Consider the following 57,671-nt stretch of genomic DNA (forward strand, 5'->3'; position numbering starts at 1 on the left):
ATTAATGACAGAGCGCGTGCAAGCGTGTTCAAAGATGTTTCAATTACCTAAATTTAAAATTGAAGCTTTACTCCATGGGGTTGTTGCATTAGATGACAATACCATGCAAAGAATTGCCGATGAGCTTGAAGTGAGCACGGACTGGTTATTTGGCGATGCAACTAAGGAAAAAACAAAACACTAAAGCATGTTCGCAAGGTGATGCCTTCCCTATATGTGTTTGGGTAATTCGTTGACAAAAAAAGTAGGCTGGGCTGATAAGCCTGAGGGAGTCTCAGGCTTATCAGCCCAGCCTACACATTGCCTTGCAATGTTACATCCTAATTACAATTCCCTTGAATAACACAGTTCACCAGGCTGCTTGCAAAGTGATAATTATTGTTTTCATCATGAATAATTTCCCAGTCGAAAACGCCTCCAAACCCTGGATAAGTTCGTGGGGGAATGTAGGTATCACAACTTGATGCGCTGGCGATTCCGGTGCGTAAGCATTGTATGGCGCGTTTGATTGTACCAATCACTGCGGCGGGTGAGCCATCACTTTGTCCTGAAGCGTTAGGTGCGGGATAACCCAAGACAACCTGCGATGGGGTTAAATAACTCATATAAGGTTGGAACCCAGTTTGCTGTCCTGAACGGGTGGTTGCAGGCCAATTTTCCAGTAAATCGGTAGCCATAGCTACTGACGCATTAGGACTACTTGTATTGTTGGGGTCATAACAAATGAGGTCTATTCCATACGTACACCCTGCGTTATACATTTGAATGCCGACCCATGCTAAAGATTGATGTGTTTGCATCACCAAAGAAGCATAATTTCCCCATGTTGCATCAAACCCTGAGGTAGCGGCAACATTCGCAGTTTGTGGTGCTAAAGTAAGAAGCAAATTAGGATGATTCGTATGCATTGTATTGATGATGTTGGCTAAAACAGCGATATCACCTGTAGGATTGCTAAAAGTTCCACCTGCATTCAGCCCACTTTCAATATCAAAATCAAACCCATCAAAATTATATTGAGTGACTAAGCTTTCTAATGAACTAAGAAATTTTTGTTCAAATGCAGTCGGTGAAGAGGCTGCTGATACTACTTGATGAAAATTTACCGTAGTATTTGCAATGCTTGATGATGCGCCACCTAAGGAGAGCAATACTTTAATGCCTGCGTTATGCAGTGACTGAATATAGCTTGCTGATACGGTATCGAATGCGGAGGTAATTTGACCGGGGTTTGTGGTGCTAAAGACTCCAAATGCCACGAGGATATGGGTATAGCCAGCATTAGCCAAATCAGTTGCAGATGGTGGCGTATCCCAACCGGGCAAGTAACCTATAATTCTGCCGCCAGTGCTTGTATTTTGGGTATACGTAATGGTTTCAGTAGCAGAGGAGGATACAGTTAAAGGTTGAGGAGAATAGCTTGTTGTATAACCATTTACTGATGTTGCGCTCACTGTATAGATCATTCCATCCGTTAAGCTCACATGAGTTGTTCCTGTTCCATTGCTTAGGGAAATGGTTTCATTGACCGGTGTGCTGTTATTGCTTGGCGTAAAGGTTACATTAATGGAAGAAAGAGAAGAGGGCGCTCCTGTTATGGTAACGGGAATACTGTCTTGAGCTACCTGTACGCAATTATAAGTGAGTTGCACTGTTGGTGCGGTAGGGGCTGCAACAGCTGAGGTTGGAGTAAACGTTGGAGTACAGTTGTATCCATTATATGCGATTACTGGTGTAGAAAAGGCATAGCTGACTCCATTTGCTAACTGACTAATCACGTTAGTTGTGCTCCAATTCACTTGGGCATTGGTTGCACTTTGAGTGTCTAGACGAGTTAAGGTCACGACTGGATTACCCGTATAACCAGATAATTGAGAGGGTAATGCGCCTAAGGCGAGATTGATATTCGCTGCGGTTTGCATTGCTGTATAGTTAATTGTAGAGGAAACAGTACTGCCTGCTGCAACTGTGAGGCTTGCAGGGTTTGCTACGCCTTGATACACGACACCGTTACTATCCGTTACATTAGTTGGTGAAACGGTATAAGTTCCGGCCGCCAGTCCAGATATCTGTTGTTGTCCAGACCAGGGAACCTGAACATTCACTGTTTGCCCATTTAAAGTTAAATTAACCACCGCATAAGTTTGGGTTACATTCGCAGGCTTCGCTGAAGCATTTATTAAATTGATGTTGCCAGTAGATACCGGGGAGTTTAAATAAACTAAGACACTATTGGCGATATAATCTGCAGCAGGCTCGCCATAAATAATAGTAAATGAACTTCCTACAGGAAGTTTACTATTGGCTCCAGGATAGGTAGGAAATTGTAAGGGGAGTGAGGCTAAATAGGTGCCTCCACTTTGAGGTTGTGATGTAATTTGTAAGGTATTGACTGGATAAGACAAAGGTGAAAAATTTCCCCAAAAAGTTGTCTCCAGATTGCTGCTATTAGAAAAAGTTATCGTTGAATTTTGAAAATCTACGCTTTGATTGCAATTGTTGGTTAGTTTCAACGAAACGGTTTTCCAGCTACTTGTACCTGTTGCGCTGAAACTGCCTGCGATACACGCAGTGGGTTGCGGGGCAACAATTGGTGTTTTGGCAAAGCCATCATTTAAGAAAAACATGCAACCGACTAATAGTCCTATTTTTTTCATAAATTCCCTTAATTTTCATTAGATTAGTGATTGGGGGCATTAACAATAAAGAGCTTTAGAGTTTAATGCAAGGAATTTTTCATAACAAAAAGCACAGCTAGAGCCATGCTTTTCTCATTGAATTATGCCTAAAAAACTTTAAATAGAAGCATCTTTATCTTTGATTTGTGGCCATTGCGCATCCGCTTTTTTAATGTTGCCTGGAATATCTTTTGCCCAAATATCCTGAATTTGTTTATTCAGATTAAGATAAAGTCGTTCATCAACAATTTTCCATGCTAAGGGATCGCTGATGACTTTATGACCCGAAGCAACACCGTAAGCACAGTAACCGCCATACGCAGGTAGATATTTTTCTGGATTTGCCGCAAATGCTTTTTTATTTTCCGTCGTTGCAAAAATGTAAGCAATGCCATGATACATTGCTACATGGTTCCCATTCCCATGCACGGGGCCACTTTTTTGTTGATAGGATACAAGATCATAACCTTGATTCCCAACAACACTGATTGAGTTATCTACAGCGGCTTTTGCAGACAAAGGTAATAAAAACAATAAAAAGAAAAAAGATAAAAAGCGTGAATGCAAAAAATTCATATTATTACTCCCTGTATTGAATTAACTAAAATGTATCGTCAGTCATTGTTCATTCGTTTCTGCTGCACATATTTTTTAATCATTACTTATGAAACCCATTATAATCCATAGCCAGTAATTGTGATTCTTTGCCATAGTTTTCCGAAAATGAGATCAGTTCAGATAGATTTTTTTCACACCAGCGAATTGCAGTAATTGTGGGTAACGTATCCTTATTTTTTTGCACAGACCATTGAGCATGTTCTAACAAGAGGCTGGCTGCATAGGTGCGAGCCAATGCATACGCTAGTTGCCGTGCACCAGTTTGTTGCTCCTCAATACTCATTTGAGGTATAGAGAGAATGTAGGTTTTTAGTTCGTGCATTGCGTGTTGGGTGTTCACTTTAGAATGAATGAGCTCCTTTTGGTTGATGTGGTTCAGCCGTTTCTGTATGTCGTCGAGAAAAAATATCGCCGCATTTTCTTTATGAATCGCGCGCAAGGCATCAAGACTGAGAATGTTAGTTGTTCCTTCCCATATGGAGAGCACTTGAGCATTTCTTAATAATTGTGGAAGGCCAGTATCTTCAATATAACCCGCTCCACCAAAAGCTTCTAAAGCTTCACTTACCAGGGCAATTGCTTGTTTTGCTGTATAAAGTTTTACTAGAGGGGTCAATAGTCTCAATATTGCCTGTTCCGCTTCTGTTGCTTCACCTAGTTCATCTTTGCCCAATAGTTCAATCGCATGAAAAACCAGATGGAATGCTGCAGTAAATTCTACTTGCATGCTTGCCAATGTTTCCAGATGGAGCACATGTTTTGACAAAGTGTGACCAAATGCGACACGCTTTGTTGCATAATCACGAGCAAGTGCGATCGCGCGGCGCATATAACCAACAGCACAACAGGCATTGTAGATGCGTGTGATATTAAATAGAGATGAAATCTTTTTAACTCCATCACCTGCTTCGCCAACGAGTAGCGCAGGGGCATTTTCCAGAGTTAATTCTGCTGTAGGTAGAGCACGAGTACCTAACTTGTCTTTTAGACGATTAATCCTAATTCCATTCAGCTTGCCCATTTGATCTCTAAGTTCTAGATAAAACAAACTTAAGCCTTTACTGCCTTCGGGGGCGCCCTCGATACGAGCAAGAGTCATGGCAATTTGGGATGTTGTGGCAGATGTAAACCATTTAACGCCACTGAGACGAAAATGGGAGCCATCTGGCCTCGCAATTGTTGATGTGCCACTGACATCAGAGCCACCCGTGCGTTCAGTCATCCATTGACCAGAGGTCCAAAAATAGCTGGGATCTGCAGAGGTTAAATGGGGAAACGCATGTTTTTTTAAGGATTCATCTGCATAAAGCTCCAATGCTCGCGCAGCACCATCAGTCATCGCGAGAGGGCATGAGTAAATTGCCGATGAAGGATGAAATAAATACAATTTAGCAAATTGATGTATACGTGATAATGCACCATGCTTGCGTTCATAACCTATAGCAATTAATTTTTCCTCTGCAGAGATTTTGTCGAGTTCTTTCCACGCATGAGATACTTCAATACGGTCAATGCGTTTACCCCAGGGATCATAGGGGATGTGTTGCGGTGGATAGGCTTCAGCTTCTTGCCCTAATTTATAGATGTCTTCAATTGTTCGTTGGCCGAGATGATATAGTTCAGGTTGAATTTCACTGAGCATGGAAGAAGGGAGCTTCCACTCCAGATACGTTTTTAGAACCCGATCATCATCATATTGATTACCTAAACGTGGGGGCGTTTGAAAAAAGTCACTCATCAATCTATTCCCTTAGATTTTTAAATTTGATCTATCTTAACCGGTCCAAAGATAGGGAGCAATCTAGGGTTAATCGAGCGAACGGTAAGCAGACTCTAAAACCTTTTAATTTTTAACAAGAAAATAAAAATAAATTTGAACTTTTCTCATAAATCTGACATGGTAATTGCGGCGTTTTAAAAATGAAGCACTGAAATGAGAAAGGAGTCTAAGGTGAGTAATTCACGTTTAATAAATAAGGAATTGGCAGTTGCTGTTGTAATGGCTCAATTTGTTGTTGGTTTACCAGCATTTGCAGGTGGTTTTCAGTTAAATGAGACCAGCCCAAGCTTGCAAGGTTCCGCAATGGCTGGTGCTGCAGCAGCGAATAATGATGTTTCCGCATTATTTAACAATCCGGCAACATTATCTACTTTGCTACAAAACCAGATATATGTTGGAGCAAGTGAGTTTATCCCACAAATCAGTATGTTTGATGGAGCAGCTACCCATACGTTTAATGTACCAGGCACGCCACCATCAACCATTTCTGGCGGTGTACAAGGAGATTCATCAGAACATAACATAAGTAATGCGGTGTTCATTCCGCAAGGTTATGTTGGGTGGCGTACTCCTCTTGATAAGTTAACATTGGGGCTAGCAGTTGTTGAGCCATTCTACTTATATAATAAATATTCAGAAGACTCCGTTTTACGCTATGCGTCTGTAAAGACCGAGATTAATTCGGTTGATATTAATCCTTCACTTGCCTACCAAGTGAATGAAAAACTGTCTGTAGGTGCTGGTTTTCAAGCCCAATATTTAAAAACAATTTTTTCTCACTTTGATGGAATCAACACTGGGGTTCCTCCTATTGATGCATTGATTGCAGCAACAGAACCAACTCATTTGAAGAGTGATGGCTGGGGTTATGGCTATACGGTCGGTGCTCTGTATCAACTGGATCAATTGACACGTATAGGGGTGAGTTATCGTTCAGAAATCTCTACCAAACTTAGTGGTCATGGTGAACAATATACGATTATTGGTGATATAGTTCCTTCACCTGCAACTACTTTTTTGTTCAATACTGAAACCTCGGTGAGCAATACTCTGAGAACGCCTGGGGTGCTAACTATTGGACTGGCTCGTGATATTAATCAGTGGACTCTTAAAGCAACAGCACAAGTGAACTTCTGGGATTATTTGGGTGATCTTGTTGTTTCTACCCCAGATGCTTTTGAGACCGTTTATGTTGTTCCAATGAAATGGCACAATACCTTCTTTGGTTCTTTAGGTGCTGATTATCGTTACAACTCTTCGTTGACTGTACGTGGAGGATTAGCCTGGGATCAATCGCCAATAAACGCTCAAAATCGTACTCCTCTGATTCCTGATTCAGATCAATATTGGTTAAATTTAGGATTGACTTACGCAGTAAACAGCCATTTCTCTATTGATGGGGCTTATTCACATATTTTCATTCATAAGCAATCTGTAAGCATCAACCAAGTCAATGAAGGAGTGCCCGGATTAGTAGCTCCTTTAGAAGCGAATCAGGTTAGTGCTGACTACAAAGGGACAAACAATATAGTATCAGTAGGCTTACGCTACAGCTGTTAAGTCATTATAAGGAGATAATTTAATGTTAGCCAAAATGAGAAAAAGGATATTACATGCCAAAACACAATTGACAGTGTTAGTTGGCGTGTTTTCTTTAGGTTGTGTGCTGTCCAATACTGCTCAAGCAGTTCCATTTAGTGAAATTAGCCAAGTGATATTCTTTGGTGATAGTTTAACGGATAGTGGTTTTAATAATACGTTTACGCTCGGTAATGGAATACCTGATAAAGCGCCTACGTTTACAACGTTTAATGGCTATACCTGGGCTCAGTATCTTGCGAATGATATCTTAGGTGTGCCTCTGCTACCCCCTGGCACTTTATTTCCATCACTTCAGGATATGATGACCAACAATACGACTCCTATTTTTGTTGATCCAACTCGTCCTCCAGCACCACCAGTTGTGCCACTTCATGGGTTTAATTATGCATGCGGAGGTGCTAGAACTGCAGCAGAGCCTGGCATCACTTTCTATTGGGCACCATCTGTGCAACGACAAGTTGCCAACTACTTAACTACTGCACCAAAAACACTGGATCCTAAAGCAATGTACTTCATTTGGTCCGGTGCGAATGACATGCTTTTTGGAATTCAGTCACAACTTAATCCAATTGAGTTCATGCAGTTGATCGACCAGACCACAACTCAAATTGTCCAGCAAGTTGAAGCGCTTAGTGCACGAGGTGCTAAAAGAATTGTAGTCTTGTCTTTGCCTAATATCGGAGTTACTCCATTCATAAGCGGATTGGCTGTAACAATAGGGGATCCAACGCTTCCTGCAAATATAAAAAATCTCAGTTTTATGTTTGACTCACTGCTCAACCAAAAACTGGGTGCTATTGCAAAGCGTTATAAGCGTCATGATGTTAAAATTTTATATTTTGATACTTATATGGCATTGGATAACCTAATCCTTAATGCAGAAGCAGGGGAACCTACGGTTGTCAGTGGGCAATCTTTTTTATTTGACAATGTTACAAGTCCTGTTTGTTCTGCTCCATTGGCTATTTTATGTCAACAAACTTCAAATAATTTCCTTTTTGCTGATTCTGTTCATCCTACTGATATGGCTCATCGCGCATTATCGTTGGAAGTGAAAAATCAAATCAGACAATGGGCATAATGTATCGCAGACCTTCTCCTATTACTGGGAGAAGGTACCTGCTAGTATGCTTCTCTCTTAACAAAAGTTATAGAACCATCTCCTGTCGCTTCTCTTCTTGTGCATCTGCTTTGGGTTCTTGTTGCGTACCGGCAAAAAAATCTTAATCTTGAGCGCGTTACCTCATAAAAAGGGAGCGCAGGTGTAGCTATCGCCGCATGAAGATGACATCCTTATATTTGAATCGAGTGTCCATTAATGATCTGTACGCTTTGAGGCTTTGCTTCGGAATAGTAGTCACGTTACACTGTATTTTTTAGTATGGGGTAATCAGCAGAGATGAAACTAAGAACACATAATCTTTTAACTTGGATTCCTCATCTTTTCTTGTTTTATAAAGAAAAGGTATTTCGAAAATTATTACCTATCACAATCGTTGTCACCATTTACGCAGTGATCATTGCTTGTTTTTTTGAAAATGCTACTCGCCATAATCTGGGGCAATTTCATTTGATTTTTAGCTTTATCCTAACCATAGTTATTGGTTTTAGGGTAAATGCTAGTTATGCTCGTTGGTGGGAGGGAAGAATTTTATGGGGATCAATTGTTAATAATTGTCGAAATTTAGGTTTAAAATTTGATGCTTTTATTGGTTTGCAAGAACATCCTGATTTTTATGAGTTGTTAAAAAAATTACCGGTTATTATCAAGGCTCATTTACGAAAAGACAGTAAAGAGATTCAAACTGAGCTGCTCTCTTTATGTATTCATGAATTTGAGGGCAAGCACCCGGTTCTTTTAGTAACTCAAAAAATGTATTGCCTGCTCAATCAACTACGTCAAGAAGATAAGTTACAGCTAGAGCAATACTTGGCTTTAGACACGCATATGGCCAATTTGATTGATATGACTGGGGGCTGTGAGCGAATCGCGAATACCCATGTGCCACCTGCTTTTGCCTTTTTTGTAAAACAAGCGTTACTGTTTTATACCATCATGTTCCCTTTTGGTTGGGTAGATACATTTGGATTTCTGGTTATCCCAATGATGGTCATGATTGTATATATTTTATTGGGTTTGGAAATATTATCTGAAGATCTGGAGGAACCTTTTGGTAAAGAGGATAACGATTTACCCTTAAATATTATTGCAAAAAATATTGTTAGAAATATAGATCAAATAGCTGAATCCTAGATAAAGTTAAGAATTTAGTATGTTGTGTTTCTGAGAGGGTAGTCTTGTATGCTCTTGAAAAATATCAATACTTAGGTTAATTTTTGATTCGTATAAGTTTGGCGGCATCAGCAAAAAGGTAAACTGCATGTATAATCATTAAGGCTGCAGATCCATCATGAGATAAGGAGATTCAAATGGTAAGTGAAAACACATCTGTTGGAGAACATTGCTACATACATCCAAATAAACGCATTTCTTGGACAGCTGTTTTAGCTGGTGCATTAACCGCATTGGGTCTTAGTTTCTTGTTGAATCTTTTCGGGGTTGCAATAGGACTTAGTGCTTTTAAAACCATGAGCAATGGCTCCATGCTAGCAGCAATAGCTGGTATGCTAGGAATAATTATAGGGGTGGTAATTTCTTCGCTTGTTGCAGGATATACTGCTGGCTATTTAGGACGTTTGTATTGTCCTGAACGTAATTTAGGCGTCATGTACGGTTTTATTACCTGGGTCATTGCATTAATTTTAGGAGCTATATTGATAGGGCTTTTGAGCCAATCTGTAGCAACCTATACTAATTCGATTTCTCGTACTGTAGTGGCGATGCCAGTCACAGTAAATCAAATTTCAACTCCAGTAGGTACTACCAAAATTTCTTCTGCAATGAAAAATGGCCAGAATGAGGCAGTAGTCGAAGTTAATGTAACACCTAGTAATCTTACTTCTGGGGCATTCATCATGTTCACGCTATTTTTCTTAGGCGCTATCTTCACGTGCGTTGGGGCAAGTTGGGGAATGCGTTGTCAAAGAGATGATGACCCATTATAAATGGAATTAGACGCAACCGCTTTTGCCTACATTATTCGGAATGTAGGCAAAAATTTCCAGATTAATTGCAGTTAAAATCATTAGGAAATACCACTGAAACACTATTATCTGGACCATTTAAAATGACTGGCCCTGCTTTTAAGACACATTGACCAATAATTGGTCCCTGGAACATAGAATGTAGCGGTGTTGTATATAAAGTTGCGCTGATGGTTAGAGGCGCTGGAGAACAAGGTATTTTATCTATGGATTGAGGTGCTTTTCCACCAAGCATGGTAAGCGATCTAGCAAACCCAAATTCATTAGTCACATTAAATGCAACATTTTGATCAAATTGCACTGGTGGGGTAGCAACGGCAACTTCTACTTTGCAGCTCAGATCTTCATTGGCATACACAGGAAGAAAAACAGAGCAACTGATAATAGATAATGTGGCTACAAGCGCTTTTTTCAACATAATAATTCCTCATCGGTTTGGGTTTATTTGGATCTAACAATGATGCGGCTCAATCCACATCTTTAGAAGACTCATCACTTCCTAATGAATACACTGATTTACCACATAATGATCAATAAATCCATAAACTTAGCAAGTTAACCATTAATAACCAGTCGGGAAAATGAATAAGTACTTACTCTAATTGGAAAGTTTTTTGAAACTGCTATATTAAGTAAAAAATGACAAAGCAGGCTGGGTTGTTAAATCCATGGTTTAAAAAAAACCAAAATATAAAAATTAAATACAAGGGAAATAATGGCTAGCAAAACCATTCTTAAAAGAAACCAATTTACTCGATTTATCCTGATGATTATTGGCGTGATTAGTATGGCTCATGCTTATGCATTTTTACCCAATGCCAGCAAGCAAATCCATACGATGCCGTCTCACGTGCAAGTTAAACCTGAACATAATCGAGAAATCATCGTGTTAATCCATGGTTTGATGCGTACATCCCTCAGTATGTGGCCATTAAAAAATTATTTGAAAAGACAAGGGTATGAAGTTTACTCTTACAGTTATCCATCGCACAAGTACAGTATTCAAGAGCATGGGCGTTTCTTAAATCAGTTTATTAAAAATTTATTAGAAAAAAATCCAGGTGCTCGAGTTAGTTTTATAACTCACAGTCTTGGAGGTATTATTACCCGGCAGGCATTATCAACCTGGTCACCAAAACAATTAAAAAAAATAGGTTGCCTCATCATGCTTGCCCCACCCAATCAGGGCTCAAAACTGGCGAAACTGTCTACCGAAATGCTCCCTATGTTTACTTTCCCAATAAAGCCATTGGCTGAATTGAGTTCTGAGCAAACATCGTATGTACATCACGTGCCTGTACCAAACATTAAAATTGGGATTATAGCCGGGCGCTATGATGCGAAAGTTCCTCCTGATTCGGCTCGCTTGCAAGGACAAAATGAACCAGTAGTTGTTAACTCCAATCATACCTTTATTATGAATAATACAACAACCAGACAATTAATTATGAGCTTTCTAAAAACAGGAACGTTTGCACAGGTGGCAGAGCGGTAATTCTAAAAAATTGTAGCCTGGATGCGTAGCGAAACCTGGGTTATGGCTTTGCCTTCACCCGGCCTACCATTTAATTTGATTTATTGTATTGGGACTTGAAGGCTACCAAATGGCCATTGCCATTTCTAAATCTTCTTCTTCGGTTTTTGTACCCCAATCATAATCTGTTCCTTCATCATAACCGCGAATCATCGAGCTCAATGTACGGATAACAACAATAAAAGGGTGAATGACCACACTGACTGCACTGAGTGCAAAACCCACCAAATCGTCAATAAGATTTATAGTGTGTCCAGGTAAACTAGGCCAAGACAAAGGATTTAAAAGACAAAAAGGTGTAATCAATACGCGTAATAAAAATGCAGTTAAATCATAGAGGGCACGTAATATATGGCAGAAAAAGCTTGTAATGGCATCGAGATGAAAACCGAAATTATAGTAAGGATAGAATTTGAACTCAGCATAAATTGCGGAGGCTGCAGTCGATGTTGCACTGAAAAAGGTAGTCAGAATAACTCTCCTGAGAAACAACAGAGCGCCATCTTATTCCATTTTTTATTATGACGCTACTTATTTGGCCTCTGTATTCAAGAGTATTGTTTTCTATTTGAAATAACTGGTTTTAAGAGGAAAATATGGGATGAAGTACCATTTTATGACCCCAAACGATGTGACATTGTCTGTGTTTCTGTAAAAATTAATTCAGTAATATTTTTACTTAAAAGATCGCGTACCGCTTGTTTTTTTTCTGCGGTAGACAGTTCTATATTAGAGAATAAATCTTGATATACTTCATGTTCATCGCTAAAAGAACCGAGACAAAAGCCATTGATTTCTCGAAGTTGCTGACATAAATAATTGAGTGTATCTCCTCGTTCATTGTTTGGCAGCACACTTAGAAATTCATTTTCAAGTTCGTCAGGTTGAGCATAGGTTGCCAACAGCAATAAAGTATCTAATACCTCAAGGCGGTTTATTTTTTCAGCTTCATTAGCAGTTTCCGAAAAAATACAGCGCATGGAATCAATAAACTCTTTTATCTTATTTTTCTCGAGCTCGATTTTTTTGAGTAGACGTTCATTCATTGTAGGCCCTCTCTGATTTAAAAATGCATTATATCGTATCAATTGCATGCTCCATAAAACTGATTTTAAAAAAACATCTGATCATTACATACCGTTTTTGTTTGAGATTGAGCATCAATTATTTGTTCGACGATTAAATCAATATCCTCGTGCATCAAACATTCCTTCTGAACCGCTTTCAAATTACCGAGATGACCATACAATAAAAGCATGTGCAATAGGGGCGTCTCAGTTTTATTTTCTTCAATTTTATTTTTTACCTGTTTTGGATCGAGAATTTTCATGACAATTCCGTTATTGCTCTTTTCAACAGTTAAACAGGGCATGCTATTTTCACCTTGCAATACAATTTTAAATCCGTAATCCATTACTGCAAATAATGAATCAATCTGGAATTCGGGGTGTTTTAATTTATCTAAAAAAAGTTGTTGATCACTTTTAGCACCTACATTAACTCGAGCTTTATTGAAAAAAGAGGCTAAATACAGCAAGGAACCTTTATTATGATTAATTGTGAGTGTTTTTTCTCCATGGGTATCGACGGTGGCAATTAAAGGAGGAGTTACTCCTCGTGCCACATTCGTATTGTAAAAATCTATGGTTATATTAGGCGCACAATAAACTAATAGATTGAGACTTGCTGTTTTATGCATATGGAGCAAGCTGGATGTATTGACATATCGACCTTTATCAGCAGAACCACTTTCTTCTTGTTTTGCTCTATCATAACAACGTTTAACCACTTGAGACATGTCATCCAAACAGGCACAGACTACGATGGAATTGTTATTTTTTTCCACTAAAGCTTTTTGTGATGATTTATAGGTCACTCCATCAATGAGTACATTCGGTCTTTTATCTTTCTGGGCATGCATACGCTCTTCAACAAGTTCACTAATCAAATAAGCACTGTCTTGAGTGCGGATAAAGGCTTGATCGGTTTCCTGTTTTTCAAATTCTTCTGTAAATGGCAGACAAATGCCTCGATAATCATCGGTAGCTAATGAGACATAATCTTTTCGGTCTTCTTTTTTAATATATTGACTGGAAATGGTACTCTTTCCACTTCCCGCAGGACCTAAAAAAACAAAGTCATGGTTATCCGTTAACGGATAAACCGTTTTTTTCTCCAGTTTATGTTTTTGAGCTAAAGCATCCAGATGGTCATCTAAAAACATGGACATCGTTTTGTTTACTACTTGTTTTTGAACTTTATTCCTTTCCATGACCAAACAGGATGCAAATTTAGATTCATATTCGGTGCTGCTTTTACTCACGGATGGGTATAATTGTGCCATTCGCTCATGAGCTCTTTGCACACAATGTTGATAACTGTCTGCTTGATATTCCTGAGTTCCTGGCCAAATTGCCATTAGTTCTAAGCAGTGCTCCTGTGATTCCATAATGCTATGGAATAATTGTTGTGCCAGTTGATTTACCTCTTCAGTATCCACTCGATAGTCGGTAATTAAGCGTGTCGCAATATGCAGCAGCAAAGCCGTTGGCAATCGGGGTACCAGAACATCGGTTAACCATTCTTCATGAGCTACGTTCGCATGTGTCAATTGCTCTTGGATGTCACCTTCCATAAAATTAGGTTGTAATATACGATTATAAGATTCCTGTAGTTTTCTCTCTCGAATGCTCCATCGATTAAAATCTTTCAGTGTCAAAACATACCTCATATTGAAATGAGTCACTGCTGCTTCTCTTACTTCGTTTAATCTTCCATGGACTAATTTGAATGTTCCTTCTGGAAGATCTGATTTTTCACTAGTTGGTTTAATGACCTCTACTTGCGGACGTAAGGTTTCTAATGACAGTATTTTATGACCCGCATGCATAGAGCGTCTGAGCCTGATGCTGTCTGCTTGTTTGGGGGCTGGTGGTGTCTCTATTGCTGGAGCTGACACTGCTTTATGAGAATGAAGAATATCAAGCAATGGTTTGTTGAGGGACAAACGAGTTGCCATCTGTTCTTGCCCGCGAACAGGGAGTTTCACTACTGGTTTGGAAGTTAAGGACTTGTCGTGCTTTTTATTATAAAACTCAATACCTGAAGCAATTACCTCTTTAGTAAATGCGCTGACGCCTTGAATTTCTCCGTCTAAATTACCCGGGATTACATCAAGTATTTCATTATTGCGATCATAAAGGATTGTCATCACATAATCATGAGGATTCACGTGCGTGTAAGCAATTTCACCTAACTTCGTTTTACCTACAAGTTCTGCAAAAGGTTGCGAATGGAATGATGTTTTACCGCGAACAATATAGAGAATTTTTACATCATTCATTCCACCAAATTTGATTGCAACATCAAATTTATCTGTAACAGAACGTGTTCCATCGACACCAGTAGCTGCCAAGGTAGAAGCGGTTCCGGCGCGAATTTCATGTTTTTTAACATTATTTTCTTGTCCAGCCAATAAATGACCGTCAGCGGAATATTCACCAGTACGCGTCATTTTCTTAGCAAAAACTACGGTTTCATTTAAAGAGTCAGTTAAATGGCCTCCTCTAAAGACAACAGGTGCCGGACTCATACTTAATTTATCATTTTGATAGCCCTGTACCGTATGATAATGATGAACATCATTTTTAAGATACGCTGTAAGGTTCTTTTTAAGCTGCTCTCTAAAAACAACAAAAGGGCTTAAAACAAGTCCTGACGGATCTGTTAAAAATGTATGCTCGCTTTTACCCTGTGCATCGCGAACTGAAACATAGTTTCTATCGTTCACTAATCCATTCACTAGATGCACCAAATTTAATTTCCAAATTTTGTCTTGCTCAACACTATCTGGCACATATTGAATTAATTTATCGCTAGATGAGTTAAAAAGAATTCTTTTGATAAAATGTTCAAAATTATCTGCTGTTGTAGGAAACGCATCTCCAGGCTTTAAAAGCGGGGTTTGTCTGTAGAATTCTTTAAGTACTTTTAAATGAATGATCAGTTGCGTTATTTTCTCATCTAATTCGTTGTCTTTTTCATGGGAATTGTCATCAAGGGCTGCGATTATCGCTGTAATTTTTTTCATTAAATCGCCGACCGCATCGATCTCTTTTTGACATTCCTCACTTAGTTCTGTTGGCGTTTTCATTTGTTTTAACCAGGCATCAAGCTCATGGTTATAGCGTTGGCAGGCTCCTAAAACCAATTGATCTTGTAAGCGCTCCAAATTTCCCTGACTTAACCACTGATAAAGATTAAATTGATATCCTTCATCTTTAACCAGATCAACCGCTGGTAAATGGGATAAAAATAAGCTTGTACCCACGTCACTTTCCAAAAAAGCAATGCCTTTATCTCTTAATGCTGCAGTATTATTAAGAGCAAGATCTCCGGTATGACCTCGTTGTGATGTAATTTTCAAAAGATTTGGCAAATGACTCTTTAACTCTTCTTCGGTGGTATTTGAGTCTAGGGTAAAATCCAATTCGCTGAAATTGATTGTTGCGCTGATTTCGTTTCCGGAGAGATCAATAACTGTATATTTCAGTGCGTTATCGAGCAACTCAACATACAAGGTATTGTTATTTAGTGGTCTTGACTTTGGAAATTGAAAACTCAAATTATAACTAATAGCTTGGTAAAAATTTAATAGTGTTTGACTATTAATTTCTTTTGGAATCTCTACTTGATTACTTTTTATTCTGTTTTGATTAAATTCAGCGGTAAGATATTGGGTAAATGATAAAAGGAATGATTCATATAATGGTTCATTTGCCATAAATGTAATGAATTGATAATAGTCATCCTCGTCTGTTATTTTTTTGAAATTGGGAAAGCTCTTGGATAATTTTTTTTGTGTATATAAAAATTGGGTAAATACGGCATCAAATTGTTCAAGACTGACAATTCCCGCTGCTTTTAAATGTTCTACGGTGAGTTCTACAGATTTGTGCACACCAAGATGTAATGCCAATTTTTGAAGAAATAAAGAGTAGCGTGGATTGCTTTGTAATTTCTCTATTACTCGCTGCAAGCGAGCCTCATTAAATGCCTCTATACCCATGCTCTGAATTACTTCATCTTGAATATCAACTTTCTGTTTTTGTGCATCTTGAAGAATAACGAGAGCAATTTCTGGAGCGATGTTATCCCATCGGTAAATAACGCCATCACTCGCTTGTTGTTGTGAGTAGCTGCTAGCAGAGAGGGCAATTGCCTGACGCAAAGTGCGATGAAATTCATACCGAGGCAGATCTGCATCAACCAACGAGTCGAAATTTATACGCTGCTTAGAGTATAATTTATGCATATTATCGCCAACATGTATAACTAATGTTCTATGGTTTATAGCATAGCATTATTAAGATTTTATTAATTGGAACCCTAATAACTCGCGATGAAGACGCAGCTGCTCTCCAAAATAGTGTGAGGAATGAATTCGAAATATATTAAGTGAAGCAGAATAAAGTTGGCTTATCAAACTCAATGACTTTAGGGACGCTCACCGGCACACATACATAGCGTGCTCTGATGTAATTGCTAGCCTCTAACTAGCAATACCGGGGTTTTGGAGATGCGAATGACTTCTTCGGCTACACTTCCTGTAAGGAGATGATGAATTCCGCGCCGACCATGGGTACCTATAACAATTAAGTTAGCAGACATGGCTGTTGCTTCATCAATAAGTTTTTCCGCAATTTGGGGTTTAGAAGGGATTAACTCAGAAAGTTTCATTTCAAATTCTACTTTCGAACGACTAAGTATTTTCTTCATTGCATTTAAAATACCCTGGCCTTGTTCTCTAGCTAATTCAACAAATGTGTCGCGATCGACATCACCTTCATAGAGGGTATCAATTATATGAATCACATGGAGCGTGGAGTTTTGACTCTTTGCAAGTTTAATCGCTTCTTTTAACGCTAAAGAGGATGCTTTAGTATCATCCACTGCTACCAAAATTTTTTTGTACATAGATGAGACTTCCTTGCCAATTAAATTATTTATCAATAATACCTAGTTTTGCCTGCTTGCAACAATACATTTCCATTCTATATATCAGGACGTTTAATCCAATTGATAAGCCATTTTCCTTCATTCGTGCGTTCAAGACAGACGATAGTTCCCGGGACAAAGGCAACAAGGGGGGTGTCTTCATCAAGCATGACAAGTTTACCAATCAATTTGCCTATAAAAGGCATGTGCCCCACCAACATCATGTTGTGTTGTTGCTGATTGATTTCCGTTACAATCGGATTAACATCATCTAAAGGCTCCAGACCTTGATGAAATTCTATCTGCTCGGAAAAGGCTAAATTGGTTGCCAGTATGGATGCAGTTTGTTCCGCTCTGCGTTTGCCGCTGTGGAGTAGACGAGCAATTCCTATTTTTTTATGACTAAGAAAATGGCTTAAATGCTCAATCTCAGTTGTTCCCTTTTGAGTCAGTGATTGCTGGGGATCAATTTCTTTTCCTAAACTTTCTCCATGCTGGACGAGATATATTTTCATGCTGGTTCCTTCCTAATTGATTAACTCCTAGCTTCGCATTTTAAGGATTTCGCCATGTTCCACTAACTCAAATAAATTAAAGAAATGAGGAATAATGTAAGTATAGTTGAAGCAAAGGACGAAATGCATTTTGGATATTAAGTTTAAGTTGCAAAATGAACAGGGATACATCGAGGAGATATACTTGCGAGAAGTATATAGTATTATTTGTCGATTATAGTTTGTTTATTACATCGGTATATAATTTTACCTGTAGCAAGCTCAATGATTTCTCCTTCGGTTCCAGAAGGTTCTAAATCACATCGTTCACTTAAATGTATTTTTAAAGTGTCGATATTTTTTCCAGTGGTTGTAGAGATCACTTTATTCTCAATTTTAATTCGTGCTTCATAAAGATCTTTGGGGCTGAACGAGTTCATATCCAATACCTCCAATTTTATTGTCCCTATATATATTATAGTTAAGCGGGCTCAATAAATGCACAACCGGAGTTAAAATTGTTTTTCCATGTGTTTTGTAGCCTGGGTGTCGCGCAGCGAAACCCAGGAACATTGGTCATTGAAACCCGGGTTTCGCTGCGCGACACCCAGGCTACACAATTAGTTGCATAAATTTTTATAAGTAGCAACCAAACTGTTGGGATTAGAAACAGGTAAGTCGGTATCAGCACTCCACATAATAGCACCTTTGAGTTGCTTGCTCTTGATAAATTGGCAGACCTCCTTAATCACTTCTGGAGATTGGTAGCCAACAAATTGTTTTGCTGAGGCATTGTAAAGATAAGATCCAGTAATAAATGGATTATTGCTCTCATCAAAGGCTTGGATGTGGTAGACCTTATAATTGAGTTGATTTATCAATTTATCTACAGCTTTATAAGGTAGTAGACCATCTTGTATCGAATATTCAGAAGTAAAATGGCTTGCAGCAGTCCACGGTTGTTCAAAACCAGGAAGAGCAAGGTTTTCACCAGGCTCGACACCAGAAAATCCTCGACCATAGGCTGCTAAGCCAACTTGTAATTTTTCTTTAGGCATTCCATATGCAAGAACCTGTTCTGTAATGGAGTCCGTTGCATAGTTAATGGCAAATTCATCTTTGTGATTGGTGTCTGGTTGCTTTAAATAGGCATGAGCGGCTGTATAGGGATCACTGCTTTGCGACCAAGGGCCATGTAAATCATAAGTCATTAAATTAACGCTATCGGCATAATTTGCGATTTGTTTAAACCAACCGCCATCTACCGAGTCATTAATTTTTTCTAGGTAATCTTTATTCACCGTGATGGTTACCGAGATATAGGCATCTTTTCCTAAGGTTTGTCGACTGGCTTTGACTAAATCAAAAAGATGTTTGTAGTCTGTCAGAGTGTTTGCATCAGGAGGTAATTGCCCGCCAGTTTGTAGATCAATAGGCGGTTCAAAATCATAATCAACTCCCTTTAAATTTTTGAAATGGTTCATCCAGGATTTAAATTGCTTTAAAAATTTATCTTGATTGGCGAAAATGGCTGCAAAAGTAGCGGTGCTGATTCCTTTATTTTCTGTTGTATTTGCCCCACCAACCGCAATAATGCGCTTTGCAGTATATTTGTTGGAATGAATAAAGGCGCCAAAACTGTTGAGTTGTCCTACACCTTTTTGGTCGGTGTAAGTAAATAATTCTTTTTGTCCTGTGTTGCCATTGATTTGCACCGAAGTACACGCGCCTTGATTTGCAGTACAAAAATCAAGGAAGTCTTTGGTTTCTGGAGGTAAAGGTGAGATCCAGGAGCCTTCTAAAGGCAACTCACCCCAAAGATCTGCAAAATGCATTAAACCATCCCAACTAGAGGGAATTTGATACTGAGCTTGATTGGGATCTTTACTATTCCATACTTGTAAAAAACTCCAGGCTATGACATCTGCTTTATTGAATTGAGCGACCATTTCCGGATTATAAACATACGCTAATTGTCCGTAAGGTCGACCTATTTTATAAGCACCATCATATTCATAAGGATTTTGACCATACATAGACCAATTGGTCGTATATAAAGTTAATGTTGCATTGGCTACTACAGGAATCAGAGCTGTAGTCAGCATGGTTAAGCGAATAATTTTCTTTAAAAAGGTCATTATGAATCTCCAATGAACAAGAAGTTGAATTTTAATTCTATTGATTGGCAGGTAACTACTGTCATTTATGACAGGGGCTCATAAGATTAATAATTGATACTCTAATGCCTTAGCTAAAGATTGATATTTATTTTTGGTACCTAATTTTTTATTGATTTTTTGGATGTGAAAATTAACTGTTCGCTCACTGATTTCAAGCCGTTGGGATATCTCTTTGACAGAATGTTGCTCTGCAATCAATAGCAAACATTGAATTTCACGCTGGGTCAAATGAAAAGCCTCTTTTTCGCTGACTTGCTCTAAAAGATGGGTTTGGATGTAATGGTAATAGAGATGTGCTGCAACAAAAAATTCATACTGCGCAGAGGTGTCTTGTAAATTACATTGCTGATTTTGCATTTGCACCAATAACAAAATTGCAAAATTATTATGTGGTCCATGAATAGGGATTGATAAACCTGCTTCTGAACCAAAGGCAATGGAGTCTTTACGCATGGCACGTTCTGATTCACTGGTGGCTTGTGCTAACTGTTGTTTTAAATTCCAATAAATCGGCAAATGATTGTTATAAACAAAACTCAGCGTGCTATCGATATTTTGGTATTGTTCTTCCAGGTAATGTTGATGCCATGATTTGAAATTGGCAGAACACATGTCATATTTTAAATGATTGGCTGAGTTTGGATGATATGCATAATAAGTAAATGAAAATGTTGTAATCCCTCTTTTACTTAAATAATCACTCAAGGTGAGATCACACTCAGCAAGTGAGCGTGCTTGTACCAATTCATTTTCTAAGGTTGTGAGTAAGTCAATCATACTGATTCATCACTCTGAAAGTTATCATGACCAGCATGATATTTGCGGCAAAAATATAAAGAAAAAAAACAGAATAACCAAGTTGTTGTTCTATCCAGCCACTAAACGCACCAAAAAATACATAACTTAAGGCCATAATAGAGGTACAAACAGTATACATTGACATGGGATAATCACTTTTGTTGGCTACTCCCAAAAGATATCCCATATAAGTCCCATTGGCTAAACCTACTGTGAATTGATTCAATAAAATAACAAGATACAGCAGGGGATGGTTTGTATCAAAAAGAGGGAATAAAAGATAAAGAAGATGACCAAAAAGCAAGAGGACCGTTACGTTTTTGACGCAATGTTCCAGTTTATAGTGCGTAATAAGCCAGCCTGAGATAAAAATACCCAACATCAAAAATGTACTGCCAAAAATCCCATAGAGCTGTCCAACCTGATATAAATTGAGCGCCAATCCTTCGCGATCCAACAAAAATAAAGGGATAATTTTTTGCATCTGTGCTTCGGAAAAATTGTATAAAAAAATGAAGAGTAATATGGGATAGATTTTTTTATTAAAGAATAGTGTTTTAAAAACTCGGTGATAGTTCGAATTAATCGATTCTGTTGGTGCGTTGTTTTCTGGGATTTTAGTTATATGATAACAGGTGAGTACAAATCCTATAACAAATAAACTGAGAAAAAACATTCGCCACACATTCAATTCATAATGCAAAGCAAGGCTGCTCATCAAGGCCAATAACCCTCCTTTAATGAACAATCTTCCCATTTGATAAAAAAAGCTGCGCCAAGCGACATATCTTTTCTGTTCTTTATTATTTAAATTAAGTAAATAAATACCATCAGAAACAATATCATGGAGCGACGAAATAAAGGCAAGGCTTACAAAACCCAAGGTACTGATGATAAGAAAATAGGGAGTATCGACACAAAATGCCATGATCATAAAAAGTAAGCTGATCGTGGCTTGACCATAAAGGATTAGTTTTTTCTTCGTAGCACGATCCTCTAAAAAAGGAGTGAACAGAGGCTTAATTGTCCAAGGCAGCATAAATAAACTGGTTAAAAACGCGGCATGTGTATTGGCCATCCCAAATTGTTGATACATGATGGTTGCGATCAAAGTGACGACCACATAGGGAATACTTTGAAAAAAATAGAGACTGGCTATCCATTGATAATTCTTTGGAGATACTGAAGAGGGCACGTGCTACTTCCTATCTATTGTTGTGCACATTGTAACATAATTGGTCATAAGTAAGAAATAGCTTTGTCAATGAACTATCACATACAATCCTCAGGCGTTTACGACAATGAGATATTTGAGCCTTACATGTGCTCTGCTGCAGGATAAAATTCTGACTCATTGGACTCTTCCAGTTCAGTTCTTATTTTAGAAATGTAACTATCCAGCGATTGTTGCTGTTCTTCGGGATGTTGGCTTATTATTCTCTGTATGCGTTCTGCAACAAGCAACATATCTTTTGCACGCACTGCTCTGATTTTATATTTAAGACTAAGATTCTCATTCATGTATGAGATAATTTGTTGTGTGTTTGCGGGAGTTTTTACATCGATGATAGGTCTGGCACAATATAACTCAAGATAGATGATTTCTTTCACTGAATTAGAAACAGTGGGCTCCATCAGTTGGGCTAATTTTTGTAGATGTTCCGAAAGATTTGTTTTACATGATTTTGCATCCATGAGCCAAGCCGCCAGAGAAAAAGTATTATCTTCCATGCCATAAGCTACATTGGATTGATAAATGTATCCCCAAATTCCTTCAGATGTTTTTTCATAAGCCAGCATGACGTAGGAGTGTCCTGGTATATCAATGCGAATTATTTGTGGCAAATTTTCTTGGAGTGCTTTACTTAGCTCGATAATTGATTGTGCCTCATTTTTTACTGTTATCATTTCATCGCCGGTTATCAATCGACACAATGCGTTTGCAATATCACCGCATCCCACGGGCGCGAATATAGCTTCAGATATGGGTGTATCGAGTATTCCAGTTTTTTCCATGGATAAGAAGATTTTAATTGTGAGCTCTATGTCTATTCCGCATATTGCTAAATACAGACGAGCATCTGCTACGCTATTAAAACGTCTCATAAAGGCAGACAATACCAGCCTTCGAAAGGCGTTATCAAAACTATCGATTGAAAAATGTTGATGAGAAGGGAAAAAAGCAAATTTGCTTTGCATGAAAATGGAAGAAAATTTTATATTGTTATACGATATTGCAACTTTTTGTTAGTTGTTGCAAGAATTATAATCAACGAAAGATACATTATGCGTGAAGCTAAAAATCATAAATTTTTTATACAAATCAACACAATTAAGGTTCATGCTCAAGCGATACTCAATCGTTTAAGAAAACAAAACAATGCTACTCATATAGTGCCGGCGATTAGCCTTATTCTTGAAGGAGAACAGTGCGATAATTCTTTACCTTCAGCAGAGATTATTATTTTAAACTCTCTTTTACATCACCCTGAGCAGTATATTAAGAATATCGATCCACAAGTCAAAGACGCCATTCATTCTGAAATAATAGAAATTCTAAAGGATTTTGTTGGTGAGTTTAATAATGATTCAGCTCTCTCAATGCGCGCGCCAATCTTTTGAATATATTTTATAACGTGTGCAACCTACATGAGACTCGCAAAATTCAAAGCTGGTTTTATAGTGGTACTCAGGATGGGTTTTCAGTTCTTTCCGTATGCAAGCATCTGTTGGTGCATAAGTATAATATGGCGGCCCACTTTTGTCATATGCGGACTGAAGAATAATTACTTCAGGCTTTATTTTTATCACTTCGCCACATTGCCAGTGATACATATCTTGCTGTGCGCTCATTGCCTTATTGTTTAGACAATACGAATCTAAAAAATTCAAATTACTTCGGTAACTAATGAGACCAACATCACCTAATGATACCCATGAGCCTGCAGGTACAGAACGGTCCAGCCAATCTGCAACTTGTTCTCTTAATACGATTCCTTGTTGAGGATTAAGAGTATACGTACGATACGCTTTTAGGCTCATGACTGGAATGAAAAAAAATGCGATATTTCCTGAAATAATATATAAAGCAAACACATAAACTTCCTTCCTTTCGGGTATCAAGCGGTCAAGAAAACTCATTAACCCCTGCAAAGAAAGAGGGAGAATTAATGCAAAAGTAGCTAGAAATAAACGATTGAAGAATGCTGAAACAAGCTCTGCTTTCCATAAGAGCAGCAAGTAAAGAAGTGTTGGCAACCAAAAAAAATAATGCCGCTTATCTTTTGACTTATAACTTGCCACTGCCGCAAGCAGTAAAAATGGCCAGGCAAAACGTAAATAGGACCAATCTAGTACAAAGTTAAATTCATTGCTAAACCCTTTACAATAAATAGGGTTGGGGAATATCCGACCAAAATAATGCCACCGCCATAGAAAATAGGGCAAAAAAACGGCAGCGAATACTAGCCCGCTTGCAAAAAGAGGCCTGTAGTATGCTTGCGAAAAAGATGGGTGATCCCAAAGTGCTAATGCATAAAGTAAAAGAGCGAGTGCTGGGGCTTCAGGACGTGTGAATGCAGTAAATGCAAAAAGTACGCCAGCAAACATCAAGAACAAGGGCTTTGACGCTGTGCGTTTTACAGGGAATAAGTTATAACCTATTCCGCGCAATAAAAAAAACAAGGCAAAGCAAATAAATGCTTGATAAACCGCTGTCTCCATGCCGCTCACAGCCCAGAAAATTTGATCCCGGTACACTAACAGCCAAAAGCAAGGAATAAATGCAAACCAGACTGAGCAAAATAATCTGGACAAACAATATACTGCCCAAGCTGTAAATACTAATCCTAAAAAACCTGCCACTTTTAATAAAAAGAGAGGATCTAAATTTAAAGCGATGGCTGCAGAAGAAAGAAGAAGAAAACTAAAACTGGAATATCCTTCTACTGGTGCTTCTCCAATATTCCACAATAATCCATTGCCACTTACCCAATGTTTTGCATAACGTAATGGAATATAAACATCATCAATAACAAAAGGCCAGGCAGCATGAGACTGCAAAAGAATCAGGTAAGTCCCAATAAGCAGTACAAGTAAGATATATAATTTTTTATGCATGAATTTCATTCATTGAGCCCGTATTATACAAAATATCTAGAAGCCCCATTATTCTAAATCGTGTACGGAGAATTGGTTTTCAATAACAATAGTAAAACAAATGCTATAAAAATCGTATCTTTTTTATTCTTAACAAGGATAATACATTTTGTTCTATGTCCTGTTTGCTTGGGTATATCATATGGGCGTTGAACTTGATAAATGGCTCAAAAAAAATTTGTTAATAGCCTTAGGCTTTCTTGATTATCTGTACATAGCTGGTTCCATCTTCCCCCGCGACAACGCCGTGAATTTCAGTTGCAAAACCCGGTAATGCTTCTCCTATATCATCTAGCATGAGTAAAAAATCAAGAATTGATTGACTCTCATCAGTAATTTGTTCTCCCGGCATAACCAAGGGAATACCTGGTGGGTAGGGCAGAATCATTGCAGCAGAAATATGATCTTTTAATTGCGATAGGGGGATAAGTTGCGTTTCTTGCCTAATAAGTTTTTGGTATGCCTGATGAGGTGTCATAATGACTTGAGGCAGTGTATCAAAAGCGTGATACATCACTTGGGGTAAATTATGTTTGAGCATTAAACCATGGATGGTTTTAGCCAGAGTTTGAATGGACATTTTTTCATAAAATTCGGGATGCTCTTGATACAATTGAGGGAGTATGATTTTAACTGGTACATTTTCATCATAAAGCTGTTTAAATTTATTTAAAGCAGCCAATAAAGACATGGATTTTGCACGAGTAATTCCTAAACTAAATAAAAACAACATCGAATAGGGGCCTGTTTTTTCAACAATGACTCCATGCGACGCAAGAAATTTTTCTACTATTACCGCAGGAATACCCCAATCATCTAATTCTTCATTCTTGATCCCAGGTAAAAGTACCGTTACTTTGACCGGGTCTAAAAATAAATGATCCTCATCGACGTGATGAAAACCATGCCATTTTTCATTGGGTTTTAAAGGGAAACAGGATAATTTTTTTTCTAATGTGGGTTGCCACACGTCAAAATACCAATCAGAGCTTTGTTTTTTTAAGCGTTTTACTTCCATGCGAAAATCTAATGCTAACTCAATCGCCTCATTGATTAAGTCATACCCATGATTACCGGCCATCATTGCAGCAGAGACTTCACAACTGGCAACAAGAGGATAAAAAGGAGACGTACTCATATGCATCATGTAATTGGCATTCAGTATGTCTTTATCAAAAGAACCTTTAACATGGATCATAGATGATTGACTGAAGGCTGCTAATAATTTGTGAGTTGATTGTGTTTCAAAGATCACTTGATCCTTTTTTGGCGTTAGACTGAGTCCAAATTTTTCAGCGTAAATGGGATGAAAATTGGTATAGGGGACCCAGGCACTATCAAAATGCAAATGCTGTACCTTGAGCTCATTTTGCAAATGTTCTACTTTATAAAGTATGCCATCATATGTTGAGTTAGTGATAACTGCATAAGTAGGCCAAGCAGTGGCCTCTGGATGTTCAAGAATTTTATCTTGGATTGCTTTTTCTGAGTACTCCGATTTAGGGATCCCCCCGAGAATTCCATAAGTATTTCGTGTAGGTTTTAGATAAATAGGAACTACATCAACCATCATCAAAAAATGAGCGATTGATTTATGACAATTACGATCAATCACCACGGTATCGCCTGCAGTTGCCGAATACATGCCCACTATTTTATTTGATGTTGATGTACCATTAGTTACAATTAAGGAACGATCACTTTTAAAGATATTGGCTATAAACTGTTCTGCATCACGTTGAGGCCCAGAATGGTCCAGCAAACTTCCAAGTTCTTCAATTGAAATTGAAAGATCCGCATGAAAAATATTTTTACCGAAAAAGTCATAAAATGCGGCACTGGTAGGGCTTTTCTGAAAGGCTGTTCCGCCTAAATGACCTGGTGTGCAAAATGCGTAATTCAATTCATGCACATAACGCATCAGAGCTTTGGTAAAAGGAGGTAAAATCTCTTGTTGGTATTTGTCTATGGCAAGTACCATGCGTTTAAAATCATCATGTGCTAAGTTGGCATCATATTGCAAAAAATCCAGAGTGAGATCAAAGTCACTTAGATTAATGTCAATGGAGGCGTGCTTATTGGTCATTGCAAAAATGGGCAACAATTTATTGTGATTCGAAAAATGATGTAAATCATCGAATCCAAAATTATCCCAATCATAAAGAATAGCAACAATTCGTGGGTTTAAGCTGCTCACATCATAGGCATCTTTTAATGATGTGCATACCGTGAGCACGTAGTTTCGCTGTGTTAAAAAATCCTCGAGCATACTAATAAAATGCTTTTTGTACTCTTCAATTTGTTGTGCATAAACAATAAGAATATGATTCATATAGTCCTTTACATCAATAAGCCCCTTAAATGTACTTTAGCTCAATATAAAGGAAATGGAATATTTTTATAACGATTGATACATTTTGCGTGCCAGAAAAAGTTATCTTAGCAAATGCCATGACGCTTTATTGTAAAAACATTAACCAAAAATTAACAAAATATAGCAAATTAAACTATACTAACCATGCATAAATGTAAATTTAATATACGAATTGATCAAATAATTACAAGGAGTGTTATATGTTATCAAAAAATGCTAAAAAAATTATACTGGTCATCGCTATGAGTGGCTTCATTTCTAATTCTTTTGCAGCTTGGGGCTACCATAGAAACTATACTGTTTGTCGAGGGGGAACCTGTCACCACACGAGTGTTAACAAAGGTTGTGTTAACGGCCATTGTGGTACCACGCGATATGGTAGTACCTGGCATAGATAATCATCGCAAGAAGGTTGGGGGTATGTTGATCCAACCTTCTAAACTTTATATACATCCACATCGTTCTTAAGCTGTTTGGCAATCTCATCTAAATGATGAATGAATGTCATCATTTCTTTGATGCCGATGGAAAAAGTGGAAGTCGTACGATTAATTTCATTCATGCTCTCAACAATTTGCTCAATGCCAACGGCTTCTTGACGAATGGCCACCTCAATGTGCTGGCTTGCAATCGAGGCATCATTAATCATTTTGCTCAGTGTTTGAATGACTGTACCTGCTTTTTCAATCAATTTTGCACCTGAATCCAACGTTTTCGTACCTTCTTCGGTAACAATAACTGCTTTTTCAGTAGCACGTCGAATGTCTTCAAGAATTTTTTGTACTTGCACGGTCGATTGTTCTGATTGTTCGGCAAGACTTCTTACCTCTTTGGCTACTGCTGCAAAACCTTTTCCAGACTCTCCCGCTTTTGATGCTTCAATTGCTGCATTCAAAGCCAGCATCTTTGATTGTTGCGCCAAAGTATTGACCACGGCAGTGATATCACCGATTTGCTGGGTGCGATTATTTAAATCAAGTATGGTTTGGGTAATGAGCTTCATTTTTTCTTCTGAAGCTTTAATACCATGAATACTTTGTTCCACGGATTGTGTACCTAGTTTCCCTTGCTCATAAGTATTTTTAGCGACCTCCCGTAGCGTTTGTGCTTTTTCCATGGTTTGCTTCGAGCTCTTATCTATTTCTTCCAGTGACGCACTGATTTCATTAATAGCTGATGCTTGTGAGGTAATACTTTCTGCCTGCTCATCAGCCGAAGTAATAACCGTTTTAACCATAGAGACTATGTTATTACTGACGGTGGTAATATTGTGAGTAATTGATGCCAAGCCATCTGTCATTGAATTTAAATCTTGGCCTAGATCTCGTAATATTTCTTCTTTATCCAGTTCAAGACGTTCACGGAGATCTCCTGCAGCAACTTTGCTGCTGTATTCGCTAAATTTTTTTGATGAGTTGACTAATTGTTCATATAACGCTCGAGATTCTTCTTCTTTTTTACGCAGCGCTGCATCATTTGCTGCAATCGCCTCTTGCATGGCCCTAAGTGATATAAACAGTTTTCCCAGTCTACCTGTTGAGCGTAGTAAAACTGGCACATTACGCTCACCATGTGCAATTCGTTCTGCAATATTAATGGCATAATCTACAGCATCTAATATCGATTTCTGTGTTACATAAGGCACAATAATAGTTAAAGCAATGGCTAAGCTAAGTAGCCAATAAGCCGTTTGTTTTAAAGAATCTAAGTTTGTATTTATTTTATATGAGTTTTTCGCAATTTCGTTTGAGATATTGTTGAAAAGCCCTCCGACTCTTCTTCCTGCCTTATCAGAGTACTGACCATCAATAAGATCAATCATTTTACTTATAAGGTCGTGTGTCGCATTTCTACTGTCTTCAGTATTATTTTGATTATTAGGGTCTCTATAAGCATTGATTATTTTTGCTTGAGTTTCATAAAGAGGACCATACATTTCTTGAAGTTTGTCCCATTTTTTCTGTAATTCTGTATTATCCAACTCCTTGGAGTGCATTCTTTGATCCCATATATTTCGGTCTTCATTAATGTCTTTCCATAGACGTGCAAAATATTCTTTATCCTTGGGCTCTCCAGTCATTGCCCAATGTTCAAGAATATCTTGGGTTTCATAAATTTGGACATCAAGAAGTTGAGGTAAACTTTCACGACTAATTGTTTGGCTTAACTCCATGATATAATTTATTTTGGGCAGCAATAGCGCAACTAATATCAATACAGGCAAACAAAGCGTCATAAAGCCAATAATCAATCGAGTACGGATCGAAAAAATAAAACCGTGGGGGGATGTTTTGTCCATATCTCTCTCCTATTTCCTATAATTCTAGATTTTTTTTACATAAATAGCTCTGGACTGAACATTCATTCATTTAAAGTTTTAGAAAAATGCAAGCTAGAATTAGGTCGTTCCTATGTAGATACATTACAAGATTCTAAATATTCTAATATGAAGCACTAATATTTAATATAGGCGTGATTAGCATATGTTTTTGAGCCTGAACACAAAATGCGTGGCAAAAAGTCTGTTGGATGTGACAATGGGGAGGTTGGGCCATTTTGACCCAACGCACACTATCAGCAGGGTTATTTTTTAGCAGCACGTAGAGAAATTGCAATGAGAATATAGGTCCAGCCACTGACTATCATATCAATCGCAATAAACATTCCAATGACCCATAATCCACTCATTGGCCAATGTAATAAAATAAGGATGCCAAGTATTAAGGAGGTCAACCCAGCAAAAAAGATCCAGCCCCAGCCTTTGGTATCTCGTAAGGACATAGACATGGTAATACGTGTCACACCAATAATGATAAGTGTCCAAGCCAGTAGGGCGGTAATAATTGTAGAGGCTAATAAAGGATCATATAAGATGATACCCGCTCCAATGAGGTACAATATGGCAATGCCGATTTCCCAAATAGTTGTACTCCATCTTTTATATCTAAATGAATCAGCAATGTGTGATAGTCCGGAGAGCATGAGCAGCGCTGCAAAAAAATACATGCTTACTATGGTTAATGCGATCTCCATTCCTAAACCAATAAACCCTAAGATTAATAGGAGCACGCCAAAACCAAAGAGCCATCCTCGTCGATGTTTCAATGGTTTTGCTTCAGGATGATGAACAACATTATGTGTAGTAGCCATATCAGTTCCTTTTGATTGTCTCACTTTAATATAGCTTATTTTTAATGTTGGTGTGGGCAAATAGGCTTTATTCTAAAAGATAATTTAATCGTATCTATTAAGAATCAGCATGTACTTGGGTAAAACCATGAATTTCCGGAATAATAATGTTGCGGAATTTCGTGCCATTGAACAATCCATAATGGCCGACTCCTTCTGCAAGGAAGTATTTTTTCATGGAATCAGGCAAGTTTTTACATAAACTAAGTACGGACTTTGTTTGCCCTACCCCAGTAATGTCATCATGTTCCCCTTCAATTGCCAAAATAGAGGTGTTCTTTATATCTTGTAAGCGTACATTATGACCACGAGATTTATAGCGACCTGTAGTTAAGAGTTTTTCTTGAAATACCGTATTTATTGTTTGCATGTAAAACTCAGCCGTCAGATCCATGGTTGAAAAATATTCAAGGTAAAACTTGATTATTTTGAAGGCAGCTTCTTTTTGGTTGTCTGCGTATCGATCAACGGCTTTTTGTAGTGATTCCACGTGGCGCTGGAAATTCATACTCATAAAACCCGCAAGTTGCATAAATCCAGGGTATACAAGCCTCATGGCACCTGGAAAACGAGAGGGAACAATTGAGATGACATTTTGTTGAAACCAATCATCTCCCCTTGAGGCTGCTAATTCGTTTACCGATGTAGGTGATTGATTTGTATCTATTGGTCCGCCTAGCAATATCGCTGAGCGTGGTAGATTGGGAGAATTATTAGTAGACATTAGCGCTATAGCTGCTAAAACAGGCACAGTCGGTTGACAAACCGCCATAACATTTAAATTGGGTGCGAGTAAATTAAAATAAGAAATGATGTACTCAATGAAATCATCTAAATCAAATGAGCCCTCAATTAAGGGGACATCACGAGCATTTTTCCAGTCAGTAATATACACATCGTATAAGGGAAGTAAGTTTTTTACAGTATCTCGCAACAAAGTTGCATAGTGTCCGGACATGGGTGCGACGACGAGTAATTTGGGTAAGTTTAGATGTTCGGCATTTACTTTTTTAAAACGAATAAGATTGCAAAAGCTTTTTTTGTCTATTAGTTCTTCTTGAACATCGTAATATTCATCTTGGATTTTTACTTCATTAATATCAAATTGGGGTTTGTCGTACACATTGCTAATTATATGAAATATATAAGAATAACCTGAAAGCCGACGAAAATGACTTGAACTTGTTTCCAATAGGCCCTTCAGTGCATTTTGTCCTTCATCCGACATATAAGGAACGTTAACGGGCAAATTAATATTGTCAGAAACTCTGCGCAGGCGCTTTGACATATTGTCAAAATAATCTGAGTAAGGTTGCAGCAAACGCATATTAAAATCATAGATATTATAAAGATAACGATTATCAAGGGGATTAAAAAGCATATACGTGCCTCGCATATTTTATAACAATGCACTGGGATGGCGCATCACGATACTACAGTAATACACATAAAATTCTAAAATAGCAAATTGCAATTGAGTACAGGATTTCTCAAGGTTTTACCCAATTCTGGGAGTGATAATAAATAGAATATCCCCATCAATTGTAAGTGAAGTATTATCATGGTGTATGGCACAGACCCTAATATCGATAGGAAATGCAAAAAAGCGTAACGAAGTACACTACATATATTGGCCTCCATTGATATCCAGGTTAGAACCTGTAATAAATCCTGCATCTTCGCTTACTAAAAATGATACCGCATTGGCAATCTCTTCGGGTTTTCCAAGCCGTCCTATAGGAATGCTCTTAGTAATCTTATCAATGACCTCTTTTTTCATAGCAGTCAACATCGAGGTTTCAATATAACCAGGAGAAATTGTATTCACGGTGATCCCTTTATTTGCAACTTCCAACGCTAAACTCTTGGTAAATCCAAATAAAGCAGATTTTGTAGCCGCATAATTGCATTGACCCAATTGTCCTTTCCGGCCATTAATGGATGAAATGTTAACGATGCGTCCGAAGCTTTTGTCAATCATAAAAGGAATGATGTTACGTGTAATATTAAAAGTACTTGTTAAATTCGCGTCAATGACTTGTTGCCAATGATGGGGCTCCATTTTCTTTAAAGTGACATCGCAGGTAGCTCCGGCGTTATTTACCAAAATATCAATATGACCGAAGCGCTCCATGATTGAATTTGTGATTGTTTCACAATCAGAAAAATTGACCAGATTTGCAAAGAGGATTTCAATATCATAACCTGCCTTTTTTTGCATGGTTTGCCATTGTAATACTTCATCATGCTTGCCATTTTTAAAGTAACATGCCACTACTTTATAATTGGTTGCGAGACGTCTGCAGATTGCCGTGCCTATTCCTCCAGTGCCTCCTGTCACAACTGCTATTCTTCTCTCCATGAATAAATCTCCGGCTAATTGGATATTTTTTTCTGTATGCTAAATTAAATTGTTTTGATATTATTCAAGACCTTATCGTAATACGACTGATTAAGATTACCTACTGAGGTAAACCTTAATAAAACTCAAAAAAACCAGTGAGTCACAATAGATAAAAAAAACTGCTAAAATTATATTTAAGAGTGATTTTTGTGATGAAGGAACCGGAGTTATCAAGAAAACGAACCAATTGTAATTTGGTCCTGTATGGGGATAGCAATATCCAGTTGTATGAATTACTTGTTTTCAACTTAGTACTCCCTCACTAAGGAAATAGACATGGATTTCTCCGACGCAGCTGTTTTTATCGTGGATGACGATCCTGAGGTTTGCCAAGCACTTCGTTGGTTATTTGAATCAGTAAATGTCACTGTGCACACCTATAAAGATGCTCAGGACTTTCTTGAAAGTTATGATTTTAAACAAAAGGGCTGTTTGATTATTGATGTACGTATGCCGGTTATGAGTGGTCTGGAGTTACTGGAGCAACATCTTAGTACATCAAGAACCCAACTTTCAGTGATTATGATCACGGGGTATGGTGACATTGCAATGGCCGTGCGTGCTATGAAGGCCGGGGCAGCCGATTTTATTCTTAAACCAGTGAATCATCAACATTTACTCGAAATTACGCAAAAATGTCTTAAAAAAACGTACCATTATACTGTCCCTCACCCTCAATCTGATTTTTTTGAGCGTCTTGAGCGTTTAACCAAACGTGAGCGACAAGTGATGGATTTAGTTATTGAAGGAAAATTGAACAAGCAAATTGCTCATGAACTTGATATATCTATATCTACTGTAGAAGTTCATCGGGCAAGCGTGATGCGGAAAATGGAGGCTAAGACTTTAGCGGAACTCATTAAAATTAATTTAATTTACACTCTTGGTGTAGATAATTCTAATTATTTAGACGGCGAAATGCCATAAACTGATTGGTTGTTTTTTAACTCCTCTAAAAGTCATTAAGTGGTTCAATAATTTTTGTCGCCAGAGAAAAGATTTATAAATACTCAAAATGGCAAAATATCTTTTTTATTTGGACAAAAAAAAGTATATTATCTGATTTTTTTTGCACGCTAGAGAATAAATCAATGAAATTTCCAAATAAAACTGCTTTTGAATTGCGTCAATATTTTAGCCAATTGAGCTTGGCTCAATTAACCGTAATCAACATTTCTTATGGGCCTCATTTTGAACGGTTGGAAGAGCGAATTGAATGCTGCAATAGTAATTTAACAGACAAAAAGGCTCGTTTGGCTCGGCTTATCCAAGAAAGAAAAGATGCGCAACAAACTTATGAGGCAGTAGAAATTCGTGAAGCAGAATATCAAAAAATTTTAGCGAGTGTGCTTGCTGATTCAAGCCGAACTAACCGATTTCTTGGCAGACAAGCTATGGGAGATTCGCCGATGGTGCTGTTTAAGCTTGAGTTAGCACACTTGGATGCTGACATTTCGATTGCATCTGAGGACATTCAAGAGTTCAACGCAACTCTTGACGCTTTAAATCAAAAGAAAAAGGGGGCTATTTCTGAATTCAGAATTTTAGAATCTGTTCGTGACGAAAAGAAGCGATACGCATTCGAGGAAACCCAAACAGCGCAGTCGAAGATATCTTAAGCTTTAAGTATACTAAACATTCATAATGCACTTTTAACCTGGGTGAAATGAAGTGAAACCCGGGTTTTGGTCCTTCACCCAGGATACTTTATGGGAGAGCAATCGATTTTATTATCAAACCAGTGAATCACTAGCGTTTACTTGAAATTATGCCTAAAACGCTTCAGTTTTCGACAAAAGGACAACAATAAACCAAAATGGCGGAAACTTTTTATTTGATTAAAAAAAGTATATTATTTGATTTTTTTCATGCTGAAGAATCAATTATGAAATTTCCAAATAAAACTGCTTATGAACTGCGACAATATTTTAACCAATTGACCTTAACTCAATTAATCGAAATTAATCGCTCTTATGAACCGCATTTTTACAGGTTGGATGATCGAATTAGCCAGTGCACTGTGGGTTTGATATCCGTAAATGCACGTTTGATTGCGCTTACACAACGCAAACAAGCTTATGAGCAAACTTTAGAGGCAGTAGAACTTCGTGAAGCAGAATATCAAAAAGTTTTAGCGAGTGTACTTGATGACTCAAGTCGAACTGGCCGATTTCTTGCCAGAAAAGCTCTAAGTGCTTCGCCAATGGAAACGTATGATTTCGAATTATTTAATATAGAAACCGAAATTTCAAGAGTATCGAACAAAATTGAACAGTTAATCGAAACCTCAACCGATTTAGAGCAAAAGAAACGACGTGCTGTTTCGGAATTAAGGACTTTAAATAGTGTTATTGAAGAGAAAAGACAATATCTAGCTGATGCAAGTCAAACTGCTCAACCAAGCATATCATAAGCTTTTTTTTGCGGACTGTTCAGGCATGGATGTAGGCTGGGCTGATAAGTCCAGCGTTTACTGAATTAGTTTTTACGCTCCAAAATGTTTATCATGAAGCCCTCACTATAAGCACAAAGTAACTTATCCAAGGTATTCATTAAGAAAGAAATATATTGACGTCGTTAAATGCAGGGCTTAACAGCCCAGCCTACGGTTATTGAGCTATTCTTGTCAACGAATTACCTAACACATACAATCCTAAGGAGTTTACGATGACGGTTCTCTTGATTTGAACCTCCTATTTTAAAACCTCCTCAGGATATATAAAATTGTCTCTTGCTTTCTGTAGCAATAGCTTAAATTGTTGTAAATGTTTATCAGATGTTGCTGTCGAATGTAACACAAATTCCGAAATGCATAATGCAAATATAACCCTGCGGATGTCCCAAATTGTTTCTTGAAAAACATCAACCCGTTTTTTGGTTTCGGGACTGATCTTTACTTCAAGCTTCATGTTTTCGGAACTAATTGCAATAGGCGCACAATGTTTAATGACTTGACCTCGCATTTGTTCAACAAAGATAAAGGAGTTAACTTTTTCAGCGCGACATTTGATTATTTGCTGCATGGTATCGTGAAAAAAATTGTAGACCATCATCTGATGAAATAAATAAAGCTTTTGTGAGTAACGATAGGCTTGAAATAAAAAGTAATCGCCTACCAACACAATAAAAACGCCAATCAATGTACAGATGGCGCGATTTAGGACCATTTCAAATGGCCCTTCGGGTGAGTTGGCATCAGTTGTTTGGGCTAATAGCAAAAAAACGACCAGGGTAATGAAAAAAACACTGATATCGTACCGTTTTGTATTGAGTGCAGTAACCCCTAATCCAATAATCGCGATGATAAATACGACAGAGACTAGTCGATAATTAAACTGCATTAGATAAATTAAAGGAATTAAAATCAATAAAGCAGCAAAAGTACCACCAATACGATGAATTGATCTTCTAATAATTAGCCCTGGTTCAATTCCTGCGCTGACCATAATTACTGTGAGCAATACCCACCATTTATGGGGAATCGTTGTAAATAAATAAATCCACATAGCAACCATAAACATAATTGCCAATTGGGTAAAGCGTGCATAATCAAGCTTCTTTTTTAGTTGCGCCGCAGAGAGCATAATTTATTCCAACGGATAAAGGCTTGTTGTAAACAGTGCGTAATATAATGTTGTAATTGGGTTTCGGGCTCTATAGACAGGGTAGGAGTTCCACATGGAGCATACGTTTTCATATTGAGCCTAAGCCTATAGAGATTAACTTTGACATCATGCCAAAATAGTTCATTTTTCTTCTCATAATACAAATTGTCTAAAGCATGTTGAATATTGCGTATGTTTACCGAGACACGATAAGTTTGCATGACATATTTCTTGGGAATCATTCGTCGATAATTTCGAACCATTCCAAAATGAAGAATTTCTTCTCCTATAGGGCTCTTATGATCTTGACTCATGGATGAATCAATATCTTTTTCGAGACATTCTATATACTTTTGTAGTGCCCTGTTCCAGATGATCAAATACATATTGGGTAAAAATCTCAAACAGATTAAGACAGTGGTAATTGATAATGCTGTGGATGAAATAAAGCCGTACGCAACTTCAAGATTAGCAGGTGGTTCGGTGCTTAGAACAACTGCTCCAGTTGCGATGAGCAGCATGGTTAAGCTCTTTAACGCGTAAAAGTATTTTAATACACAAAAATAGGTTACACCGAATACAAATACTGAAAAAAAGAAAAAGGTACCATAAAATGGGTAAACAAGATAATAAGATACACTGATGAGTATCACTGCAATTGCGATAAAAATCAGTAACCATTCTTTTTCTTTAAAGGTAGAAAGCACGGGAGCTTCATAAAGGGACAACAAAAGAAAAGGGGAGAAAAAAGCCAGAAAACTAACCGGTTGAAATAACCAGTAAACATATACTTCTACAGTCGCAATGACAAGACACTTATAAAGAGTGATCCTTTGTAATGCATACGGATCGACCTCATCAAGCCATTGCTTAAACTTTGATATAGACATAAGCACTTGTTCCAAGACGTAGTGGGTAATCAGGATCTGGGTCTGTGATTCGAATAATCACCGGAAGTCTTTGTGGTAATAAGATCCATTGATTTTCATTAATGACATTTTGTAGCTGAGTGCGGTTATCTACCAATTGTCTATTGGCCGACCAATAATCCGAATCAATGACGCCATGAAACATTTTTCTTCCCAGATACATTCTCGGGAATATTAATACTTTTGATCCTTTACGCACGTTACCTAAATCGGTTTCATTAAAATTTGCTTGGATGTAAATATCATCCATGTCAACTAAAGAAAAAAGAGGTTGATTGATATTTACTGGTGTCCCAACGCTAAAAAACAGGTTTTGAATAATCCCATTATTTTGGGCATAAACGTCCGTCTGCTCTAAATTGACCTTAGCATTTTTTAGACGTGCATGGATAGATTTAATTTCATTTTCTTGTGCTTTGATTTGATGCTGATCAATTTCTAATTGTTTTAAAGCTGCCTCCCATCTGTATTGGGCTGCTTTGGTTTCTTGCTGGGAGTTTTGTAAGGTAATCAGCGAGACTGATTTTAATAAATAACCTTTCTGAAATTTTTGGTCATCCAATTTGAGTTTAATGTAATTTTTTTGTTCGTTATCACTGAGTTTGCGATTGCGCTCATAGGTTGCTTTCAAAGCAGCAAGTTTTGCCTCAGCGCCAGCTAAATCTGCAGTGAGTTGTTCTAGGGCATAGATGTAGGGTTTTTGAAAGACGGTGAAGAGCTTTTGCCCTTTTTTCACCGTATCCCCATTGTTTACATAAAGGCCGGTAATATAGCCATTTGCAAGAGCCGCGACGGGGCGCACATTATTGACAACAAAGGCATTATCAGTGAAAGGGAATAAAAAAGAAAAAAGATAAATAATTGTTGTTAAAAGGCCAATAAAAATGATGACATTGGCTATTGTGGCTTGGCGCTTGAATCGAGTAAAACCTCTTTTAATGTGCATACGAATGCGAGTAAATTTTGTCATAAATATAAGTTCATCGTTTAAATTATATTAAATGTAACCTGGGCTTTGTGCTGCTGCACCCAGGCTACATCTTATTCTCATTGTAAGCATATCCACCAGCTAAGTCTTGATACAAAATAACCAATGACATGGCAAGCTCCAATTTAGCTTGATTTGTTGAGAGTGCCAAATTATCTAAATAGATTTTGCTTTGTAATAATTCTTTGTAAGAAAGTAGCCCTGTTTTTAGCAATCCTTGTTGCAATTTATATTTACGGAGATACTCTTTTTCGGCACCTAAGTAAGCCATAAATTTTTCATTCATGCGTTTATTGGCAGAATAATCACTATCAACTTCTTTTAAAATCCGTCTTACTGTTTTATTGAATTCAGAAATTCGCGCATTATAGGCACCTTTATTTGCTGCAATTTTACCCAGAGAGCTTGGTGAAATGATCCAAAGCGCGTAGGCATCTGTTGTTTGGGCAAAAGTGCTGTGTGGTAACTGTACTTCACCTAGAAAATCATCGAGTTGCAATCCAGGAAAAAAATCGCTAAAGGCCACTTTGATTCCTTCACGAGAAGCTTTTAATGCATATTGCGCCATTTTCAAATCAGGGCGATTGTTTAATACCGTAGCCGGTAAACTGCCAGGTTTAACGCGAGAAAAATCTATTTTGGCGAAATTATTTTTATTCTTAATTGCTCCGGGATCTGCATTGATCAAATAACGAAGTGCGTTTTCACTAAATACAATATTATGCAAAATAGGTTTTATTTGTGCGGCAATAAGTTGCTCATCAGATTGCAATTGGGCCAGACTAATTTCATTTTCTAAGCCTATCTTGATTTCCCCTTTGCTCAATTTAATTAAAGATTTTAAGTCATTATCTAATTGTTGTAATAAACGTAATTGTTCTAATTGAGCGATTAATGTGAAGTAAGCTGAGGCTACTTGACCAATTAATGTCAGGCGCATTCCTTCAATTGCAGCAAGACGATATTGCACATTATACGTCGCTTGTTTCTGCTGCGTATAAAGTTTCATAATATTCAAAAAATAATAAGGCCAAACTCCAAAAAATGTACCGGGTGCTCCTAGGGCGGGGTTTGTGGAATAACCTGCAAATATTTGTACTATGGGGATCCAACTGAGCTTGATTTGCTGCAACTCACCTTGCGCTTGTTGTAAATTTCCCATGGCAATATGAATGTCCATATTATTATTCAAGCCAGCCTCAATTAATTGATTTAATTCTACATCATGGAATTGTTGCCACCAAGCAACGTAAGGCAAATTCGCTACACGTTTATAATCCTTTGTGCGGGAAGGAAAATTTTTAGGTGCTGAGGATATTTGCTGTTCAACTCGTTTATTGCAGCTTAACAACCCTACTACCAGTAATATTAAGGACATTATTTTCTTTAACATAAATCGATCATCGTATGGAGTAGAAGCATGTTTGCCATTGTAATTGAACTGGTTTTATATCATTAGCTATATTCCTTGAAATGGTTGGGTTTAGTCAACTATCATGACTCTTTTATTCATCCCAAGTTGAATCACTTAAATGCTCGTCTAGTGCTTTGCCTGGAGCGCATTCTTTTGAGAAATAGCCATCGTTACGCTGTAGGTAATAGCGATTGTAGTAGTCGAGGGCGTTTTGCTTCGCGATATTATCTGGAACACCGAGCAGTTTTGCTGTCCGGTAGTTTCTTTGTACGGCTTCGCATTCAGTTTTTGCTTCATTGTATTCACCACGTGCATGCATACTTTCATGGGTTAGGATATCCAAACTGATAAGCTCTTGCATGTTTGCGAGTGCAGGATGGCGAACGTAATCCATCAAGATAGAGCATCTTGGATATTGAATGACAATATATCCTGTTTGGGGATCGGCATGACCATAAATCCTGGGTTCTTCATCAAAAAGTGTGTCAAATAAAGTATTACAATGTACTTTGGCTGGGTGATTTTCGGCAAGTTCGCCTGCTATTGATGTTAGAAAACGCTCAAAGTGCCAGTGATGATATGGAGGCCATGCACATAACAAAGCCAAGCTGAACACTACGAGGAGGTATCCTTTGGATATGGGCATATTCCCAGTGAGTTCTCGATAAACGAGCCAGAAGAAAAATAGAGAAATCAGCACCCAGAGCATGATGGTCCTTTTCATACTGAGAAACAGATTACGGATATAACACGAATCTCAGTCAAATAATCCTAAATTCAACTGCCAGATTTAGGATTATAGGCTAAGAGTACACCTAAATAAATTGAGTATTGCGGAAGCTCGATTTATTTAGGTTTTATTAAAGATTCTTTTTTCAAGATTCTGTTGGCCGTTTTGTAACCATTTTTCTTATGCTGCTCTATGGTTTCTTTTGAGAAGTCAGAATCCCATGAATAGGGTTCATTTTTTCCCACTTCGCGGATGATCCGAGTAATGGATTGTATGGCGGAATCGCCCATTATTTGAATGTAAACAGGCAATTGTCTGATTTCTTCAGCCACTGTAGGCTCACAAAAACGCAAAATTTGTTCAATCAGCTTTTTGTAACTGTTGATGAGATCTGCAGTGCGTATGTCTTTTCTTATCTTTTCCGAGAATAAGATTTCATCTTTTCTTGCAAGAACTTCGATCATATTTTGTGGCAGGGGTCGATTTCGTGAATAGAGTTCAACGATATAAATTTTTTTGTTCGATTGGCCACAGATATCCAGGGTTGAATCAATTGGAGTATTGGTTATGATCCCTCCGTCCCAGTAATGTTTATTATTAATTGTTGTCCATGGAAAGCCAGGGGGTAAACTGCCACTGGCAAGAATATGGTCAGGGGTGATGTTATTGGTATAACTATCAAATGTTTCAAATTCAGATGTTTCAACATTGACTGCCATCACAAGCAGGCGCACAGGACTGTCTTTCAACTTATCAAAATCGATGTATTTGCGCAAAAGATTCTTAACATAAGAGGTATCATAAAAACTGGTCCAGTGTGTTGGCAATTGATCTGGACTGTATATTGGCATTTCCCATCTTGGATGAAAGAAGTTGGGAGAGCCCCAAATCATAGCATGCCAAGAAGAGAGAAGACGTCGTGTTTGTTCATCAGAGACACTTAACGTATCGATGGCAAGATCATTCCAAAAACCTTCTAAAGCCTCAGTAGCATGTTTTGGATTTCCTGCAATAATTGCGGAGTTAAAAGCGCCTATAGAAATCCCTGAAACAATATCTGGATAAATTCCATGCTCTTCCATTGCCTTAACAACGCCGCATTCAAAAGCACCCAGCGCACCACCACCTTGTAGGGTAAGAATTGTTTGAACTGCAATTTCTTCTAATGGAAAATTAATATCAAAAAGTTTTTCTTTATGGGCCTCTATATTGACTCGATTGATAATGAGTGATTCTGCCGCTTTAATTTCCTCTATGGGGCGTCCAGAAAAAAAGGCACCCTGCAAGAGTCCATCTTTTAAATAAAATAAGGTACAGTTCTTTTTCTCAATAGAGCCTCTTACAATTCGTTCTGTAGCATCGGTTGTATCACCAATAATGACGATATAAGTATCAAATGCATGAAGGTTGAAATAGGATGCACTGTTGTAACTTTTTCTCATTCCCACCATATTTGATGCAGCAATTTTTCCTTGCTTGATTGCGTTATCTACTCCTCCATTTCGATGGTATCTTCTAAACAGAGGATCAAAAAAATTAGCGACGTCACCTGATGCGTAGATATCTTTTTTATTTGTTTGTAGGTATTGATCGACAAGAATACCATCATCGACTGCGATTCCACTGCCTTGTAGAAAATCAATAGCTGGGACATATTTATCGGCGATGATTACAAAGTCACATGCTATGGTTTTTCCTGTGTTGGTTTCGACCGAGTGCACATAATTTTTACCATGAAATTTTTTTACTTTTTCGTTAAGGAGTACTTCAACACCTTGATGGGATATAAAAGCGGCAATCTCAGTAGAAGAACTGACATTGAACAAATGAAATTCTTCAGTAATGATGGTGACTTTTATCTTTTTTTTCATTAATAATGATGCGAGCTCTACACCAATAAAACTTCCTCCCAAAATGACGACTTTTTTGGCATTGTCCATTTCATCCATAATTGGTTGTGCATCGAGAATTGTTTTAAGGTAGTAGATTTTGTTTAACTTACTTCCTGGCAGGTTGATGCTTTGAGGGCTGCAACCGGTAGCAATAAGCAGCTGCTTGTAATAAAAATCCCCGGCGTGATCTGTGGTCACAAGTTTGTTTTCTGGATCAACAGATAGTGCTTTTGTTTTGAGCAGTACTTCAATATCATTTTTTTTATAATAGTTTTCATTGAATATAATCAACCGTTCCTTTTTAACTGTTCCAAGTAAAAAACCTGTGGGGAGCTGAGGACGGTAGTAGGGAAGAAAACGTTCTTCTGCGAGAATGGTGATGCTGCCGGTAGCACCTTCTTTTCTCAAAGTATCAGCACTAAATGCACTGGAAAGTCCTCCACCAATGAGTAAAAAATCAACTGTCTTTGTCATCTCTTATATCCTTTTATTCAATGACATGTATGTAAGTATTACCTTAAATTGTATACCTTGGGAATGTAAAGAAAGCAAATTCGAGGAAAATTTTTATTTTCAAGTAGTTAGATAGGGATAAAGATACTGCCCTTATGTACACCCCTTGAAAATAAAAAGCAAGGGGTATTTTTAAAGGCAGCATTGATAATGATTTTTAGGCGTGAAGTGTAAGGCTTAAAAATAATCCTTGGAATGAGAAGTTGTTTGTCTCATTGCCAGCAATACGTTGGGGGCCCATATTTGGTGCTCCATTTGCACCAAAAGTTAAACCAGTAAAACCTCTAAGTGTATCCATTGCACTTAGATACTCGTTGATTTGATATCCAACTGCAGCAGTCCACGTTGCCGTATTCGTCAGTGCATGGGTATAATCTAAGCCGATCTTCCCGGTAATGTTATTCACAACACGGTTGCGTTTAGGCCAAGTAAAGCTCATCGCATTTCCTCCTAGAGTAACCTCTGAAGATGCGTCCAAGGAGCCTGCCATAAGCGCATAATCAAAATAACCCAGCAAACCAAAACCACGGCCCAAAGCATAATGGCCATCCAAACTGATTAAAGGACCGGCTCCGCTAAATTTGCTTGTAATGAGCCCTGGTGCGGCGAAAGACATATTGTGTTTTAATTGAGCATAGCGCACCCCAAGAGAAGGACGTACACTAAAAACCCCTGAAGTATCACTGTATTTTCTACCTGCTTTGATATCTGCTTGATCAACTCTGTAAGTTAAATAAGCGTCACTGACGAACCCAGGAGTTGGAGGAATGTAAACGTCGGGGAATAGAATGGCGCCAAAAAATGAAGATCCATTAGAAAAACTATTTACAGCATGTGTTTTGTTTTTTAAATAGAGATAATTGACTTCAATATTATTAGCAGACATGGGTATATCGTAACCCACAGTCACACTTCCTGCCCATTGATAATCGGGGTCAAAGGGTTTGCTTTGAGATTGGGTTCCTCCAGGAACAGTAAATAACCAGCTGTCAGTAACTAAACCAATCCCTGTTTCACTGGGTTGTACGTAATAACCAGTACCGCCCACATAAAAACCTCCTGGGTTTTTAAAAGCACATAACATGCTCGAGCAGACCGGTCCATCTTTATCAATGTATTTGGGAAGAGGGGCAGCTGAAGATGCCGTACCTGCAACACAAATTCCTGCTAAAACTAGAGGTAAAAACTTCAATGTCATGATCTCTACTCCTTGTTAAATGACGCATTACATTACTTTTTTTCTTGGATTAATTCAATATAATTTTATTAAAAATCAATAAGCTAGATGCTCATTTTAGGATTAATAAGAATAAAAAATGGACAGTTTAATCAAGGTGATCCAAGGGGAGAGTGGTCGTTTCACAAATAGTTCTTAATATAAAACTGGATTGTACGCTGGTTACTCCATTGATACGTGTTAGTTTATCCAATAAAAAAGATTGATATGCATTAAGGTCAGGTACAATGACTTTCAACACGTAATCTGCAGATTGCCCTGTGATTAAATAACACTGAACCACTTCAGGAAGAAAACGAACGGTTTCCTCAAACTGATTCATGACAGCAGGTTGGTGGCTGTTTAACCCAACTAAAACAATCACGGATAATTTTAAACCTATTTTTTCGGGGTCGAGAAGAGCAACCTTTTTCTTTATATAGCCATTATCTTCTAATAACTTAACACGGCGTAGGCATGGGGAAGGGGATAATGCGACCATGTCTGCGAGCTCTTGGTTATTAATTTGACAATTTGACTGCAAAATATCAAGAATTTTTTTATCTGTACGATCCATATTCTTTAAAAAGTTACATAAATATTTTATATGTTAGCATTTTATTTCAAAAAAAGGCAATATAATGAAATTTAAATTTAAAATAACTCAATAAAAGCCTATATTTGCAATAAAATTTCAAGGAAAATGAATTAGAATATATTGATGCACAGGTTATAGCCATTGTGCATCTATTAGCTGCTTGTTTTTTCGAGGATTTTTATGTCTACATCACGAGTTGTTGCCTGGTTTGTATGGATCATCGCGTCGATATTTTACGCATATCAGTATGTTTTAAGAGTAATGCCCAATATTATGATGGATGATATTACATCGCAATTTCATATTGATGCGACGGTATTTGGGCAATTTTCTGGTGTTTATTATCTTGGTTATTCGTTGATGCATTTACCAATCGGGATTATGTTGGATCGTTTTGGCCCAAGAAAAGTGATGACTATTTGTATTTTGCTGCCTGTTATTGGATTACTACCACTTATTTTTGCAGATCATTGGGGCTATCCTCTTGTTGGAAGAGCGCTTATTGGTATTGGGTCTTCAGCTGCAATTTTGGGAACATTTAAAATAATACGTATGTCATTCAAAGAACAACATTTTTCTAGGATGCTTAGTTTTTCAGTGATGATAGGATTAATCGGTGCTGTGTATGGCGGCGGCCCTGTTAGTTATTTGTGTCATGCGCTTGGTTATAAAGTAGTCATTGAAGTATTTATTGCTATTGGTCTGATGCTTGCGTGCATGACTTATTTTATTGTACCTGATGAAAAGCCTACTTATCACACATCAGTTCTTGCCAATATCAAAACGGTTTTTACCAACAGAAAAGTCATTTTGTTTTGTTGTTTTGCCGGATTGATGTTAGGCCCTCTGGAAGGTTTTTCTGATGTATGGGGCTCGGGCTTTTTAAAACAGGTATATGGTTTGAATGCATCAATCGCAAATTCTTTGCCATCAATGATTTTCATAGGAATGTGTTTTGGATCCCCGATTTTAAGTTTAGTTGCTGAAAAAACTGGATATTATCTGGGAACAATCATTGCAGCTGGAATAGCCATGTGTGTTGTCTTTACCATGCTTATTGCGGGTATGTTAACTGTATCCAGTATTACAGTAAGCTTTATATTGGTCGGCATATGTTGTGCTTATCAGATCTTGGCAATTTATAAAGTTTCTACTTTTGTACCGGAACACCTTGCTGGTCTGACGACGGCGATTGCCAACATGATCATCATGATTTTTGGTTATGCCTTTCACTCAGTGATTGGTTATATCGTCAATGCAAATGGCGGTATTCGTGAAGTGAATGCTTTTGTTTATGGAGTAGGGGTGATTCCTGTCACACTGGCAATGGGCGTTATCGGTTTTCTGGTTCTGGCATATCGAGAGCGATTTGGAACGATAAAACTTTATCCTGTAGAATCCCCAAGTTAAAAACAACCCTAGCTTGATAATGCTGTCGAGTCTAGGGTTTTTTCTGATTGGGTTTGAACGTAGCAAAATTTATCTTTATCAGCTACTATCTTATTTGTAATCAATATGTTGTGACGTCGTTTAGAAATGGGCCGTTAGCTCAGTTGGTAGAGCAGGAGACTCTTAATCTCTTGGTCATAGGTTCGATCCCTATACGGCCTATCAGTAAAATCAATAGGTTCTGGATTTTTCCAGAAAATTTAAATGGTTTAATGGGTACTTTAGTGGGTACTTTTGTATTCTAATATTTTATTCAAATATAATAAAGTATCTCTATGTGATGTCTTTGTAATTCTTCGCTAGTCTTCTTCTCCCGAAATTATTCTTTGCTTTGGAGGATTATTTATGTAATAGCTTAAATATTGTTTATTTGATTTTTCATGTAATTCTATAACTTCCTCGTTGTAAGGCAAACAGAATGACATTTCCCTGGCCCAATTATAGAGTTTTTTCATTTCATCCATTAATTTTTCTGCGTTATAATCAGATTCAAACCAAATGTGCCATCTTGTGGTGAATGGCTTATTTGAGCTAGGCGAAAACGCTCTTGCTGATTTATCTACATAAATACCAAATGGTGGGGCTTTTTTTTCAGATGAATATGCTTGTGTCATAGGCAGACCGAAAAGAAGAGTTTTTTTGTAGTCTCCTGAAATTTTATCTGATTTTATATCACTTCCATGGCCTAATGGGCCATAAGCAATACATGCTCTTATTATTGATTGGTATAAGTGGCGCTCAGTTTCAATAAAATCTTTTGCCATAGAGTTGAAGACTAGATTTAAATATTTTTTAAGGCATGATTGATTTTTACTTGTTATAAATGCTCCATCCATTACAGGATAAATCTTGAGGGTTTCATTGTTAATTCCTAAAGTATCTTTTTTGGTTGAAAGACAGTTATGAAGTTGACATATTTTTATTGTGCAGGTCGTGGGAGATCTCTCCATTAACGACTTTGTTCCCATAAGATCAAGCCAACAGACATATTCTTCATATTTTTTATCTGTTAAATATGGAAGTTGATCATTTGCAATATAGTTTTCTACCATTTTTCATCCTTGAAAAATTATATTAATTTAAATTTTAGTTCAATTATTGAACACAAGCCATTAAGCTATACTTACGAGTTTTATTCAACTAACTCACTCTGGTCAAATGAAGTCGATATTACATGGACTGGAATTTTGTGATTAAATTTGAGAAGTTACAGGAAATTTGTTTTTATTGTAGAGTCTCAATGTTTTTTGATTTATTTCATGCTCATTTAGGTAGTTTAATAACCATTTTTGATTTGATTTAGTTAGTGGTAAATCATATTTTTTGAGTATGAATGTTTTAGGCAATTTCCCAATTTCAATAGCATGATAATAATCATCAATCGAAGGGAATCGCCCATACTTTAAATAGAAGGAACAGGGGCTGGAAAAGTATGTGAATGTACCTTCTTGAGCTTCAGCGCGTTCATTGTAAATAAGGTCAGTTTTAGGTTTAATAATGATAGGACATTTTTCACCTCCTATTTGTTCATAAACAAAAATAGAAAGCGAATTTGAATTGCTTATTTGTCTACTCGTAAGATGGAGTCCTGAGGTTTCATCAATGTGTCCCCATATGTTGAGAGCAAAAAATATGGCAATTTTAAAATTGTAAGTCCAATCTAGAGCTGCTGTAGAGGCATCATAATGCTGAGGATATGTTTCATCAATTCCAGTTAAATCCTCATCAATTATTCCATCTTTAATAAGTTTTCCATCTAAACTAGATATACTTAGTAATCTGGGCAAGGTAGTTTTAACGAACCAAATAAAATTTTCTTTTTTTGTCCAAAATGTGGAGTCTCTTGAAGTTAGGCTCTTCTTGTCGGTAATAAGACAGCCGAAATTGTCTTCATGATATTTATGTAGATGATAATTATATACCATTATGACTCGATAAAGGCTAAAAATGGGCATTAAGCTTTTAAATAAAAGTATTTTCTGCGGCGTAAGAATAGGCGAGTTATATGGAGGGAGCTCATCATATATTGCTTGTTCAAACCCAAAGCTTCTTATCCATTGCTCCATTAAATGGTGTGATGGGTATTGATCGATAAGCTGTTCAATCTTTTCTGGGCGAAAAAAATTTGGTAGCAACCTAAAGCTTGAGTCTGATTGACCGCGAAAGAGAGCATCTGTCTTGAGAGATTCTAATGTGAGAGTTTCAATTAACTCACTTGGGGTTGCTACTTGTTTTCCTTTAATGAGCACTGACATACCAAACTTTATGTAACGGGTTTAGATCTTATAAAATACTCTGCATTTATGAAAGAGCCTGTATTAAAGAAACCAAAACATAGAAATTTATATAAAAGTTAATTATTCTTATTTATTTAATTTTTCTATTTAAGAAGATTGCGCAAGCAATTATTTTGCATTCCAATGTTTGATTGGAAATTTCAATATTTGCCCAATCTTCATTTAAAGCAATTAATTCAAAGGATTGTTCTTTTTGGGAAACTGATAATTGCTTATATTTTCGAATAATGACTTGGTCTTCATTTCCAATTTTTGCTGCGACAAAATCGCCTGGATTTAGTTTTGCACTTGGATTAAAGATTAAAATATCATTTGCCCTAAGTTCCGGTTCCATGCTGGTGTCTTTAATTTGTAATGCAAAAGCATTTTCATCAATCTGATTTGCTATGTCGGGACCGACAGGTATAAAAGTTATTTTTTCGGGATGAAGTTCGTTTTTAATTTTTTGGATATGAACTTCCGGATCACAAGCTTGTTTGTAATCCAATAATGGTATTAATGTCCCAATTCCAGAGTTTTTTCTAAACTCACCATCACGTTCATCAGATAATCCCATCAGAAAAGCAGGGGACACTTCCAAAGCTTTTGCTAACTGTGTAATTTCTTCTGGGCCAGGAGTTCTTTCTCCTCGTTCATAATTGTTGATTCGAGAGACATTTAAATTTTCGGTTAATTCTGCCAATGCTTTCCTGGTCAGTCCTTTGGCTGTACGTTCGTGCTTTATCCGTTGTCCAATTTTTTCTTTGACATTCATAGCGTTACCGAGCCTTCCAATTTCTGAGAAATAAACAATTAGCAGATATTGACATAAGTTCTATTCGTGTTAAATTTTACTCTATACGAGTTAAGAAACTCTTTTTGAGTATTTTTATGTAATCCATCGTCTAAAAGATAACACAATAAGAACTTTATGACGATAGTAGGGATGAGTAAAGTGAGTAAATGGATTTCATTACTAATCATCAATTAATACGCAGAACCTCTTCAAGGCATTAAAAAGCCATAGCTTTTCACAAGATCAAGTTCGAAGAGCAGTATATGGATTAGTTTATGTAGGAGTTATTATTGTACAGTCTAGATGGATGTATTTAATTTTAAAATGCCAATTAGCGACAAGGCATTATTCCGTCCAAAATAAAGCCGCCATAAACCCGCCACGGAAAGCCACCATAAACCCACATGAGGAATTCCCTGTAAATACTGACTTATATGAGTTTGGGCCATTAAAAGCCGACATAGGTGAATCTCAAAAAGCCGCCATACCTCATAAAGATAATATTATATTTATTTATTATTGCAATTCGAAAAATTTTGACTGCTTTATCCTGAGAAGAAATCCCATCTGCATGGAACGCTTTCTAGCTTCTAAATCTTGACAATTCATTACTCAAAAAAAATCTTCAATACATTAACGCCGAAAATTCAAAAGAGATGTTTTGAAATCCATGTGAAGCAGATACTGAACCAACAAAAACAATGTCATTTCCTTCAAGTAATGCCAATAGTCAAGCCAATGGTATGGAGTTTTTTTCTCAAAGTTCTCAGCCCTCTATCTTGTGAGAACTGATTAAACAATGATGCATTTTGGTGAATTCTGATGAATTGGTGGTGAATGAGTGGTGAAGAACCAATCTCTAATGCAGTAGGGTAAAGGATTATTCTTTCTCCACTTGCTTCATCATGTGTTCACCGTCATTTTTTGCTTTTAATTCGCAGAATTTATGAAAAATTATTTATTAATCATACAGATAAATCGCATATTTTTGTCGTGCGAAAGGTGTGTATCGTACTCTAAATTTATTTTTTTCTTGAGATAGACATTTTTAATCCGTATGAGAAATTCTGATATAAATATTTCTAGAGCGCAATGCAATTGCGTGGATGTGATTGACATTTTATCAAAAATAATTGCATTTATTTGTTGATTGCTAATACTCGTTATGATTTAATAAATACTCGAATCGAGCATATAATTGGATTAAGTGAGTATACAGGAGTAACCATGAGAGAGCATCAATTTAAACAGCAAATATTATTTATTCGGGATGTTGAGGAAATTATTGGTCGAAACAGACTTACACTACGGAGATGGTGGGTGACTGGAAAATTCCCTAAGCCTGTAAAGTTGAATAATAGCGTACTATCTTGGCACTATGATGTTATTGAGCAATGGATACATCAAAATCTTTATTTGAATAATTAATTTACTATTTCAACTTTCTAGGGTCTATGAACAAATGCATTCATACTCATCAAACCCCTTCACCGAGACTACACCGCACTTTTATTCCTCTACTGTTTCCATTTGTGCTAGTGCTTTAATGCGACGTTGTTCACAATGGATACTATTAATCACTCCATCACTACCAATAGGCTCAATACCGAGTTCGGTTAATGAGCGAATTAGATCTTGCATAATAGACTTTTTATTCAAAACAAATGTAGAGGCAAAACATCTCCAAAATTTCCATCCAGCACGTTCAAGGATTCTTTGTCGATTCATATCGTCTTCCCACTTTGACGCATCATGGTACCGATCCCCATCACACTCGATTGCTAATCGGGTGTCATTATGACCTTCCACTACCATGTCTAATCGGTAATTTCCAACTTTCACTTGAGGGATAACTCGATAACCACGTTCAACGAGTAAATCATAAATTTCTATTTCGAAACCTGACTCACAAAGTTCACGAAGATTTTTTACTTTTATTTCATCCTGAGCAAACGGCGAATTAAAATGCTCAATCAAACCACGCCGTAAACGATCCACGGTACTTAAGTCCTGGAGTTCAACACTTCGAACCAAATACATTCGATCACGAGCTCTAGAGGCAGCTACATTAAATCGTTGAGCATATGAGTCACGCGTATCGGCTTTAACGTTTTCCCGGGTAGCAACCATTGATAAAAACATAATATTTCGTTCTTTACCTTGGAAGGTGAGAGCATCCCCACAAGTGATTTGGTGATTTGTTATTTTATCGGGTGAGATCTTTTGTTGAATTAGTTCCCAAATTTTTCGTGCTTGTTCATTACCTAACAACGAAACCACGCCAATTGTCCTATTTGCCATGTTTGGGTCATCACAGATTCTATCTATCTCATCAACAATAAATTTTGCTTCTGCAATATTTTCCTTATTATTACGAAATCCATCTTCAATAATAATATCTACTAATGGTGGATCTAGTCGTTCTGATTTTGTTGGCAATCGTAGTGGTTTTAGTTCATGGTTGTAAAATTCACGTTTTGAATATTCAATAATGGGAGTCACACAACGAAAATGCTCACGTAACATAACTTGTGAATCAGCGAAAACAACTTTACACAAATCATAGATTGATCGCTCAGGTGACATGGCTTGTCTATATATTTCAACTTGATTTGTTAAAAACTGAACCATTAAATTATTTATCTTTTCTTCTTCTAAACCAACACCATCAGGTGATACTTGTTTATCATCGCCAACAACAAGTAATTTATTTGCACGAAGAATAGCAGGAAGTGCGCTCAAATCTGATTGGGAGGCTTCGTCAATAATCACTAGATCAAAACATCCAAGTTCAGGAGGTAATGATTCAGAAACTCTATAATGAGGCATTATCCAGCAAGGTATTGCTTTATTGGTTAGTGCTGCTGCATTTTTAGCATCACGTCGATAACGAATTGCTCTTTTACCTGTGCCTTTTCCTATTTTTGAAATTGCTGATTGAAATGCCTGTAAAGCAGCTCTAATGTCTGGTGTTGCATTCTTGGATAATTTTAACCATGTACGTTTAGCCACAGTGTCTTGATAGGTTTTTGCTAATTCCCGTTCAATTTCATGTCTTTGAGACGTTAACTTTTTAAACTCATCAAAGTGATTAATTGAATGAAAGTAATTTGCTAAACGGCGAAGGCGCCAAGCTTGGTGCCAATCATCAGGAAGTAAATGATCTATTGTACCTTCTAATGGATTTTCCTTGAGCTTTCGTGCCCATTGAGTAGCGCCAGATTGTGATATTAAATCAGTTATGGATTGTACGTCATCAAAAGCAGGTTTAAGATTTTGAATACGTCGTAATTCTTCAATCAAGCTTGTCCATTGGTTTTGTAGTTCAATATCGTTAAGCGATGGATCACCCAATGTTTCAGAAAGAAATGTTCTGATTGCATCTGAAATTGGACCATCAAAGTCCAATGTACTGTTGAGGATATTTTCTCTATCGGACCATGCTTTCGATGAATGATAGTAATTTATATTTTTTTCAAAAAATTCCACTAACTCAAGCAAGCGATGATCATTTTCAAAGAGATCATCATATAAGTAGTTTTGTAATAATGAAGCGGACTGTTCTAAAATCTCTGACTCAAGCTCCTTACTCTTTTTAATTGAAAAATAAATATCCAGATCTTCTTTTATCAGTTTTAATGAGTTAGCTTGCTCTTCGCTAACTAATGTGAAGATTGACATTCCTGTAACAACCGAATTCCATCTCAAAATCAGTTCATTAGTTCGGTTACAAAATAAAACATAACGGTATATATATAGCCATTCTTCTTTGGTCTTGGCTGGTTTATTTAAAATGAAAATCTCATCAATTTTTTTAATTAATGATCGTTTTGTTAATATCCCACTTATACCAAACGGTTGCTTATCTTGGCTTTTATTGGCAATTGCTTGGATAATGTCCTCGGTTAATTGAAGATCTTTGGGTATTGAAAGAGGTTTTTCTAAAAAAGAATTTTTTTCAATATGTAATTCATTAACGTCAGCAGAAATTTTTTCGATAATATCTATTATTTGAGCTGTATCCGTACTCTTCAAAGAAAGGGCTAATGATTTAACCCAAGGTTTATTTGCAGCTTCAATCTGCTTTCTTAGGTTTTGCAACTCATAAATGCACTGCAGAACGGATTCAATTACTGCAATATCTGATGATATGTCTACAAACTGAAGAGAGCTGTCAGATAAAACTTCTTCTTTCAGCGTCTTATTATTTAATAATTTGGTATGTAAATTTAAAATGGTATTAAGTTTCGGAATTTGTTCAAGATTAGGTAATGATTTATTAAGATAAATAAGATCCGTTTGTAATTTACGCCGGGCTTCTCTCAAGTGAACTATGTCAGTATTATCGAACCTTGGTTTATTTTCATCTCCTATGGTAATTAAATCGTCAAGCCAATTAAATTCTCCATCTGCTTCAGCTATTTCCTGCGCAGCTTTTTCAGGGCGAATCTCTTGACCATCCATATAGATAGACTGAATATTATTTATAGCCCAATTTGAAATTGATCGATCAACCCATGCTAATTGAGCATGGAGTTTATCAATAAATATCTCGTCATTTCGAATTTCACTTTCTAATTCAACACGATTAATAGTCTGTAGCTCTTGAGCAATTTTAGAAATCGCAAACTCAAACTGTTTCATTCCATCTAGTTCATTAGTTAAGAGCGAAATAGCAAGAGGTTGGATTGAGGGAGGTAATTTTTCTTTTAATACTGATAGGGCTGGTTCTTTCATCGATGTAACAAGTACACGTTTACCATTCGCCATATAATGAGCAATAATATTTGCAATAGTATGTGTTTTTCCTGTACCCGGTGGACCTTGTACAACAACTCCATTTGAATGTTCTAATTTTTGAACAATTTTTACTTGCTCTTCGTTAAAAGGAAGAGGAAAAAATAATTCTGTAACTTCCGCAGTTTCTGAGGTTGAGGAATAACTGATACTTGATAAGCCTCGAAAGTTAGTAAGCTTTATCTCTCGATGCTCATTTAAAGGTTCTGTGATAATTTCTTTGATAATGCTTGTTATTTCGGGGTTAGTTTCATCTTTAAATTGTTTTTTGAAATTTTCTAAGTCTTGAATATAAAGACTCTTACTACGAGGTCTGGCAAATAAAATCCATGTATCAGTAACTTTTAATTCTTCGCTAGCCTCAGGTAGTTTGCGATCATCTTCTTTGGTTTGGTTCGGCCAATAAACACCTTTAGAATCCAAATGTGTAACTGCTAATTGTAACTGTGGTTCATATGAAAGTCGTTCAAATGGCGATAAGTCTTGGTATTGCTGTGAAATCATATCATTGTATGCTTTCTGAAAGTCAGTTACCCCTAGATTATCTATAGACATATACACATCAATTTCAAAAACTGGCTCAACAGATCGCCTTGGACGAATTTCAATGGCCATATCTTTTTGATTTAATGAAATTTCAGCCGACTGAGTAATTAGAGGATATCTAATATTGAATTCTGTTCTTTTCCATATACCAAGTCCAATTCCCCACACTAATTCAATTTGTGTATCGGTAATTGCTCCTTCAAGTTGTTGTTTCAGTGTAAAAAGCTCAGAATATAATTTGATTGTAAGTCTACGTTTTTTTTCTTCGGTTGACCAAATAGCCCATTGATTATTAATGTAATTTTGAAAGAGAGTTTCTATAGTATCGCGATTTTCATATTCAGATAAAAGAATTATATTCTGTTGTTTTTGTGAGTTCTCAGTAACAGGATCGATAGAATCATAAATTTTATCTGACCCAACAGCTTTTTTTAATTGAGGTTCTGTTTCAGCTTTATTTGATATATCTAACCATACGATTAATCGATCATCTTCCGGTATTGGTGGCGATGTTTCGGTTAATCTTTCAATTCGTAACCATACTTCATCTTGATCGTCTTCACTCGTGTCGAAATGCACTCCTGGTAAAGCAATTAATTCATGCTCAAAACGTTGAAATATTCCATACTTACTGACATCTTTGATTGGGTTAAGTTTTAAACGAGCAGATTGCTGAGCAAATTCAATAAGAGATAAAAAGCGTTCCTGTTCTATAGTGCTAGGAGTAGTTACTTGTTGAATAGACTCATCGACATCCGCATTGGAGTAATTTTGCATTAATGACCTCAAACCTTTAGCTCGTTTGTTTTATCTTGGATGTTGATTACACAACATCAAACCCATAGAAATTCTTGTCTCACAATTCCATATCTGTATTTTTAGGAGTTAAGAGTGTTTTGATCTAAATTTGATCGAGTGCGCAATATTACATCAATGATGCATTTAATTCCATCTATACGAAATGCATAAGTTGCTCATTTGGATTTAAAATTATCCTTTGTGTGAAAAAAATTATTCATTAATTCCACACTGGATGATTTTGCCAGTTATTTGGTATCCCCATTGAGCTTGCACTCCATTTATATTTCGCCAATATTGGAAGAGTTAGCTCTTCATAAGATTTTGCCCACTGTTGAGTTTTATCAGAATGATTCAATAAGTATTTAAGGATAAGTAGAATAAAAAAGGAACGATCACTTCTTGGGGTTATGGGTGGCCGCCATGCTTGATCAAGTCCATCCAATTTTGGCCTAATTGCAAGTTCTTTATTCCAAAGTCTACCGTGGTGTGCGCATATATTTCGGATGTAAGTTAGAAAATGCAGGAAATTAGCCAATGTTTTGGGATGCAAATTATAATGGGTTTCAGCAATTACTCGTTTATCTTCATTTTTTAATCCTTTATATAAAAATGAAAGTGAGCCGAAAGACGTAACTTCAGTTGCCATCCAAACGGGAAGGGTAGGGAAGCCTTCATATTTATCCATAAAATGCTCTATAAAGGGCTCCTTGGAGCGAATGATTTCGCTTTGTATCTGTAAAAGCCAAGTTTTATGTTCAAACTTGTTATGAAAATTTTCACTCTTCTCAAGAGCAAATGCACCATAATGATGGGCCAGATGGTAGGTGATATGTGTTCTTATCGATATTTCGATGCGTTCTAAGGCATCCATGATAAGAAGCCTTAATTTCCTATCAAACTCGTATAGCTCAATAATATTTTCAAAGAAAATATTATCTTGAAACTGATTAAGAAGGTTTCCTTGTTCATCTCTTTTCTTGAAAGGTATCCAATACGCACTCAAACGGTAGTAACTAATATTGGATAAAATTATTAAGGCTTCTTCTTCATTATTGACGATCAGTCCACGATCTTTTAATTGTATCAGTTGTTCCTGAAAACTAAGGGCTGGCTTGAGGTATTTTATTTTTGTTTTAGTGTTCATAGCGCACATATAAAAAAACCGCCAAGGTTACGCAAGAGCCGAAGCTCTCTAGGCGTGGCGGTTATGTTATCTAAATTATACATTCTTGATCACAGTTTTGTAAAGCGACTGAGGCTTCAGAATTATATCCAATGCATTCTTGAATGCATATTGCCCATTTCTCAAGAGCTTCTTTTCTCTGAGGTAACATCTCATTCTTATTATAAGTAGCCATGATGCGAGGCATTTTATGACCGAGACATTTTTCTATAACAACGGGGTCAATATTCAAACATTCTCCTAATTGAGTGGCAAAGGTCCGTCTTAAATCATGTGCTGTCCACTCTGGGATGCCAACACGGTCCTGGATACGTCTAATTGCTCGTGGTAAGGCACTTTCATCCAGTGGTTTTTCAGAATCTAGGCCCATCAAAACAAAAGGGGAGTCACTGATGGATTGCAGCTCTGTAAGAATAGATTTTGTTAATTGATGCAAGTGAATTTTAACGGTGACGGCACCTTTATTATGTTCAGGAGGAACAGTCCAAATAGAATTGCTAAAATCAAAGTGATGCCATTGGGCAAGGCGGATTTCTGCAGTTCTAACACCAGTCAATATAATAATTTTGATCGCGCTTTTAGTTTGGATAGACATCTTACAGGCTTCACTATCTAAGAAATGCCAAATTTTTTGTATTTCATCGATGCTTAAGTAACGTTCACGAGGTTTTTCTACGCCACCGATATCACGTGCACGGATATTGTTTGCCGGATTGTGTTGCATTGCTCCACGGCTAACTGCGTAATTAAACGCCTGCTTTAATGTACTTAAAATACGATTGGCATGCACAGGCGCTCCACGTTGTACAATAGTGTCAAGTGCCATTGTAATATCCATGGTTTGAATTTGATTTACTTCCATTGTTCCTAGCAGGGGAATGATGTTTGCATCAATATGCTGCTTAATTTTCAGTGGTTGCTTGTGATTTTTTTCGACGTAGTTTGTGTACCAAGAGGTGAAGAGTTTCTCCATGGTATATCGTTCACGCTTACGTTCCTGCTCGATGTTTAATTTTGGATTAATACC

Annotated in this window: 47 protein-coding genes, 1 tRNA gene and 1 pseudogene (1 of these 49 running past the window's edge); 15 read left to right on the forward strand and 34 right to left on the reverse strand. The window is 37.2% G+C overall.

The genetic code is table 11. The annotated features are described in order from the left end of the window. The coding region (locus tag BGO44_RS09440; protein WP_286823113.1) for a hypothetical protein at nucleotides 1–184 on the forward strand (184 nt) is incomplete at its 5' end. A 136-nt stretch (nucleotides 185–320) separates the two neighbouring features. Here BGO44_RS09440 and BGO44_RS09445 read toward each other — a convergent pair. From BGO44_RS09445 to BGO44_RS09455, 3 genes are all read right to left on the reverse strand, one after another. After that, nucleotides 321–2,657 carry a glycosyl hydrolase family 18 protein gene (locus BGO44_RS09445; RefSeq protein ID WP_273197164.1) on the reverse strand — a complete coding sequence of 779 codons (2,337 nt, stop codon included), beginning with the start codon at nucleotides 2,655–2,657 and terminating at the stop codon, nucleotides 321–323. Between the two features lie 138 nt (nucleotides 2,658–2,795). Beyond that, on the reverse strand, nucleotides 2,796–3,254 hold the full coding sequence (locus tag BGO44_RS09450; RefSeq protein ID WP_273197162.1) for a YHS domain-containing (seleno)protein: 459 nt from the start codon (nucleotides 3,252–3,254) through the stop codon (nucleotides 2,796–2,798). An 82-nt stretch (nucleotides 3,255–3,336) separates the two neighbouring features. Continuing rightward, nucleotides 3,337–5,034 (reverse strand): acyl-CoA dehydrogenase family protein, encoded by a 1,698-nt coding sequence (locus BGO44_RS09455; protein WP_273197159.1) that lies wholly within the window; start codon nucleotides 5,032–5,034, stop codon nucleotides 3,337–3,339. Nucleotides 5,035–5,247: 213 nt separating this feature from the next. Here BGO44_RS09455 and BGO44_RS09460 point away from each other — a divergent pair, with 213 nt between their 5' ends. From BGO44_RS09460 to BGO44_RS09475, 4 genes are all read left to right on the forward strand, one after another. Then, nucleotides 5,248–6,636, forward strand: coding sequence for an OmpP1/FadL family transporter (locus BGO44_RS09460; RefSeq protein WP_058511091.1), 1,389 nt, complete (start codon nucleotides 5,248–5,250; stop codon nucleotides 6,634–6,636). A 22-nt stretch (nucleotides 6,637–6,658) separates the two neighbouring features. Continuing rightward, nucleotides 6,659–7,759 (forward strand): SGNH/GDSL hydrolase family protein, encoded by a 1,101-nt coding sequence (locus tag BGO44_RS09465; RefSeq protein WP_058511090.1) that lies wholly within the window; start codon nucleotides 6,659–6,661, stop codon nucleotides 7,757–7,759. 318 nt (nucleotides 7,760–8,077) lie between these two features. Then, a complete protein-coding gene (locus BGO44_RS09470) occupies nucleotides 8,078–8,932 on the forward strand; it encodes a bestrophin family protein (RefSeq protein ID WP_058511089.1) in 855 nt (284 codons plus the stop codon). Between the two features lie 176 nt (nucleotides 8,933–9,108). Then, on the forward strand, nucleotides 9,109–9,744 hold the full coding sequence (locus BGO44_RS09475) for a hypothetical protein (RefSeq protein ID WP_058511088.1): 636 nt from the start codon (nucleotides 9,109–9,111) through the stop codon (nucleotides 9,742–9,744). 61 nt (nucleotides 9,745–9,805) lie between these two features. On the opposite strand, the gene BGO44_RS09480 is transcribed toward BGO44_RS09475, so the two are convergent. Then, nucleotides 9,806–10,201: a hypothetical protein gene (locus BGO44_RS09480; RefSeq protein WP_058511087.1), complete on the reverse strand. Its 396-nt coding sequence runs from the start codon at nucleotides 10,199–10,201 to the stop codon at nucleotides 9,806–9,808. Between the two features lie 297 nt (nucleotides 10,202–10,498). Between BGO44_RS09480 and BGO44_RS09485 the strand changes: the two genes are divergently transcribed. Continuing rightward, a complete protein-coding gene (locus tag BGO44_RS09485; protein WP_058511086.1) occupies nucleotides 10,499–11,278 on the forward strand; it encodes an esterase/lipase family protein in 780 nt (259 codons plus the stop codon). 102 nt (nucleotides 11,279–11,380) lie between these two features. Here the strand turns inward: BGO44_RS09485 and BGO44_RS09490 are convergent, their stop codons facing one another. The 10 genes from BGO44_RS09490 to BGO44_RS09535 form a co-directional block, all read right to left on the reverse strand. Continuing rightward, entirely contained in the window at nucleotides 11,381–11,809 is a 429-nt protein-coding gene (locus BGO44_RS09490; protein ID WP_237760475.1) for a hypothetical protein, read from the reverse strand. Between the two features lie 122 nt (nucleotides 11,810–11,931). Continuing rightward, complete coding sequence (locus BGO44_RS09495; protein WP_237760474.1) at nucleotides 11,932–12,411, reverse strand: hypothetical protein; 480 nt, start codon at nucleotides 12,409–12,411, stop codon at nucleotides 11,932–11,934. Between the two features lie 17 nt (nucleotides 12,412–12,428). Further along, nucleotides 12,429–16,631: a DEAD/DEAH box helicase family protein gene (locus BGO44_RS09500; RefSeq protein WP_273197156.1), complete on the reverse strand. Its 4,203-nt coding sequence runs from the start codon at nucleotides 16,629–16,631 to the stop codon at nucleotides 12,429–12,431. A 230-nt stretch (nucleotides 16,632–16,861) separates the two neighbouring features. Then, nucleotides 16,862–17,293, reverse strand: a complete 432-nt coding sequence (locus tag BGO44_RS09505; protein ID WP_058511084.1) for a universal stress protein — start codon at nucleotides 17,291–17,293, stop codon at nucleotides 16,862–16,864. Nucleotides 17,294–17,370: 77 nt separating this feature from the next. Then, nucleotides 17,371–17,829, reverse strand: coding sequence for a phosphohistidine phosphatase SixA (gene sixA / locus BGO44_RS09510; RefSeq protein ID WP_058511083.1), 459 nt, complete (start codon nucleotides 17,827–17,829; stop codon nucleotides 17,371–17,373). 203 nt (nucleotides 17,830–18,032) lie between these two features. Further along, the gene (locus tag BGO44_RS09515) at nucleotides 18,033–18,248 is read right to left on the reverse strand and encodes a hypothetical protein (RefSeq protein ID WP_058511082.1); all 216 of its coding nucleotides are present in this window, start codon (nucleotides 18,246–18,248) and stop codon (nucleotides 18,033–18,035) included. Between the two features lie 180 nt (nucleotides 18,249–18,428). Next, nucleotides 18,429–19,946, reverse strand: coding sequence for a glycosyl hydrolase family 18 protein (locus BGO44_RS09520; protein WP_058511081.1), 1,518 nt, complete (start codon nucleotides 19,944–19,946; stop codon nucleotides 18,429–18,431). Between the two features lie 78 nt (nucleotides 19,947–20,024). Beyond that, nucleotides 20,025–20,765, reverse strand: a complete 741-nt coding sequence (locus tag BGO44_RS09525; RefSeq protein ID WP_058511080.1) for a helix-turn-helix transcriptional regulator — start codon at nucleotides 20,763–20,765, stop codon at nucleotides 20,025–20,027. Next, nucleotides 20,758–21,981, reverse strand: a complete 1,224-nt coding sequence (locus BGO44_RS09530) for an MFS transporter (RefSeq protein ID WP_058511079.1) — start codon at nucleotides 21,979–21,981, stop codon at nucleotides 20,758–20,760. Before BGO44_RS09530 ends, BGO44_RS09525 begins: the two co-directional genes overlap by 8 nt. 122 nt (nucleotides 21,982–22,103) lie before the next feature. After that, entirely contained in the window at nucleotides 22,104–22,892 is a 789-nt protein-coding gene (locus BGO44_RS09535) for a hypothetical protein (protein ID WP_237760473.1), read from the reverse strand. Nucleotides 22,893–23,072: 180 nt separating this feature from the next. Between BGO44_RS09535 and BGO44_RS09540 the strand changes: the two genes are divergently transcribed. Further along, on the forward strand, nucleotides 23,073–23,408 hold the full coding sequence (locus BGO44_RS09540) for a hypothetical protein (RefSeq protein WP_058511722.1): 336 nt from the start codon (nucleotides 23,073–23,075) through the stop codon (nucleotides 23,406–23,408). Here BGO44_RS09540 and BGO44_RS09545 read toward each other — a convergent pair. Then, complete coding sequence (locus tag BGO44_RS09545; protein WP_273197152.1) at nucleotides 23,385–24,905, reverse strand: DUF8728 domain-containing protein; 1,521 nt, start codon at nucleotides 24,903–24,905, stop codon at nucleotides 23,385–23,387. The genes BGO44_RS09540 and BGO44_RS09545 overlap by 24 nt on opposite strands. Nucleotides 24,906–25,134: 229 nt before the next feature. Then, on the reverse strand, nucleotides 25,135–27,276 hold the full coding sequence (gene ldcC, locus BGO44_RS09550; RefSeq protein WP_058511076.1) for a lysine decarboxylase LdcC: 2,142 nt from the start codon (nucleotides 27,274–27,276) through the stop codon (nucleotides 25,135–25,137). Between the two features lie 242 nt (nucleotides 27,277–27,518). Between ldcC and BGO44_RS09555 the strand changes: the two genes are divergently transcribed. Further along, nucleotides 27,519–27,716, forward strand: a complete 198-nt coding sequence (locus BGO44_RS09555; RefSeq protein WP_083503948.1) for a hypothetical protein — start codon at nucleotides 27,519–27,521, stop codon at nucleotides 27,714–27,716. Between the two features lie 38 nt (nucleotides 27,717–27,754). Here BGO44_RS09555 and BGO44_RS09560 read toward each other — a convergent pair whose 3' ends face one another. The 4 genes from BGO44_RS09560 to phbB all read right to left on the reverse strand — a co-directional run bounded on the left by BGO44_RS09560 (nucleotide 27,755) and on the right by phbB (nucleotide 32,869). Continuing rightward, on the reverse strand, nucleotides 27,755–29,617 hold the full coding sequence (locus BGO44_RS09560; RefSeq protein WP_058511074.1) for a methyl-accepting chemotaxis protein: 1,863 nt from the start codon (nucleotides 29,615–29,617) through the stop codon (nucleotides 27,755–27,757). Between the two features lie 284 nt (nucleotides 29,618–29,901). Then, nucleotides 29,902–30,468, reverse strand: coding sequence for an HdeD family acid-resistance protein (locus BGO44_RS09565; RefSeq protein ID WP_058511073.1), 567 nt, complete (start codon nucleotides 30,466–30,468; stop codon nucleotides 29,902–29,904). A gap of 97 nt (nucleotides 30,469–30,565) precedes the next feature. After that, nucleotides 30,566–31,888, reverse strand: a complete 1,323-nt coding sequence (phaZ, locus tag BGO44_RS09570; RefSeq protein WP_058511072.1) for a polyhydroxyalkanoate depolymerase — start codon at nucleotides 31,886–31,888, stop codon at nucleotides 30,566–30,568. A gap of 240 nt (nucleotides 31,889–32,128) precedes the next feature. After that, nucleotides 32,129–32,869: an acetoacetyl-CoA reductase gene (gene phbB / locus BGO44_RS09575; RefSeq protein WP_273197148.1), complete on the reverse strand. Its 741-nt coding sequence runs from the start codon at nucleotides 32,867–32,869 to the stop codon at nucleotides 32,129–32,131. Nucleotides 32,870–33,187: 318 nt separating this feature from the next. Between phbB and BGO44_RS09580 the strand changes: the two genes are divergently transcribed. From BGO44_RS09580 to BGO44_RS09590, 3 genes are all read left to right on the forward strand, one after another. Then, entirely contained in the window at nucleotides 33,188–33,838 is a 651-nt protein-coding gene (locus BGO44_RS09580; RefSeq protein ID WP_058511070.1) for a response regulator transcription factor, read from the forward strand. 164 nt (nucleotides 33,839–34,002) lie between these two features. Beyond that, nucleotides 34,003–34,530, forward strand: coding sequence for a hypothetical protein (locus tag BGO44_RS09585; protein WP_058511069.1), 528 nt, complete (start codon nucleotides 34,003–34,005; stop codon nucleotides 34,528–34,530). Nucleotides 34,531–34,727: 197 nt separating this feature from the next. Then, on the forward strand, nucleotides 34,728–35,324 hold the full coding sequence (locus tag BGO44_RS09590) for a hypothetical protein (RefSeq protein ID WP_058511068.1): 597 nt from the start codon (nucleotides 34,728–34,730) through the stop codon (nucleotides 35,322–35,324). Between the two features lie 280 nt (nucleotides 35,325–35,604). Here BGO44_RS09590 and BGO44_RS09595 read toward each other — a convergent pair whose 3' ends face one another. From BGO44_RS09595 to BGO44_RS09630, 8 genes are all read right to left on the reverse strand, one after another. Then, nucleotides 35,605–36,495: an FUSC family protein gene (locus BGO44_RS09595; RefSeq protein WP_058511067.1), complete on the reverse strand. Its 891-nt coding sequence runs from the start codon at nucleotides 36,493–36,495 to the stop codon at nucleotides 35,605–35,607. After that, the gene (locus BGO44_RS09600) at nucleotides 36,474–37,406 is read right to left on the reverse strand and encodes a hypothetical protein (protein WP_058511066.1); all 933 of its coding nucleotides are present in this window, start codon (nucleotides 37,404–37,406) and stop codon (nucleotides 36,474–36,476) included. The genes BGO44_RS09595 and BGO44_RS09600 overlap by 22 nt, the downstream gene beginning before the upstream one ends. Further along, nucleotides 37,387–38,415, reverse strand: coding sequence for an HlyD family secretion protein (locus tag BGO44_RS09605; RefSeq protein ID WP_058511065.1), 1,029 nt, complete (start codon nucleotides 38,413–38,415; stop codon nucleotides 37,387–37,389). The genes BGO44_RS09600 and BGO44_RS09605 overlap by 20 nt, the downstream gene beginning before the upstream one ends. Nucleotides 38,416–38,479: 64 nt before the next feature. Continuing rightward, a complete protein-coding gene (locus tag BGO44_RS09610) occupies nucleotides 38,480–39,826 on the reverse strand; it encodes a TolC family protein (RefSeq protein WP_273197144.1) in 1,347 nt (448 codons plus the stop codon). Between the two features lie 112 nt (nucleotides 39,827–39,938). Next, nucleotides 39,939–40,556, reverse strand: a complete 618-nt coding sequence (locus BGO44_RS09615) for a hypothetical protein (RefSeq protein ID WP_273197141.1) — start codon at nucleotides 40,554–40,556, stop codon at nucleotides 39,939–39,941. A 137-nt stretch (nucleotides 40,557–40,693) separates the two neighbouring features. Then, nucleotides 40,694–42,943, reverse strand: a complete 2,250-nt coding sequence (locus BGO44_RS09620; protein ID WP_273197138.1) for an FAD-dependent oxidoreductase — start codon at nucleotides 42,941–42,943, stop codon at nucleotides 40,694–40,696. 196 nt (nucleotides 42,944–43,139) lie between these two features. Beyond that, the gene (locus BGO44_RS09625; RefSeq protein ID WP_273197135.1) at nucleotides 43,140–44,180 is read right to left on the reverse strand and encodes an Lpg1974 family pore-forming outer membrane protein; all 1,041 of its coding nucleotides are present in this window, start codon (nucleotides 44,178–44,180) and stop codon (nucleotides 43,140–43,142) included. Nucleotides 44,181–44,307: 127 nt separating this feature from the next. Beyond that, nucleotides 44,308–44,775 carry an Lrp/AsnC family transcriptional regulator gene (locus tag BGO44_RS09630; RefSeq protein ID WP_273197132.1) on the reverse strand — a complete coding sequence of 156 codons (468 nt, stop codon included), beginning with the start codon at nucleotides 44,773–44,775 and terminating at the stop codon, nucleotides 44,308–44,310. 201 nt (nucleotides 44,776–44,976) lie between these two features. Between BGO44_RS09630 and BGO44_RS09635 the strand changes: the two genes are divergently transcribed. Next, complete coding sequence (locus BGO44_RS09635) at nucleotides 44,977–46,206, forward strand: MFS transporter (protein WP_273197130.1); 1,230 nt, start codon at nucleotides 44,977–44,979, stop codon at nucleotides 46,204–46,206. Nucleotides 46,207–46,334: 128 nt separating this feature from the next. Further along, nucleotides 46,335–46,407 (forward strand) — tRNA-Lys (locus BGO44_RS09640). Nucleotides 46,408–46,544: 137 nt separating this feature from the next. Here the strand turns inward: BGO44_RS09640 and BGO44_RS09645 are convergent. The 3 genes from BGO44_RS09645 to BGO44_RS09655 all read right to left on the reverse strand — a co-directional run bounded on the left by BGO44_RS09645 (nucleotide 46,545) and on the right by BGO44_RS09655 (nucleotide 49,296). Next, a complete protein-coding gene (locus BGO44_RS09645) occupies nucleotides 46,545–47,297 on the reverse strand; it encodes a hypothetical protein (protein ID WP_273197128.1) in 753 nt (250 codons plus the stop codon). A gap of 141 nt (nucleotides 47,298–47,438) precedes the next feature. Beyond that, complete coding sequence (locus tag BGO44_RS09650; RefSeq protein WP_273197125.1) at nucleotides 47,439–48,500, reverse strand: hypothetical protein; 1,062 nt, start codon at nucleotides 48,498–48,500, stop codon at nucleotides 47,439–47,441. Between the two features lie 112 nt (nucleotides 48,501–48,612). Further along, nucleotides 48,613–49,296 (reverse strand): helix-turn-helix domain-containing protein, encoded by a 684-nt coding sequence (locus tag BGO44_RS09655; RefSeq protein ID WP_273197123.1) that lies wholly within the window; start codon nucleotides 49,294–49,296, stop codon nucleotides 48,613–48,615. Between the two features lie 216 nt (nucleotides 49,297–49,512). Between BGO44_RS09655 and BGO44_RS09660 the strand changes: the two are divergent. Both BGO44_RS09660 and BGO44_RS09665 read left to right on the forward strand, forming a co-directional pair. Then, nucleotides 49,513–49,854: pseudogene (locus tag BGO44_RS09660) on the forward strand (hypothetical protein); the annotation flags it as partial. A gap of 690 nt (nucleotides 49,855–50,544) precedes the next feature. Then, on the forward strand, nucleotides 50,545–50,745 hold the full coding sequence (locus tag BGO44_RS09665) for a helix-turn-helix transcriptional regulator (RefSeq protein ID WP_273197121.1): 201 nt from the start codon (nucleotides 50,545–50,547) through the stop codon (nucleotides 50,743–50,745). An 81-nt stretch (nucleotides 50,746–50,826) separates the two neighbouring features. Here the strand turns inward: BGO44_RS09665 and BGO44_RS09670 are convergent, their stop codons facing one another. From BGO44_RS09670 to BGO44_RS09680, 3 genes are all read right to left on the reverse strand, one after another. After that, entirely contained in the window at nucleotides 50,827–55,437 is a 4,611-nt protein-coding gene (locus tag BGO44_RS09670; protein WP_273197119.1) for a PDDEXK-like endonuclease domain-containing protein, read from the reverse strand. A 241-nt stretch (nucleotides 55,438–55,678) separates the two neighbouring features. Next, on the reverse strand, nucleotides 55,679–56,605 hold the full coding sequence (locus tag BGO44_RS09675) for an Abi family protein (protein WP_273197117.1): 927 nt from the start codon (nucleotides 56,603–56,605) through the stop codon (nucleotides 55,679–55,681). Nucleotides 56,606–56,675: 70 nt separating this feature from the next. Then, nucleotides 56,676–57,671 carry the 3' portion of a tyrosine-type recombinase/integrase gene (locus BGO44_RS09680; protein ID WP_273197114.1) on the reverse strand. It continues 234 nt past the right edge of the window, so 996 of the gene's 1,230 nt are visible here — the last part of the coding sequence; its start codon lies off the right edge, out of view; the stop codon is at nucleotides 56,676–56,678.

Source organism: Legionella sp. 39-23, assembly GCF_001897665.1.
Taxonomy (GTDB): domain Bacteria; phylum Pseudomonadota; class Gammaproteobacteria; order Legionellales; family Legionellaceae; genus Legionella; species Legionella steelei.

What these genes read in the sequence shown, in the direction of transcription:
- BGO44_RS09445 (WP_273197164.1), bottom strand. Translation starts at nt 2,657, where the DNA reads ATGAAAAAAATAGGACTATTAGTCGGTTGCATGTTTTTCTTAAATGAT.
- BGO44_RS09450 (WP_273197162.1), bottom strand. Translation starts at nt 3,254, where the DNA reads ATGAATTTTTTGCATTCACGCTTTTTATCTTTTTTCTTTTTATTGTTT.
- BGO44_RS09455 (WP_273197159.1), bottom strand. Translation starts at nt 5,034, where the DNA reads ATGAGTGACTTTTTTCAAACGCCCCCACGTTTAGGTAATCAATATGAT.
- BGO44_RS09465 (WP_058511090.1), top strand. Translation starts at nt 6,659, where the DNA reads ATGTTAGCCAAAATGAGAAAAAGGATATTACATGCCAAAACACAATTG.
- BGO44_RS09470 (WP_058511089.1), top strand. Translation starts at nt 8,078, where the DNA reads ATGAAACTAAGAACACATAATCTTTTAACTTGGATTCCTCATCTTTTC.
- BGO44_RS09475 (WP_058511088.1), top strand. Translation starts at nt 9,109, where the DNA reads ATGGTAAGTGAAAACACATCTGTTGGAGAACATTGCTACATACATCCA.
- BGO44_RS09480 (WP_058511087.1), bottom strand. Translation starts at nt 10,201, where the DNA reads ATGTTGAAAAAAGCGCTTGTAGCCACATTATCTATTATCAGTTGCTCT.
- BGO44_RS09485 (WP_058511086.1), top strand. Translation starts at nt 10,499, where the DNA reads ATGGCTAGCAAAACCATTCTTAAAAGAAACCAATTTACTCGATTTATC.
- BGO44_RS09495 (WP_237760474.1), bottom strand. Translation starts at nt 12,411, where the DNA reads ATGCAATTGATACGATATAATGCATTTTTAAATCAGAGAGGGCCTACA.
- BGO44_RS09500 (WP_273197156.1), bottom strand. Translation starts at nt 16,631, where the DNA reads ATGCATAAATTATACTCTAAGCAGCGTATAAATTTCGACTCGTTGGTT.
- BGO44_RS09505 (WP_058511084.1), bottom strand. Translation starts at nt 17,293, where the DNA reads ATGTACAAAAAAATTTTGGTAGCAGTGGATGATACTAAAGCATCCTCT.
- sixA (WP_058511083.1), bottom strand. Translation starts at nt 17,829, where the DNA reads ATGAAAATATATCTCGTCCAGCATGGAGAAAGTTTAGGAAAAGAAATT.
- BGO44_RS09515 (WP_058511082.1), bottom strand. Translation starts at nt 18,248, where the DNA reads ATGAACTCGTTCAGCCCCAAAGATCTTTATGAAGCACGAATTAAAATT.
- BGO44_RS09520 (WP_058511081.1), bottom strand. Translation starts at nt 19,946, where the DNA reads ATGACCTTTTTAAAGAAAATTATTCGCTTAACCATGCTGACTACAGCT.
- BGO44_RS09525 (WP_058511080.1), bottom strand. Translation starts at nt 20,765, where the DNA reads ATGATTGACTTACTCACAACCTTAGAAAATGAATTGGTACAAGCACGC.
- BGO44_RS09535 (WP_237760473.1), bottom strand. Translation starts at nt 22,892, where the DNA reads ATGAGACGTTTTAATAGCGTAGCAGATGCTCGTCTGTATTTAGCAATA.
- BGO44_RS09540 (WP_058511722.1), top strand. Translation starts at nt 23,073, where the DNA reads ATGCGTGAAGCTAAAAATCATAAATTTTTTATACAAATCAACACAATT.
- BGO44_RS09545 (WP_273197152.1), bottom strand. Translation starts at nt 24,905, where the DNA reads ATGCATAAAAAATTATATATCTTACTTGTACTGCTTATTGGGACTTAC.
- ldcC (WP_058511076.1), bottom strand. Translation starts at nt 27,276, where the DNA reads ATGAATCATATTCTTATTGTTTATGCACAACAAATTGAAGAGTACAAA.
- BGO44_RS09555 (WP_083503948.1), top strand. Translation starts at nt 27,519, where the DNA reads ATGTTATCAAAAAATGCTAAAAAAATTATACTGGTCATCGCTATGAGT.
- BGO44_RS09560 (WP_058511074.1), bottom strand. Translation starts at nt 29,617, where the DNA reads ATGGACAAAACATCCCCCCACGGTTTTATTTTTTCGATCCGTACTCGA.
- BGO44_RS09565 (WP_058511073.1), bottom strand. Translation starts at nt 30,468, where the DNA reads ATGGCTACTACACATAATGTTGTTCATCATCCTGAAGCAAAACCATTG.
- phaZ (WP_058511072.1), bottom strand. Translation starts at nt 31,888, where the DNA reads ATGCTTTTTAATCCCCTTGATAATCGTTATCTTTATAATATCTATGAT.
- phbB (WP_273197148.1), bottom strand. Translation starts at nt 32,869, where the DNA reads ATGGAGAGAAGAATAGCAGTTGTGACAGGAGGCACTGGAGGAATAGGC.
- BGO44_RS09580 (WP_058511070.1), top strand. Translation starts at nt 33,188, where the DNA reads ATGGATTTCTCCGACGCAGCTGTTTTTATCGTGGATGACGATCCTGAG.
- BGO44_RS09585 (WP_058511069.1), top strand. Translation starts at nt 34,003, where the DNA reads ATGAAATTTCCAAATAAAACTGCTTTTGAATTGCGTCAATATTTTAGC.
- BGO44_RS09590 (WP_058511068.1), top strand. Translation starts at nt 34,728, where the DNA reads ATGGCGGAAACTTTTTATTTGATTAAAAAAAGTATATTATTTGATTTT.
- BGO44_RS09595 (WP_058511067.1), bottom strand. Translation starts at nt 36,495, where the DNA reads ATGCTCTCTGCGGCGCAACTAAAAAAGAAGCTTGATTATGCACGCTTT.
- BGO44_RS09600 (WP_058511066.1), bottom strand. Translation starts at nt 37,406, where the DNA reads ATGTCTATATCAAAGTTTAAGCAATGGCTTGATGAGGTCGATCCGTAT.
- BGO44_RS09605 (WP_058511065.1), bottom strand. Translation starts at nt 38,415, where the DNA reads ATGACAAAATTTACTCGCATTCGTATGCACATTAAAAGAGGTTTTACT.
- BGO44_RS09610 (WP_273197144.1), bottom strand. Translation starts at nt 39,826, where the DNA reads ATGTTAAAGAAAATAATGTCCTTAATATTACTGGTAGTAGGGTTGTTA.
- BGO44_RS09615 (WP_273197141.1), bottom strand. Translation starts at nt 40,556, where the DNA reads ATGCTCTGGGTGCTGATTTCTCTATTTTTCTTCTGGCTCGTTTATCGA.
- BGO44_RS09620 (WP_273197138.1), bottom strand. Translation starts at nt 42,943, where the DNA reads ATGACAAAGACAGTTGATTTTTTACTCATTGGTGGAGGACTTTCCAGT.
- BGO44_RS09625 (WP_273197135.1), bottom strand. Translation starts at nt 44,180, where the DNA reads ATGACATTGAAGTTTTTACCTCTAGTTTTAGCAGGAATTTGTGTTGCA.
- BGO44_RS09630 (WP_273197132.1), bottom strand. Translation starts at nt 44,775, where the DNA reads ATGGATCGTACAGATAAAAAAATTCTTGATATTTTGCAGTCAAATTGT.
- BGO44_RS09635 (WP_273197130.1), top strand. Translation starts at nt 44,977, where the DNA reads ATGTCTACATCACGAGTTGTTGCCTGGTTTGTATGGATCATCGCGTCG.
- BGO44_RS09645 (WP_273197128.1), bottom strand. Translation starts at nt 47,297, where the DNA reads ATGGTAGAAAACTATATTGCAAATGATCAACTTCCATATTTAACAGAT.
- BGO44_RS09650 (WP_273197125.1), bottom strand. Translation starts at nt 48,500, where the DNA reads ATGTCAGTGCTCATTAAAGGAAAACAAGTAGCAACCCCAAGTGAGTTA.
- BGO44_RS09655 (WP_273197123.1), bottom strand. Translation starts at nt 49,296, where the DNA reads ATGAATGTCAAAGAAAAAATTGGACAACGGATAAAGCACGAACGTACA.
- BGO44_RS09665 (WP_273197121.1), top strand. Translation starts at nt 50,545, where the DNA reads ATGAGAGAGCATCAATTTAAACAGCAAATATTATTTATTCGGGATGTT.
- BGO44_RS09670 (WP_273197119.1), bottom strand. Translation starts at nt 55,437, where the DNA reads ATGCAAAATTACTCCAATGCGGATGTCGATGAGTCTATTCAACAAGTA.
- BGO44_RS09675 (WP_273197117.1), bottom strand. Translation starts at nt 56,605, where the DNA reads ATGAACACTAAAACAAAAATAAAATACCTCAAGCCAGCCCTTAGTTTT.